The organism is Rathayibacter sp. Leaf185, from assembly GCF_001423885.1.
Taxonomy (GTDB): Bacteria; Actinomycetota; Actinomycetes; order Actinomycetales; family Microbacteriaceae; genus Rathayibacter.
Map to the genome: position 1 here is coordinate 55979 of NZ_LMPP01000006.1, position 56578 is coordinate 112556.

Consider the following 56578-nt stretch of genomic DNA (forward strand, 5'->3'; position numbering starts at 1 on the left):
CCTGCAGAGCGATGAGTGCCGGGTCGGAGGTGAGGACGGAGAGAAGTGGCCCCGGGAGGGCGAGGAACAGGACCGCCAGGAGGACGACCGCACCCCCGAGTGCGAGGGTCGCCCCGAGGCCGAGGCGACCGAGCCGCCTCGATCCGGCCAGGACCTGGGCGGATCCGGGGAGGACGACGCAGAGGACGAGCAACCACCAGCCCCGTCGCGTCATCACCGCTGCGGAATCGCTGTCGGGCGATCGCAGGGGCAGTGCCGTCACCGCAGCACCTCCGCCATCCGGCACTCCTCTCGTCGGTCGCACCCGCGATCAGATGCCGTCGCGCCGCCGGCGGCCCGAGCATCAGACGCCACCGGCGCCCGTCAGTATGCCATTCCTGTATGGTCACTTTTACGTGAGGACTCCTCACATCAGCGGGCGGTCGCCCGCTGCACGCGACCACGGCGAAGGACACGGACGATGACGAAGAACACCGCTCGACTCGGGAGGACCGCTCGACTCGGCGTGGCGCTGCTGGCCGCGGCGTTGCTCGGCGGGACGATCGCTCCCTCCGCCGCAGCCGACACGATCTCCTGCTCGGCCGGGCGCTCCACGGCCTCGGCATCGGTGTCGAGCCGCGACTTCGCCAACGGCAACCTCTGCCTGGTCAACGGGCGCTACAAGGCCGTCCACCAGTCCGATGGCAACTTCGTCGTCTACCGGAGCTCGACCGCGACATGGAACAGCGGGACCTCGGGCAGAGGGGCGCAGAAGATCTCGCTCCAGGGCGACAGCAACCTGGTCGTCTACGGCGGCGGCGGAGCCCTGTGGGCCTCGAACACCTCCGCGGGCAACCGCTGGAACAGCACCACGCTCGCGATGCAGAGCGACGGCAACCTCGTCCTGTACGGCAACGGCGACGGCCGTTCCACCGCCCTCTGGTGGACGGGGACGAACTAGGCGTCGAGCGCGTCGAGGTCGCGCAGCGCCGCGCGGGCCCGCTCGAGCCGGTCGGCCTCGGGCTCGTCCCACCACTCGGGGCCGCGCTCGCCGAGGCCGTGCTTCGCGAGGCCGACGCGCGTGCGAGCGGCGGCCACGGCCTCCGGATCGCCCCTGGCCGCCCGCACGCCCGACCGCCCGCGGCCGAGGTGCGAGGTCAGCGCCTCGACGAGGTCGCCGGGGAGGCTCGGGTCGGTCCGCCGCCACCGGCGCCCGTTGATCACGAGCCAGCGCTCGTCGTCCTCGCTCATCGCGGTCGCCGATTGATGCGGTCGCCGGTGCTCGAGAGGTCCGCATCGGCAGGCAGCGGGAGCGCCTCGATCATCCCCTCGGCGGCGAGCGCCAGGAGCGCGTCGATCAGCTCCCGCGAGCCGCCGACCACGGTCGAGTCGAAGTCGATCTCGCTCGCCAGATACCAGGCCCGGTCCTCGGGCCAGAGGGCGATCGGAGTCTGCACGGTCATCCCGGAGGCGTCCGCGAAACCGGAGTCGCGTGCCCAGGCCGTGTCGGTCATCGCGCGCACGTCGAGCGAGAAGAGCAGGCAGTCGCGGCCCGGCAGCGAGAGGTACTCGGCCGCGGCGATCTCGGGGTGCTCCCACCCGGTCGGGCGGGTGTCCGACATCCAGGCGGGCTCCTCGGCTCCGCCGCCGGAGCGCGAGAGCAGGATGGTCGTGCTGCCGGTCAGCACCCCGAAGCCCTCCCAGAAGGCGGCGAGGCAGTCCTCCGGAGTCGCGGTGCAGCGCGCGAGCACCCCCGCGATCGCGGCCAGCTCGTCGAGCGGGAGCTCGCCGGTGCTCGGAGCGCTGTAGTCGTCCGGGTGGTCGCCGACGAGGTCGTCCCACTGAGCGAGCGAGTGCAGCACCGTCCCCGCGTGCTCGGCGACCTCGCGCCACCGGACCGGCCGGTCCTCGCGATGGTCGGCGGGATGCAGGATCCGCACCGCCGCCTCGAACACGGGCGGCACGATGCCGTCGATCGTGCCGAAGCGCCCGAGGGAGTCGAGCACCCAGCGGGCGCGCTCGACGTCGGTCTCGGCGCGCAGGGGTCCCATCGCGCCAGGCTAGCGGCGGGCGATCGCGCCCGACAGGGCCGCGAAGGCGCGCTCGGGCCCGGGGGCGTCACGCAGCTCGGCTGACAGCTCCGCGAGGCACTCGCGGGACTCGCCGTCCAGCGCCAGCATCCGGCGCGCGGCGTCCGCGAGCTCGGTGGCGGAGGCGGCGTTCGGGTCGAGGACCTCGGCGACGCCCGCGTCCTCGAGGGCAGCGGCTCCCGCGAACTGGTCGGTCGAGAAGGGCAGCACGACCAGCGGGACCCCGGCGGTCATCGACTCCGTGACGCTGTTGTTGCCGCCGTGTGTGACGGCCAGTGCGGCGCGGCCGAGCAGGGTGACCTGAGGCAGGAACCCGCGGACCAGCCAGCCGGACGGGACGTCGCCGAGCGCCGAGCGCGGCGTGGCTCCGGAGGCGAGCGCGACGCGCACCGGGCGGCCGTCGACCTCGACGCCGGCGAGCCCCGCGACGACCCGGGCGAGCACGTCGTCGCGCACCGAGAGGAAGCTGCCGAAGCTCACGTAGACGATCGGATCGTCGGAGCCGGCGAGCCACTCCTCGACCTCGTCGTCGCGCTCCTCCGAGCGCACGGCCGAGCCGAGGAACGCGTGCGGCGGCAGCTGCGCGGTGCGGGCCGGGTCGTGCAGCTCGCGTGGGTAGTTCAGCAGCAGCACGTCGCCCGACTCGGCGAAGGCGTCGGTGCTGGGCTGCGCGGTCGGGTCGAGCGCGCTCAGCGCCGCGTTCCACTCCGCGGTGAAGGAGTCGCGGACCCGCTCGCAGAGCTCGCGCAGCGCCGCCGACTCGTCGGGCGCGGGCGCGAAGGCGTCGGGCCAGACCGGGGGGAAGCCGTAGACCTCGCCCGGCACGGTCAGCGCGCTCGGGTGACCGAGCACCACGTCGCCGTACGGCACCCCGAGGGCGCGCAGCGCGACGCGCGCAGTGAAGGCGAGGTGGTCGACGACGATCGCGTCGGGCTGCACCTGGTCGAGGATCTCGCGCAGGCGCGCGGAGACGCCGGCCGGGTCCCAGAGCAGATCGGTCAGGCGCTCGCGGGCCTGGTAGGTCAGCGTCGGCACCATGCCGAGGCGGGTCGCGTCGAAGAAGCCGCGGAGCGACTCCCCCTCGTCGGGCGCCTGCTCCTCGGCCCGGATCGTGCCCGCGTTCGAGCCTCGACCGAGCCGGAGCGGGATGTGCTCGAAGCCGAAGCCGAAGCCGTCGACGATGGCGCGGGTCGCCTCACCCGTCGCCACCACGACGCGCTCGCCCCGGTCGCGCCACGCGGTGCCGAGCGTGGCGAGCGGGAGCAGGTGCGACGCGTAGTCGGGGCTGACGATCAGGAGGGTCACGACGCACCCAGCACGAGACCCGAGGGGAACGGGCGCTCCTGATCGGCGGTCGCGCGAGCGTAGACGCCCGTCAGTGCGCGGGCCATGGCCTGGATCGTGTACCGCTCCGCGACCATCGCGCGACCGCGAGTCGAGGCGTCCGCGCCGAGTGGTCCGTCGGCCAGGTCAAGGGCGTCGCCGACCGCGTGGGCGAGCGCGCCGGCATCGGTCGTGTCGATCAGGAAGCCGGTGACGCCCTCCTCGACGTAGGTGACCGGGCCGCCCGTGGCCGGCGCGACGACGACGAGTCCCGCGGCCAGCGCCTCCAGGAGCGCGATGCCGAACTCCTCCTTGACGCTCGCGCAGACGTAGGCGCCGCCGGGCGCCGCGAGTCCCGGGCGGCCGTGGCGCACCGCGCCGAGCCAGCGCGCGACCGTGCCGTTCGGCCGGTGACCGGCCAGCAGGAGTCCGTCCGACGAGACGGCGCCGATGCGGTCGAGCTGCTCCCGCTCGTCGGGGCTCGGGGTGCCGAGGTCTCCTCCCACCAGGAGGAGGTTGGCGCGCTCGCGCAGCGAGGGGTCACCCGCCCAGGCCTCGGCGAGGGTCGCCATGCCCTTGACCCGGTGCAGGCGACCGACACTGAGCAGCAGCGGCAGACCGCGCCGCTCCTCCGGCAGCTCGGCGAGCAGCAGGTCGAGCGAGGCGAGGTCGTCCCGCGCGTCAGCGGCCACGGTTCCACCGGCGGCCGCGATCCGGGCCGCCTCCTCGCCGCGCTCGACCAGCCGCACGTCGATCCCCTCCGGGACGATCGTGTGGCGCTCGGGATGGGCGGTGATGTCGATGCCGATCAGCTCGCGCATGCTCGACTGGAGGTCGGCGCGCGGGAACAGCACCGTGTGCGCTGCGTCGGCGGCGAGTCGCTGCACGAGCCGCACCCGGAACCAGAAGTGCTCGACGGCGTCGCGATCGCCGAAGTCGGCGCGCGAGAGCGCTCCGGAGGCGTCCAGCCCGGCGATCAGGGCGTGCGGGTCGGGAGCGACGGTGAAGACAGTGGGGATCTCGAGCTCCCGGGCGACCGCCGCGGCCGCGAGCGAGCCGACGTCCGCCATGCGCAGGTGCAGCACGTCCACGCGACCGGCGGCACGGAGGATGCGCCGGATCCCGCGCTCGGCGGCGACGCGGCGCGGCCACGCCTGCGGCATCGGCACCGGCAGCCCGACGAACGGCACCGGCGCGAAGCCGTGGCCCGAGACAGGCAGGTCGGCGAGCGCCCGCTCCGCCTCGACCGGGGTGCCCCGCGAGAGGGTGAGCACGCGCGAGACGCCCTCCTCGCCGAGAGCGTCGCCCAGGCGGACGAGCAGCGTCGCGATGCCGCCGTTGTCGCCGGCGCCGACCCGGGTGAGCGTGCCGTCGATGTCGGCGTGCACGAAGAGCTGCGCGACGGTCGGTCCGGCCGCGGAGGCCGGGACGGGAGCGCGATCGGCGAGCGCGAGGCGCGCGACCGCGCCGAGCTGACCCGCGTCGTCGGCCAGGCGCGCGAGCAGCAGCGCCGCGTCGTCCGACCGGCGCTCGCCCAGCGCGTCCGCGGCGGCCATGCGCACCTCGAAGCACTCCTCGTCGTCGGCAGCGAGGTGCAGGAGGGCGCGCTCGGCGATCGCGCCGGGCACCAGCCCGAGCGTCTCGGCGTAGCGCGCGCGCACCTCGAAGTCGCGCTCACCGATCAGCGCGCCCTCGAGCGCGAGCGCGAGGAGATCGGGGGTCGACGGCGCCCACAGGAGGAGGGTGCGCTGCGCGAGCATGCCCGCGAAGCCTCCCTCGCGGAGCATCCGGAGCAGGGGTCCGATGGCGGTGGGGCGCGGCAGGCGGCCGCCGAAGGCCCACGCGGCGTGCTCGCGGAGGAAGGCACGGTCATCGGCGAGGAGCGCCAGGAGTGCGAGGTCCGCCTCCTCATCGAAGACCTGCGCGAGCGAGTGCACCGCGGCGATGGCGGTGAGCTGGTCGGAGGGGTCGAGTGCGGCGCGCAGGAGCAGCCGGACCGCGCGCCCGCCGCCGTCGCTCACGGCGGCGATGGTCAGCTCATCGGCGGCGCGGATCGCCTCGAGGAGGGTCGGTGCGCTGCGCACGGCATCGAGAACGGTCTGCACGGCCACGGTTCACCTGGATCTCGTCGGTACACAAGGAGCGGGCCGAAGGCGGATTCCGGCCACCCTGAGACTGCCAAGAGACGGCCTGGGATTTCGCCACTTGCGCCGGAACAGAACCCGCGCTAGCGGTCCCTGTCAAGGGATACCACGCAGACGGCACGGATGCAGGTCACGCGCGCGTCCACTCCAGCAGCCTCTCGACCGGCCAGGTCGTGACGATCCGCTCCTCGGGCACGCCGAGCCGCTCGGCGCGCTCGGCTCCGTAGTCGAGGAGCGCCAGCTGCCCCGGCGCGTGGGCGTCGCTGTCGATCGAGAAGAGGCAGCCCGCCTCGATCGCGAGGGCGATCAGCTCGTCCGGCGGATCCTCGCGCTCGGGTCGCGCATTGATCTCGACCGCGGTGGAGTGGTCGGCGCAGGCGCGGAAGACCGCGGCGGCATCGAACGTCGACGGCGGGCGCGTGCCCCGCTCGCCGCTGACGAGCCGGCCCGTGACGTGACCGAGCACGTTCGTCCTCGGATCCGAGGCGGCCCCGACCAGCCGCGCCGTCATCTCGCGGCTCGGCATCCGCAGGGCGGAGTGGGCGCTCGCGACCACGACGTCCAGGCGCTCGAGCAGCTCGTCGGCCTGGTCGAGCGAGCCGTCGTCGAGCACGTCGACCTCGATGCCGCTGAGCAGGCGGAGCGGCCCGGTCTCGAGAGTCGCCAGGTGCTCCAGCTGCTCCTCGAGCCGCTCGGCGCTCAGCCCGTGCGCAACGCGCAGGCGCGGGGAGTGATCGGTGAGCGCCAGGTACTCGTGGCCGAGCGCCCGGGCGGCCTCGACCATCGCGGCGACCGGAGTCGCGCCGTCCGACCACTCGCTGTGGCTGTGGAGGTCACCGCGCAGGCGGCTCCGCAGGGCGCTCACCGGCAGCGAGGCGGTCCCGCGCAGCTCAGCGAGGTAGTCGGGCACCCGCCCCTCGCGCGCCTGGCTGATCACCGTGAAGGTGGTGTCGCCGATGCCTGCGGCCCGCCGCACCGCTGCGAGGTCGTCGCGCTGGTCGTCGGGCATCGACTCCAGCACGGCGATCGCCGTGCGGAACGCCTTCGCACGGTACTTCGAGGCGCGCTCCTGCTCGAGCAGCGTGGCGATCTCCTGCAGTGCCGCGACGGGGTCCATCGTCCCGGTCTAGCAGAGGCCCCGCCGCGGGTCAGCCCCTGCCGCGGGTCAGCCCCTGCCCTCGACCAGGATCCGCAGGGCGTCGCGCACGAGGGCGGCGCCGGCCGCGCCTCCGTACTGCGCCGCGAAGCGCTCGTCGGCGACGTACATCTCGCCGAGCCCGAGCAGATACTCATCGGTCGGCACTCCGGAGGCGTCCCGCGGGGTTCCCGGGACCGTGCCCAGCCAGCGGCGGTGCCGCTCGGCCAGCGCCTGCGCCTCGGAACCGGCAGGATCCGCCCCCGCCTGCGCGGCGGCCGCCCAGTCGTCGGCGAGCTGCTTCTGCGAGCGCTGCCACTCCTCCTTCTCGGCCGCGCTCATCGAGCGCCACCACCGGTCGCCGTCCGCGTACGCGGCCGAGCCCCAGCGCTCGACGACCTCGTCCTCGTACTGCGTGTGCTCGAAGCCGTCGAACATGTCGTCCGCCATGAGCTCCTCCCCTTCTCTCATCGTCGTGATCGTCCTGCGCACCGCGGCGATCCGCCTCTGCAGCAGCTCGCCCTCCTCCTCGAGCCGATCGAGGTGCCGTTCGAGCGCCTCGGCCGCAACGGTCTCGCGACGGAGGATCCCGGCGATCGCCGGCAGCCCGAGCCCCAGATCGCGCAGCAGGAGGATGCGCTGCAGCCGCACGAGCGCCTCGGCGTCGTAGTAGCGGTAGCCGTTCGCCGCCACCCGGCTCGGTTCGAGCAGCCCCTCGGCCCCGTAGTGGCGCAGGGTCCTGCTGGTCGTCCCCGCCAGGCGGGCGACCTCGGTGATGGGCCAGTCGCGCACGGCCCCTCCTCTCTCGCGGTGGCTCCGACGGTAGGCGTTGACGCTGCGTCAAGGTCAAGGCCGTCGCTGATGAACAGCTGAGCCGCTGTTGCCGAGCGCGCAGACGCGATATATCGTGTCTCTCATCAACTCGCGTTATATCGCGTGTCAGCAGCCCACCCGGGCGCAGGAGGAGGAGCACCATGTCGCTCGAGAAATGGCTCGTGCAGGCGGGCGAATCGAAGGTCGTCGACCTCGACGTCGTCCGGTCGGTCAAGATCGCCCTGGTCGGAGGTCAGATCGACGTCATCGCTCACGACGAGCCGACGGCTCGCGTCGAGGTGCACAGCGTAAACGGCCGCGCGCTGAAGATCTCGATGGACGGCGACCGTCTCGAGATCGACCACATCCAGCTGCGCTGGGACACCATCGTCGACGTCGTGAAGGGCCTCGGCCGCCGCGGCGACCGCGCCGACGTCAGCCTCCTCGTGCCCCGCGGCGTCGAGCTGAAGTTCGACACCGTCTCGGCCGACGGCCTCGTCTCGGGCCTGCACAGCGATGCGCGCGTCTCGACCGTCGGCGGCGACATCGTCCTCGACGGCCTGCACGGCGACATCGAGGTGAACACGGTGCACGGCGAGCTCTCGGTCCGCAGCCACACCGGTCGCGTCACCGCGCACACCGTCTCGGGCGACGTGACCGCCGCCGGCGACCTCACCCGCTTCTCCGTCGACGGGGTCTCGGGCAGCGTCTTCGTCGACGCCGAGGGCACCCCCGACCAGATCCAGGCCAACACCGTCAGCGGAGACCTCACCGTGCGGATCGACGAGAGCCTCGGCGCCCGCTACCGCATCAACACCGTCTCGGGCACGCTCCAGCTCGACGGCGCCGTCGTCCGCGGCACCTTCGGCCGCGGCTACACCTCGACCACCGGCTCGCTCGACTCGCAGTGGATCGACATCGCCGCCAACTCGGTCTCGGGAGACGTCACCGTGGTCCGCCGCGTCGCCCCTCCGGCTCCGGTCGACGAGCACGCCGGCTGGGGATCGCCCGACGCCGGCTCCCGCCCCACCGACGGAGGCGTGCTGTGAGCCCCGTGTTCGCGCACGGACGCCTGCGCCTCTACCTGCTCAGCCTCCTCGCCGAGTCCCCCAAGCACGGCTACGAGCTCATCCAGGCGCTCAGCGAGCGCTTCGGCGGCACCTACGCACCGAGCGCCGGCACGGTCTACCCGCGCCTCGCGAAGCTCGAGGAGGAGGGCCTCGTCACGAAGGAGGCCGACGGCCGCAAGACCGTCTACTCCATCACCGACGCGGGCCGCGCCGAACTGGAGAACCGCGCGACCGACCTCGGCGACATCGAGGACGAGCTGACCGACTCCGTGCGCCGGCTCGCCGACGAAGTGCGCCTCGGTGTCGCGGAGGCCATGAAGAGCCTGCGCGCCGACCTGGCGAGCGCTGCCCGCGACGCCCGCGAGCCGTTCGGATCACCGCGGAAGCCCGAGCACTCGACCGAGGAGCCGCGCGCGCAGGACGAGAGCGCCCCCGAGGCGAGCGAGAGCAAGGAGGCGCCCGCGACGGCCGACGCCCGCACCGCCTCCCGGCTCGCCCTGCGCGACGCGGAGGTGCTCCTCACCGAGTTCCGCGACGAGCTGCGCGCCGAGCTCCGCACCGCGGTCTCGCGCGGCGGAGTCACTCCCGAGAGCGTCGCCGCCCTGCGGTCCGCCCTCGACCAGGCTCGCGCGGCGGTCCGCTCGACTCTGAAGTAGCCAGTCGCACCACCGCCGATGGCGGGGATCCCTCCGAGGGTCCCCGCCATCGGCATGTCCACTGCCCCTTGCGCTCGTCGCCGTATTCCCGCACTCTATTTCCTATAGGATCTTTTGTGCGACCAACGCGGGCCGCACAGAGTGCAAGGGAGCACCGATGACCGAAGTCACACGCGGAGCCCAGACCTGGGACGACGTCGACTGGAACCCCGACACCTGGACGGCCGAGACCTGGCCGATCGCCACCTGCCTGCACGGCATCCCGCCGGTCGGCCGTGACGGCGTCGCGCTGCACGACGCGGCCCCCGAGGTCTGGGACGACATGTTCGCCCAGGTCGAGCAGGTCGGCTTCACGCTCGCCGAGCTCGCCGACAGCCACGTCCGCCCGGCCGACCTCGAGCCCTCGCGGCGCGACGAGTTCCTCAGCATCGCGAAGTCGCACGGCATCGGCATCCCCTCGGTGCACCTGCAGCGCCAGAGCGTGATCATGCCCGGGCACGAGGAGAAGAACCTCGCCTACGCGCACCGCACCATCGACGCGGCGGCCGAGTGGGGCATGCAGGTCTTCTCGACGGGCCTGCACCAGCCGTTCAGCGCCGCGCAGAAGCGCGCGCTGTGGTTCTGGACAGCCGAGGGCCCGAAGGACCCCGACGACCCCGACGTCTGGAACGCGGCCGTCAGCCGCATCCGCGAGCTCGGCAAGCACGCCGCCGACGTCGGCCTGCCCCTCGCGCTCGAGCTCTACGAGGACACCTACCTCGGCACCGCCGACAGCGCCGTCCGTTTCGTCGAGGAGGTGGGTCTCGACAACGTCGGCCTCAACCCCGACGTCGCGAACCTCATCCGTCTGCACCGCCCCGTCGAGGACTGGCGCGAGCTGTTCGCCAAGACGCTCCCCTACGCCAACTACATGCACGTGAAGAACTACACCCGCGACGAGTCGGCCGACGGATCGTGGGCGACCTCGGTCCCCTCCACCATGGAGGCCGGTCTCATCAACTACCGCCAGGTCCTGCGCGACGCCGTCGAGGGCGGCTTCCGCGGCATCCTCCTCGCCGAGCACTACGGCGGCGACAGCCTCGGCATGTGCGGCACCAACCAGACCTACATCCGCTCGCTGCTGCCTCGCGCGGCCCGGACCTCGAAGTAAGGAAGCACCATCATGACTGCACGCAGAATCGCCGTCGTCGGCTCCGGCTACATGGGGGGCGGGATGGCCCAGGTCCTCGCGCTCTCCGGCGCCACCGTCGTCATCGCCGACATCTCGGAGGAGATCGCCCGCAGCAACTACGAGCGCCTCCTCACCGAGACCGCTCAGTTCGTCTCCGACGGCCTGTTCCCGTCGGACGCGGTGGAGCGCATCCGGCAGAACCTCTCGCCCGCCCCGTCGATCGAGGAGGCCGTCGCGGACGCCGACTTCATCGAGGAGGCGGTGCCCGAGAAGATCGAGATCAAGCACGAGACCCTGCGCCGCATCAGCGCCGCGGCTCGCGCCGACGCCGTCATCGGATCGAACACCTCGACCATTTTGATCGGCTCGCTCGCCGAGGCGGTCACGAACCCCGAGCGCTTCCTCGGCGTGCACTTCTCGAACCCGGCGCCGTTCATCCCCGGCGTCGAGCTGATCCCGCACGAGGGCACCTCCGAGAGCGCGATCGCGCTGGCCGAGGAGATCGTCGCGGCGACCGGCAAGGAGACCGCGCGGGTCAAGGACTCCACCGGCTTCGTGCTCAACCGCCTGCAGTACGCGCTGTTCCACGAGGCGACCCAGATCGTCGAGGAGGGCATCGCGACCCCCGAGGACATCGACACGATCGTCCGCACCACCTTCGGCTTCCGCCTCCCGGTCTTCGGCCCGTTCGCGATCGCCGACATGGCCGGGCTCGACGTCTACGCGTTCTGCTACGCCTCGCTGCAGACCCGCTGGCCCGAGCGCTTCGCGACCCCGGAGTCGCTCGCCGCTCTGGTCGACGCCGGCAAGTTCGGCACCAAGTCGGGCGCCGGCTACCTCGACGTGCCCGCCGAGCGCACCGCCGAGCTGATCGCCTACCGCAACAAGGCCTACGTCGCGATCAAGAAGCTGATGGACGAGCTGGGCCCCGCCCCGATCGCCTGACCCGCAGAACACCTCCCGACACCGTCGTCAGAAAGGCACCCATGTTCCCCGAGTCCCGCACCGTCGTCCTCACCGGCGCCGCCTCGCCCCGCGGCATCGGCCGCTACTCCGCCCACCACCTCGCCGAGCAGGGCTGGAACGTCGGCATCATCGACCTCCAGGCCGAGGCCGCCGAGGAGGTCGCCGCCGAGATCGCCGAGCAGCACGGCGTCCAGGCCGCCGGCGCCGGCGCGAACGTCGCCGACGACGCCCAGGTCCGCGCCGCGTTCGACACCCTCGAGGCGGCTCTTCCTCCGGTCGTCGCCCTCGTCAACCTCGCCGGGATCGCCTCGCCCGTCTCGTACCTCGAGGTCACCCCCGAGGAGTGGCAGCGCGTCATCGACGTCAACCTCAACGGCGTGCACTTCACCACGCGCCGCGCGGTCGAGTCGATGGTGACCCGCGGAGTCGGCCGCGTCGTCAGCCTCTCCTCCGTCTCCGCCCAGCGCGGCGGCGGAACCTTCAGCAAGACCGCCTACTCCGCAGCGAAGGCCGGAGTCATCGGCTTCACCCGCAGCGTCGCCCGCGAACTCGGCCACCAGGGGATCACGGTCAACGCGATCTCCCCCGGCCCGATCGACACCGACATCATGGGCGGCACCCTCACCGAGGAGCGCAAGACGGCCATGGCCGCCGACGGCGTCCTCCCCCGCATCGGCACGCCGCGCGACATCGCGGCGGCCATCGCGTACCTCATCAGCGAGGACTCCGGCTTCGTGACGGGTCAGACCCTGAACGTCGACGGCGGCCTCTACATGCATTGACCCTGATCGGAAACCTCATGAGCAAGCTCGTCGGAACGTGGTCGATCGGCCGCTTCATCTTCCTCGGCGTCGGAGTCCTCCTCGTCGGCATCGGCGCGGCGCAGATCCTGCCCGCGCTGGGCTCCTGACCCTCCGGGTCTCGCGCCGCCTCCCTCCCTCCGCACCACCGCTCGCCAACACACACTGGTCAACCCTCAAAGGAGAGTGCCTTGTCCACCCCTTCGCCGTCCGCGGCCCTCGGATCCACCCGTGATCCCGCATTGAAATCCGCCATCTCCAAGGCGTCCCGGCATCTCATGCCGATGCTCGTCATCCTCTACTTCGTCGCGTTCCTCGACCGCACCAACGTCGGCTTCGCGGAGGAGGCGCTCTCGGTCGACCGTGGCATCTCGGACGGAGCGTTCGCGCTCGGCGCCGGCATCTTCTTCATCGGCTACGCGATCTTCGAGATCCCGAGCAACCTGCTCCTGAAGCGCTTCGGCGCCCGCTTCTGGCTCGCCCGCATCGCGGTGACCTGGGGCATCGTCGCGGCCTGCTTCGCCTTCACGACCGGCGACACGATGTTCATCATCCTGCGCTTCCTCCTGGGCGTGACCGAGGCCGGGCTGTTCCCGGGCGTGATCATGTTCCTGTCGGAGTGGTTCCCGAACAAGGTCCGTGTGCAGATGTTCGCGATCTTCTACCTGGCGCAGCCGTTCTCGCAGATGCTCGGCGCACCCCTCAGCGGCGGCCTGATCAGCATCGGCAACCAGATCACTCCCTGGGAGGGGTGGCAGGTGATGTTCTTCACCGAGGGCGTGCTCGCGGTGATCGCCGGCTTCGCGGCGCTGAAGTTCCTGACCAACCATCCGCAGAAGGCGAAATGGCTGACGCAGGGCGAGAAGGACTCCTTGACGGCGGCGATGGAGCGCGAGGACACCGTCCGTCAGGCCGACGGGCCGACCGGCATCTGGCGCGCGATGGCGAGCTGGAAGGTCTGGTACTTCACGATCATCTACTTCTGCCTCCAGATCGCGGTCTACGGCACGACCTTCTACCTCCCGCAGCAGGTCGCCAACCTGATCGGCCAGGACGTCGGCTTCCAGGTCGGACTCGTCTCGGCCATCCCGTGGCTGGTGGGACTGTTCGCCTGCTACTACGTGGGCCAGCACGCCAACACGATCCGCCGCCGCCGCTCCTGGGGCGCGATGTTCTACATCTTCACGGGCCTGTCGATCTTCGGGTCGGCGTGGGCGGGAGCGACGGAGCAGCCGATCCTCGGCCTGCTGTTCATCACCCTCGCGGTGGCGAGCTTCCTCTCGGTCGGACCGATCACCTGGGCCTACCCGACCGCCTTCCTCACCGGAGCCGCGGCCGCCGCCGGCATCGGCCTCATCAACTCGCTGGGCAACCTGGGCGGCTTCGTCGCCCCGCTGATGCGCAACGGCTTCAACGAGGCCGCTCCGACCGACAGCGGGGTCTGGGGAATCGTCTCCCTCGGCGTCTTCGCGTTCCTCGCGGCCGGGATGATGTTCAGCACCAAGTTCTTCCGAGGCTCCAAGGCCGACGAACTCCTCGAGACGACGAGCGTGCAGGCCGGTCACTGACCCGTTGACACCCGAAGGCCCGGTCGCATCCTGCGGCCGGGCCTTCGTCGTGCGCGCCGGGCCACACCCCCGGCTCGCAGAAACCCGTTCGGCTCGCGAAAACCACCGATTCCTGCGAGCCCGACCCGATTCCGCGAGCCGAAGGTCGGTCAGTGCGGCGCTCAGCGCACGGAGTCGCGGCGCGAGCGCTCGCGGACGCGCTCGATGTGCGAGCGCATGGCCGCGGCCGCCGCCTCCGGGCCCGCCGCGAACGCGTCGACGATCGCCCGGTGCTCGAGCACCGCCTCGTCGGCGTCGCTCACGCCGGTCTGCACCGTCTGGCGCATGCGGTGCACCCGCGTCGAGATCGCGTCCGACATGTCGATCAGGAACGGATTGTGCGTCCCCTCGAAGATCAGGTGGTGGAAGTTCCAGTCGACCGCGAAGTACTCGCGCAGCAGCGCGAGGGGCAGCTCGCCGGACGAGGAGGCGGCCCGCACGACGACGGTCATCGCCTCGTGCTCGGCGAGCGCCTCCTGCAACCGCGGCACGAGCGCCGCTTCGTGGACCGAAGCGAGAGCGGCCGCTCCACCCTCGAGCACCAGCCGCGCGTCGAAGAGCGCGTCGAGCTGGTCGTCGGCGAGCGGAGGCGCGACCCGGTAGCCCTTGTTGGCCACGCGGGTGACGAGGCCGGTGCGCTCGAGCTGCACGAGCGCCTCGCGCACGGGGGTCGGCGAGACGCCGAGCTCGCGCGCCACGGCATCGATCGACAGGCGCATGCCCGGTTCGATGTCGGAGCCGAGCAGGACGTCGAGCACCCGGTCGTAGACGTGGTCGCGCAGGCCCCGGCGCTCGATCGACTCCGCACCGGTGAGGCGGAACACGGCGTCGGTCATCACAGCCTCGCGGAGTCGGGGGTCACAGGGGAGGACGCCAGCATACGCAGTCGCGGGCGCCCGTCCCTGAGCCGGTCAGGCCTTCTCGTACGCGACGATCTCGGCGACCTTCCCGGCCGACGCGCTCGACGTGTCGAACACGTAGCCGAGCCACTCGCGCACGTTGCGGCGCGCGAGCTCGATGCCGACCACGCGCTGGCCCATGCAGAGCACCTGCGCGTCGTTCGAGAGCACGCTGCGCTCGACCGAGAAGCCGTCGTGCGCCGTCACCGCGCGGATGCCCGGCACCTTGTTCGCCGCGATAGCGACTCCGAGGCCCGTGCCGCAGATCAGCAGTGCCCGGTCGGCGTCGCCCCGCGCCACCATCTCGCCCGCGGTCGTCGCGACCGTCGGGTAGGCGGTGTGCCCGTCGGCGTCGACTCCGACGTCGACCACCGAGACGACGCGGTCGTCGGCCTCGAGATCGCGCTTGAGGATCTCCTTGTAGTCGTAGCCGGCGTCGTCGGATCCGATGACGATCCTCCAGGTGGTGCTCACGGGGTCTCCTTCGTCGAGGCGGTGGTGTCGGTCAGCAGCGCGGCGATCGTCTCGACGATCAGCGCGAACGAGATCGCTCCGGGGTCGGGGGTGCCGAGCGACTTCTCGCCGTGCGAGCGCGCCCTCCCGAGGCCGGGCATGAGGTCGGAGGTGGCGTCGGCGGCCACGCGGGCACTACCGGCGGCAGTGGTCCAGGCGGAGGCGAGCGCATCGCCCGCCGACACGCGCTCGGCCAGCGTGTTCACGAACGGCACGAGCGCGTCGACCATCGTCTTGTCGCCGATCGTCGCCTTGCCGTACTCGCGCACCGCATCGGAGGCGGCTGTCGCGCCGGCGCTCACGTCCTGCGCGGTCACGGCGCGGTCGTCACCGAGCGCGCCGCCGAGCTTGTTCAGGATCACGCCCCAGAGCGCTCCGGAGGTTCCGCCCGCGCGGTCCGACCACGCGTCGCCCGCTCGGGCCAGGAGCGACTGCGCGCCCGCACCGCGCTCGAGGACGGCGGCGGCCTCCTCGGCGGCGGCCCTGGCCCCGCGCTTCATGCCGATGCCGTGGTCGCCGTCGCCGGCGATCGAGTCGAGGCGCCCGAGCTCGTCGGCGTTCGCGTCGATCACCTCGCGTACGGCGGCGAGCGCCGAGGCCAGCACGACCGCGGCGGAGCGCGACTCCTCGCTCGACTCGGCGAGCTCCTCCTCCGCGACCTCGTCGCTGGAGGCGGCGACCGTGACGAGCGCGCCGCCGTCGACCGAGCCCGTGCGGTAGGCCGGGGTATCGCTCGGAGCCGTCCACAGGGTCTCGAGCTCGTCGTCGACCCAGAAGAGGGTGAGCGAGACGCCGGCCATGTCGAAGCTCGTGCAGAACTCGCCCACCTGCGGGTCGACCAGGGTCACGCCGCGCGCCTCGAGGAGGTCGGCGATGGTGCTGTAGACGACGAAGAGCTCCTCGCTCTTCACCGAGCCGAGCCCGTTCAGGATCGGCACGACGCGTGCGCCGTCGATGGAGACGCCCTCGGGGATCTCGGCGTCGGCGAGCAGGTGGGTGACGAACAGCTCGCCCAGCTCGGCCGCACTCGGGATGTCGACCTCGTCGATGCCCGGCTCGCCGTGGATCCCGAGGCCGACGGCCATCCGCCCCTCGGGAACGGTGAAGAGCGGCTCCTCCGCGCCCGGCAGCGTGCAGCCCGTGAAGGCGACGCCGAGCGAGCGGGTGCGGTCGTTGGTGGCCACCGCGACCCGCTCGACCCCGTCGATGTCGTAGCCGGCGGCGGCCGCGGCCCCCGCGACCTTGAACACGGTGAGGTCGCCGGCGATCCCCCGGCGCTTGTGCGCCTCGGCGGGCGGCGCGCTGAAGATGTCGTCGGTGACGGTGACGGTGCGGCAGTCGATGCCCTCGGCGCGCACCACGTCCTGTGCGGCGGTGAAGTGCAGCACGTCGCCGGCGTAGTTGCCGTAGCTGAGCAGCACGCCGCGGCCCTGCTCGCTCGCGCGGATCACGCCCTCGACCTGGTGCGCCGACGGCGAGGCAAAGAGGTTGCCCATCGCGGCGCCGTGCGCGAGGCCGGGGCCGACGAGACCGGCGAACGCGGGGTAGTGGCCGGAGCCGCCTCCGATGACCACGGCGACCTCTGGCTGCTCGGAGCGGGTGGAGCGCGAGACGCCTCCGACGACCTTGCGGACCCAGCGGCCGTTGGCGCGGACGAAGCCGTCCACCATGTCGTCGGCGAAGTCGGCCGGTTCGTTCCACAGTCGGGTCATGCGCGCGGTGCTCCTCATCATCGAGTCGTCCGGCCCTCCGGCCGAACACCCTCGATCCTATAGGATTCTGCTCCGACGGGCCAGCGTCGCGGCTACTGCCGCCCGACCGCCAGCGCCTCCTCCTCCACGTCCAGGAACGCCAGCGCGCTGACCACCGCGGGCTCCTGGTAGCGCCCCTCCGCGCGGGCCTTCAGCACCGCCTCGCGCTCGGCCTCGATCATCACGCGCCGCAGCCGGTTGTACGAGCGGGTGAGCGGCTCGCCGTCGGCCGGAGGGTTCTCGAGCGCGTCCGCGAGGAAGGTCGCGTTCCGCCGCAGCCGGTCGAGCACCCGCTCCTCGACGCCGTCCTGCGGCTCTTGGTCGAGGCGCGCGAGACCGGCGGTCTGCGCCTCGGCGAGCAGCATCTGCTTCTCGATGTGCTCCTGCATCTCGTTCGGCGGCGGCAGCTCGAGCGCGCGGACCAGGCGCGGCAGTGCGAGCCCCTCCACGAGCGTCCCCGCCACGACGACGAACGCAAGGAACTGCAGGAACGCGCGCTGCGGGGTCTCCGCGGGCAGCAGGAACGCCGCCGCGAGCGTCACCACTCCGCGGATCCCCGCGAACGAGACGCCGATCGCGGTCGGCCAGGTCCAGCCGCGCTGCTGCAGCCTCCGCGGCCCGTGCCGGAACAGCACGGTGGTCATGATCATCCAGAGCACCCGGCTGCCGATCAGGGCCGTGAGGATCGCCGCGCTGATCCCCACCGTCTCCCACACCCCGATGCCCGAGTCGGCGGTGGCCTCGACGACCGAGGCGAGGCTCAGCCCGATGAAGAGGAACACCGCGTTCTCGAGCAGGAACTGGATCGTGCGCCAGTTCAGCGACTCCGCGATGCGCGCCTGCGCCGACTGGATCACCGGTGAGCGGAAGCCCAGGAACAGCCCCGCGACGACCACCGCGAGCACCCCCGACCCGTGCAGCAGCTGCGCCGGGATGAACGCGACGTAGGGCGTCACCAGCGAGACGCTCGTGTCGAGCACCGACGACTGCACCTGCTTGCGCACGAAGCCGAGCACCACGGCGACGAGGACGCCGACTCCCGCGCCGACCACCACGGCGAGCACGAAGTCGAGCGCGATGCCGCCCGGAGTGACGGTGCTCACGATCGCGAGCAGGGAGGCGTTCAGCGCGACCAGCGCCGTCGCGTCGTTGAGCAGGCTCTCGCCCTCGAGCACGGTGAGCATGCGCCGGGGCAGGCGGAGGCGCCCCGCGATCGCCGTCACCGCCACCGCGTCCGTCGGCGCCACGATCGCCCCGAAGGCGAGGGCTGCGGCGATCGAGATCGCCGGGACGATGGCCCACGCCACCGCGCCGACGACCAGCACCGTGAACACCACGAGCCCCACCGAGAGCAGCAGGATGCTGTCGCCGCGGGCCCGGACATCGAGCACGGAGGTGCGGATCGCCGCCGCGTAGAGCAGCGGCGGCAGGATCCCGTAGAGCACCACGTCGGGCTCGACCACCACCTCGGGGATCCCCGGCACGAACGAGACCAGCGCGCCGACGAGAACCAGCGCGACCGGAGCCGACCAGCCCACGCGCCCCGAGAGACCCGTCACGATGACGGTCACGACGACGAACGAGACGATCCAGATGATCGCGACGACAGGCTCCTCCACGGCGGCACCCCTCCCCGGCGCACCGCGCCTCGGGGACCATTCTGGCGGCGCGCAGGCGCCTCGGGGTCGCTACGCCCGGGACTCGTGCACGTCGCGCGCCTTCGTCACCCGGGCGGAGTCGACCGGGTTCATGCCGATCACGATCTTGCCGCGCGAGTGCCGCTTCTCGAGGTCGTCGAAGGCGTCCTCGATGTGGTCGAAGGGGTAGAAGCCCGAGACGAGCACCCGCAGCTTCTGCGCGCCGACCAGCGCGACCAGCTCACCGAGGATCTCCGTGTCGCGCCGGGCGGTCTCGGCGTCGGGCCAGACGGCCCGCAGCTCGATCTCCTTGCGGTCGTCGCTCGAGTGGAAGCGGCCGGACTCGATGCCGAGCTCCTCGGCCAGCGCCGCGTTGTCGCCGCCGAAGTTGTCGAGGAACACGCTCACGCCGTTCGGAGCCGCGGCGCGGATGCGGTCGGCGATCCCGTCGCCGTAGACGATCGGCTTCACGCCGAGCTGGCGGAGGTAGTCGAAGTTGCGCTCGCCGCAGGTGCCGAGCACCGTCGCGCCGCGGAGCTTCGCGAGCTGGATCTCGAGGCTCCCCACGCCTCCTGCGGCCGCCGACACGACGACCGTGTCGCCCTCGCGCACCCGCGTCGCCTCGAGGGCGCGCCAGGCGGTGACGCCCGCGAGGAACAGCGCGCCGCCCACCTCCCAGCTGACGGAGGCGGGCTTGAGAACGAGGTTCTCGCGGGGCACGACGACGTGGGTCGCGTGGGAGCCGACGAGCGCGTGCCCGACGACCTCGCTGTTCAGCTTCAGGTCTCGGACGTCCTCACCGAGGGCGACGACCCGGCCTGCGAGGTCGGTCCCCTGCCGCATGGGGAACGCGGCGGAGTGGTCGGAATCGAACAGGCCCTGGCGGATGAACGCCTCCATGTGGTTCACGCCGGCCGACAGGACCTCGACGAGCACCTCGCCCCGGCCGGGCCTCGGTCGCTCGACCTCCGCGATCTCGAGCACGTCCGCCCCGCCGAAGCGGGAGTACTGGACGACACGGCTGGAATCGGAGCGCAGACGGACCATGCCTCATCCTCTTCCCATCCCCCCGCATTCGAGTGACCCCCGAAGGGGGACGTGCGCTCCGGAACCACCGAGCGAAGGCGACCCTGTCCACCCGGCGTCCCGCTGGTCGATCAGCCGCCGCCGGCGGCGTCCCGAGACCCACCCTCTTCAGCACGCCGGCCCACCGCGCCCACCTTGAATAGGGTCTGCGAGACAGAAAGAAGGGGAGCAGGAGGGTGTGCACACGGCACGCCCTCCTGCTCCCCTTCCTTCTGTCTTAGGAGAACACTGTCTTAGGAGAACACCGACTCAGTTCGCGACGCGAAGCGAGACCGCGGGGCTGACGCCCACGTTCCCGGCCTTGTCCTGCGCCCGAGCGGTGATCGCGTAGGTGCCGTTCGGGTAGGCGGCCGAGCTCGCCGAGAGCGCCCAGGTCCCGTTCGACTGCGCCACACCGTTGCCGAGCTTGGTGGTGCCCGCGTAGAAGACGACGGAGGTCACTCCGACGTTGTCACTCACCGTGGCCACGAGCCGGATGGATCCGGCGACGGTAGTGCCCGAGGAGGGCGAGGTGATGCGAGCGGTCGGCTTCTCCGTGTCCGTCGGTCCGGAGGTCGGGCTCGCGGTCGGCGACGCCGTCGGCGATGCCGTGGGGCTCGAGGTCGGCGCGGGCGTCGAGCTGGCGGCGACGCGCAGCGAGATCGCGGCACTGGTGGCCGTGTTGCCCGCCGCGTCCTGGGCCCTGGCGGTCACCGCGTAGGTGCCGAAGGGGTACCCGGCGGTGCTCGTCGAGAGCGCCCACGAGCCGTCGGCCTGCTGCGTGCCGTTGCCGAGCTTGGTCGTGCCGGCGTAGAAGGCGACGGCGGTCACTCCCACGTTGTCGCTCGCGGAGGCGACGAGCCGGAACGAACCGGCGACCGTCGTTCCCGTGGCGGGCGAGGTGATCGAGACCGTGGGCTTCTGCGTGTCCGTGGTCGGGGGCGTCGTGGGAGGAGTGGTCGGCGGCGTCGTGGGCGGCGTCGTCGGGGGCGTCGTCGGCGGCGTGGCGTCCGTCGGGACCGTGCTCACGGCGTAGCCGAAGTAGCGGCCGCTGATCGGGTTGGTCGGGTCGCCCTTGAAGGTGCGGCCGCGCTCGGTGGCGGACTTGGCCTGCGCGACGATCTGCGCGCGGACCTGCGCGGGGCTCTTGCCGACGCAGGACCCGCCGGAGCTGAGGCAGTCGAGGACGACGCCGCTCACCGCGGCGGCCGACATGCTGGTGCCGGACTGGACGTAGGCCAGCGAGCCGCCGAGCTTGGTGGTGTACGGGCAGACGCCGGGGGCGGCGACCGTGTGGGCACGGTCGGCGGCCGACACGGCGAAGTTGCTCTTGCCCGCGGTGGTGTCGTCGGCGGTGTCGACTCCGGCGCACGGCGCGGCGGCGAGTCCGCCGGGCTTGCCGTCGTAGTTGGCGATGTTGGTCGCCGTCAGGACCTCGTCGTAGGCGGCGGGGATGGCCGCGGCCAAGTCCTTGCCGCCCGTCGTGTTGCCGGCCGAGCTGACGATCGTGACGCCCTTGGCCTCGAGCTCGCAGACCATCTGGTGGATGACGTCGTTGTTCGAGCGACCGCAGTTGCCGTCGTCGCTGCCCGTCGTGGCGAGCGACATGTTGACGACCTTGATGTTCTTCGAGGCCGCGTTGTTCGAGACCCAGTCGAGGGCGCAGACGATGCCCTCGGCGGTTCCCTTGTTCTTGTCGTCGAGCACGCGGACCGAGTAGATCGGCGCACCGGGGGCGATGCCGACCGTGCCGTTGGCGTCGTCGATGGCGGCCATGTAGCCCGAGACGGCCGTGCCGTGCCCGTTCGTGTCGCTCGCGTCTCCGGAGCCGTAGCAGTTGACCTGCTCGCGGAGGTCGTAGTTGCTGTTCGGGTTCACACCCGAGTCGATGACCGCCACGGCGGGGCCGTTGTAGTTCGTCACTCCGTCACCGGCGCGGACGGGCGCCTTGTCGGCCTCGGTCGCGAGCACGTGCGAGGGGACGACCTGCGCCTGGCCCTCGAACACGACGTCGGCGGGTGCGACGGCCAGCACGCGCGGGTCGGCCTCGAGGGCTGCCTGCTGGCGAGAGGTCAGGGTCGCCGTGAAGCCGGCGGTGCCGCCCTCGTAGGTGATGAGGTCGCTGACACCGAGGGCGGTGACGAGCTGCTGCGAGACCGACTTCGAGTCCACGGTCACGAGGTAGCGCCCGGCGGTGTCGGCCTGGGCGGGGGTCGAGCCGGCGACGGCGAGACCGGCGCCGACGGCGACCGCCACAGCGAGGGCCGCGACGCGGCGGAAGAGGGAGCCTGCCGGCGGCGCTGAGGCCGTGGCGGAGCGGGTGGAGGACACGGATTCCGTCGATTCTGTCGGCGGCGATGGCCGACGGTTCGGTGGTGGAGTGCGAGAAGTCGGGGCGCAGGGACCGGGCGCCCGCGCCGCTGCTGCGGGACTCGGGAGGGCGCCGGGAGGCGGCAGTTTCGGGTGAATCCCCCGAGCGAAGACAGGCCGATGACCCGCTCGCTCCCCCCTTCGGAGTGACTCACCCCCGACTTCAACAGACTTCGGGTCGTTTCACAGCATCGGGGCTGACCCCAGTACGGGGGTGATTTGACCCCCTGTCCCACAATTGATGACCGTCCACGGCACCCCTCGGGACACTCCGATGCCCGGCCCTCGAAAGCCCCGGTCACAGCGCGGGTTCAGCGACCTTTCGCCCCGCGTCCACGCGGCTTGACTCGCCCTTCGCGCGGAGTAGTGTCGTCGCTCGTGACACACGAGGCCCCTCCGTCCGACGCGGAGGAATTACCCACCGATCCGAACGAGCTCCGCACCGCGAAGCACTTCTTCATCGGTGAGCCGCTGCCGAGCGACAAGCTCGAGGGGCAGCTGCTGCAGAAGCGCCTCGCGCTCCCCATCTTCGCGAGCGACCCCCTCTCCTCCGTGGCCTACGCGCCGCAGGAGCTGCTGATGATCCTGCTGCTCGGCGGGCTCTCGTTCCTCACCTTCGCTCCCTGGGTCGCCGGCTGCGTCGTCGTCCTGCTCGTCGTGGTCGTCCTGAGCTACCGGCAGCTGATCAAGGCGTACCCGTCGGGAGGCGGTGACTACGAGGTCGCGCGCACCAACATCGGCGAGACCGCGGGGCTGACCGTCGCCGCGGCGCTCCTCGTCGACTACGTCCTCACGGTGGCCGTGTCGGTCGCCTCCGGAGTCGACAACATCATCTCGGCGGTGCCCGAGCTCGCCCCGCTCCGGGTCGAGCTGGCGATCCTCTTCGTGGTGCTCCTCGCCGCGGTGAACCTCCGCGGCGTCTCGGAGTCGAGCAAGGCCTTCGCCGTCCCCACCTACCTCTTCGTCGCGAGCGTCTTCGTGATGGTCGTCGTCGGACTCGCCCGCACCGCCTTCGGCGACACCCCGGTGTCCGAGTCGGCCGGCTTCACCGTCGAGGGCGAGCAGCTCACGCAGGCCGCGGTCGTCCTCCTCCTGCTGCGCTCGTTCGCGAGCGGATGCGCCGCCCTCACCGGAGTCGAGGCCATCTCGAACGGCGTCCCCGCCTTCCGCGTCCCCAAGGTCAAGAACGCGCAGCGCACGCTCGTCGCGATGGGCACGATCGCCATCACCCTCTTCGTCGGGCTCACCGCTCTCGCCCTGCTCTCGAACGTGCACTACGCCGAGCGGGCCTGCGATCTGGTCGGCTTCGCGAACTGCGAGACGACTCCGCAGCGCTCGGTGATCGCCCAGGTCGCCGCCGCCACCTTCGGCAACAACACGATCCTCTTCTTCGTGATCCAGGCCGCCACCGCCGCAGTGCTGCTGCTCGCCGCCAACACGGCCTTCAACGGCTTCCCGCTGCTGGGCTCGGTGCTCGCCCGCGACGGCTACGCACCCAAGTCGCTGAACACCCGCGGCGACCGCCTCATCTACTCCAATGGAGTGATCATCCTGGCGCTCGTCGCCGCGATCATCCTGCTCGTCTACCAGGCGTCGCTGACCAGCCTGGTGCAGCTCTACATCATCGGCGTCTTCGTCTCCTTCACCCTGGGCCAGTCGGGCATGGTGAAGCACTGGATCCGGATGATCAAGAACGGGGAGGGCTCCCGCACCGTCTACACGAGCCTCGGCATCAACCTCTTCGGCGCCACCCTCACCTTCGCCGTGCTCGTCGTCGTCACGATCACGAAGTTCACCCACGGGGCCTGGCTCGTCTACCTCGTGATGCCGATCCTCGGCTTCCTGATGGCGGGCGTGTACCGCTACTACCGCGATGTCGAGAAGGAGATCGAGGTCGACCCGACCACGACCTTCGGAGCCAACGGCGACCACGCGATCGTGCTCGTCGGCCGGATGAACAAGCCGACCCTCAAGGCGCTCGACTACGCGATCGCCGCGCGGCACGAGAGCCTGGAGGCGGTGCACTCCTCCATCGACGACGCGCAGACCGCGCAGCTCAAGGCCGACTGGGCGAGCATGGACATCGAGGTGCCGCTGCGCTGCATCGCCTCGCCCTACCGCGACATCTCGTACCCGCTGATCAAGTACATCAAGGCGCACCGCCTCGAGCACGGCTCCGAGATCATCACCGTCTACATGCCGCAGTACATCGTCGGGCACTGGTGGGAGACGCCCCTCCACAACCACAAGTCGCGGCGGATCCGCCAGAAGCTGCTGCTCGTGCACGGAGTGACGGTGGCGCTGGTGCCGTGGCTGCTCGACTCCTCCGAGGTGATCTACGGACGCCGCTCGCGCCCGATCCCCGGGCAGACGCGCCGCGGCGAGCCGATCCGCCCGGTGACGCGCCGCCCGATCCCGCCCGCCTCGGTGCTCCCCAAGGGTGCCGCGGGCGAGGGCGCACCGCGCAGGCCCGCGGAGCGGCCCTCGGCTGCCGCGCGCAATCGCGCCAAGCGCCGCTGACCGGGCAGCCGACCGACGCCGCCCTCAGCGGGCAGAGCCGCTCGTCAGCGGGCAGAGGTAGAGGGCCCGCGGCTCAGCCTGCGGGCCCTCGATTTCCCCTTGTGCCTTCCCCCGAAGGCGGCCCGCCCCAACGGGCCACCTCGACGGTATCGGCGGGCTATGCACCGCCGCATCCTCCTCACGACGGATCCGCGCCCACTTCTGGACGAGGCGCCGCCGGACGGGTCGCCGACGAGAAGCCGAGGCGCCACAGCACCGCCACGCCGACGATCGCCACGACGCTCCAGGTGACGACGAGGATCGCCGCGTCGACGACGTACGAGCGGTACGCCTCCTCGAACGGGTCGAGGCCGGTGCCCGCGAGCACGACGCCGGCCGGCACGACCGCCGCCGCGAGCACGGCGGTCCAGGCGGCGAGACGGGCGGGCCCTCGCGCGTCGGTCCCGATCAGGTGCGGCTTCCGCGTGACGTACCAGACCGCCGCGCCGATCACGAGGCCGAGCAGCCCGAGCACTCCACTCGCGTACTGCGCCCACTTGTAGGCGGGGAACGGGCCGATCTGCTCCAGGAGGAACGGCGCCGCCGCCACGAACGGACCACCCAGGTGCGTGAAGCCGTCCCACAGCACGTGACTCGCCGATCCGATCACGAGCCCCGCCGCCGCCAGGAGCAGCGCCGAGACCCACGCGCGCGCACCCCTCGGCCGCGGCGCGGGCGGGCGGAGGCGCACCCGCACGATCCAGGGGGCGAGGTCGCGCCAGGCCGGGGCGAGCAGCAGGTTCCACAGCACGAGGCAGACGGCGCCGAGGAGCAGGTCGACCGTCACGACGCCGAGGAGCGAGTGCGTCGACTCCCGCGCCCACCGCACCGGCAGGTAGAGCCCGATATCGGGAGTCATGGCGCCGACGGCCACTGCGGCGGCAGGGATCCGCCCGTTCGAGAACGCCAGCGCGACGACGGCGTGGCTGGGGGTGAACGGCATAGTGCACGGTATCCCGGACACCCCGCCCGCGGTCGACCGATCGCGGGGAGCTCCGAGCGGCGCGACCGTAGAATCGCACGATGGTCCGGCCCCACCGGGCGGGGTGCGACGGATCGGAGCGGTGTGCGGAAGGCGTTCGCGATCCTCCGGCTCGCTCTCGCGGGCATCGGAGTCGTCGGGCTCGTCGCCGACTTCCTCTACACGCTCGGCTTCCGCGCCTTCCAGATCGACAACTTCTTCGCGTACTTCACGACGCAGTCCAACATGGCCGGAGTCGTCGTGCTCGCCCTCTCGGGGCTCGCCACCCTCGCTCGCGAGCGCGAACCGCGCTGGCTGAGCGGCGTGCGCGCGCTGGTGCTGACCTACATCGTCGTCTCGGGGATCGTCTTCGGACTCATCGCGGTGGAGGCGAACAACCGCGGGGTGCGCGTCGACGTGCCCTGGTCGAGCGCGCTCCTGCACTTCGTCATCCCGACCCTGGCGGTCCTCGACTGGATCCTGGCCCCTGGCCGGCAGCCGGTCCGCTGGCGCGCCGCCCTCACCGTCCTCGGCTTCCCGGTCGTCTGGGGCGTCATCACGCTCGTCCGCGGGGCGCTGATCGGCTGGTACCCCTACTTCTTCCTCGATCCGGGGCAGGTCGACGGCCCCGTCGCCTTCGTGCTGTACGACGTGATCGTGCTCGGGCTCATCTCGGGCATCGCGGCGTTCGTCGTCGCGCTCAGCCGGGTGCGACCGCTCGGTGCCCCCCGCGCGGCGGAGTGGCGGGGCCCGTTCGCGAGGCTGCGCGAGCTCGTCAGCCGGCGACGGTCGCGAACGGCTCCAGCGCCGTCTGCGCGACCGTGAGCAGCTCGTCGTCGCTCAGCGCCTGCAGCGACAGCGCCTGATCGGCCCCGAAGAGTCCGACGAGCACGGCCTCGCCGGTGACCGGCTGCAGGTTGACCCACTCGGTGATGCCCGCCTCCGAGCCCACGAGCGACCAGCGCGAGGCTGTCACCGCGTCGACGTCCCAGAACGGCTCGTCGAAGCGGAGCCAGAGCGACTCGACGACTCCGGAGCCCAGTGCCGCGATCGCCGCGCGGTGCGCGAACGGCAGGGCCGGGTCGAACGCGATCGCGTCGCTCTTGAGCACCCCGATCGGCACGGTGATCAGGACGCGGTCGGCCGTGAACGACTCCCCCGTCGCCAGGCGCACGCTCGCGCCGTCCTCGTCGTAGCCGATGCCGCTGACGGCGGCTCGGAGCGACACCTCGACATCCTCGAGCAGCGTCTCGACCAGGGGCGCGAGTCCGTTCGCGACGGTGCTGTCGGAGGCGTCGCTCACGTCCTCCGCGGTGGTCGCGGCGGAGGCGTCGCCCAGCCCGTACCAGGCCGACAGCTCGGCGGGCGCCGCCCCGGTGCGCAGCGCGGCGCCTCCGGCGAGGTAGGCGGCGACCCGCTGCGCGTCGCCGTCACCGCTGCCCGGCTCGGCACTCGCCGGGTCGGGCGCGCCCGAGCCCGCGAACGCCTCGGCGAGCGGGAGGTCCTCGGGCTGCTCGGCGCCCCACTCGAGCGCGCGGGTGAGGGCCTCGGGGCCGGTCTCCTCGGCGTCGAGGTCGGCGCCGTCGGCGGTGACGGAGCGGACGGTCTCGAGATCGATCGACGACAGGGCGATGCCCGCGTCGAGCACGCTCTCGCGCAGCGCCGGGCCGGCCTCGGTCAGCGCCCAGGCGCCGGAGTCGACCGCGATCGGCCAGTCGTCGGGCGTCGAGGTGGCGATGCGCCCGCCGACCCGGTCGCGCGCCTCGACCAGAGTCACGTCGTAGCCGGCGTCGAGGAGGCGGCGCGCGGCGACCGCGCCGGCCAGACCCGCGCCGATGATCGCGATCCGCTCGCCGTCGTCGGCGATCGCGGCGATCTCGCCCGCCGCGCGCACACCCGAGTTCCACGCGCCCTGCAGTGTGGCCGGCGCCTCGGTGTCGGTGGCCTCGCCCGCGAAGAAGAGCCGGTCGAGCACGTTCTGCGCGAGGTCGTCGCGGTGCTCGGGGGTCGCTCCGACGGGGAGGAAGGAGGCGGAGCCGAGCGAGTACGCGTCGGTGCCCCAGGCGGAGCGGACGAAGGCCGCGGGGGTGGGGACGGCGGTCGTGCTCGGAGTGGGGACCGGCGCCTTCGTGACGGATCGGGTCGGCGTCGGACGCGGCGGCGTGCACCCCGCGAGGACCAGGACGCCGATGCCCGTGGCGGCTCCCGACAGGAAGGTGCGGCGTCCGATCGTCATCCCCGTCATCCTACGTTCTCGCGCTCGCCCCCGGGCCGATGGCAAGGCCGCGCGGATGCTCGGCCCGCAGTGGTAGGACTAGGGGCATGAGCAACGACATCCGCGAACTCTCCGAGGGCGAGAGCTATCTCGCCTTCTTCCAGGGCGGGCCGTTCGACGGCCAGACCGAGACCCGTGTCAGCACCGAGGGCGGCTACGAGAAGGAGGTCGACGTCTATGCGGCCGTCGACGGCCAGGAGACGCACCTGGTCTACACCTCCGTCGCCGCGAAGGAGGTCGGCGAGTCGGTCCACGTGACCTACACGCTCGACACCCCCGACTCCGATCCGATCGAGGACCCGGAGGACCGCGGAGGCGGATTCCAGTAGCCCGCGCTCCCTCCTGAGATGCCGTTCCGGTCGCGTTCCGCGCGACCCGAGCGGCATCTCGTTCGTTCGCAGGCGGATATCGACCTCGCCGGTATGGTCAGCGCTAAACTGACAGTTCCTCATCTGCGGTACCGCGACTCGACAGGGAGCCATCGTGACAGCGCACTCCTCATCGACGCCCCTGCGCGACTCCGCCGCTCGCGACTGGCTGCTGGCCCGCGGGGTGCTGGCCGGGCACGCCCCAGCCCTCACCCTCGTCCCGCAGGAGTGGACGACGCCCGGCGTGGTCCTCCGCCGCCTCTGGCTCACCGCCGCGGAACTGCGACGCGCGGGATCGGATGCCGGGGCGACGCTGCTCGTTGTCCCGCTCGAGGGCGTCGTCACGTTCACGACGCAGGGCGGGGCGACCGCCGAGCTCGGGAGGGGCCGGCTCGCCGCGCTCCCCGCCTCCGCGACCCTCACGACCGCAGCGCCGAGCGCTCGCCTCGAGCTGCTGAGCCGCAGACCCGGCCCCGCCCCGGAGCCGGCCGTCCTCGCCTCCCCGGCGCTCCCGGTGCTCATCGCCACGGCCAACGCGATCCTCGACGGCCCGCGCGACCCCGACGAGCCGAGCCGTGCCGGGCTCGGCAGCGCTCTCGAGAGCCTCCTCACCGCGGTGCTGGCCGGCTCACCCCGTGACGGTTTGTGACCCTTCCCGGGGTGAATCGGAGGCGTCGCTCCTACGATCGCGCCGGGGACGGCCGATCGACGGCCGCCCGGACGGAGACGACGATGCCCACCGAGCAGACCACCTCGACGATCGGCGCCCAGTCCGCCGAGTTCACCACCGGCTTCACCGAGACCATCGGCGACGAGCTCGCCGCGGTCTTCGCGGCCGAGCAGGCCGACCTGGTGTCCAGCGGAGTCCCCGACGGCGCCGTCTCGGTCGGCGACCGGCTGCCGAGCGCGACGGTCGTGACCGCCGGCGGCGAGACCGTCCACCTCGCCTCCGTCCTCGGCCGGGGAGCGGCGGTGCTCGTGTTCTACCGCGGCGCCTGGTGCCCGTACTGCAACCTCACCCTGCGCCACTACAACGCCACCCTCGCCCCCGAGCTCGCGGAGCGCGGCGTCACCCTGGTAGCCGTCAGCCCGCAGACGGCCGACGCCTCCGCATCGGTCGCGGACGGCGAGCTCGGCTTCACCGTCGTCACCGACCCGGGGAACGTGCTGGCGGCCGAGCTCGGCATCGTCACCGCCCCGAGCGAGGCCGCCATCGACGCGCACACCCGGCTCGGCTTCGCGGTCAAGGACTCCAACGCCGACGACACCGCCGCGATCCCGTTCCCGACGGTGCTGGTGCTCGACGAAGCCGGAGTCGTGCGGTTCGCCGACGTCCACGTCGACTACACGACGCGCACCGAGACCGAGGAGATCCTCGCCGCGGTCGACGCGATCGTGTAACCAGTCCGGGGAGGGGCTGTCAAGGGTCCCTCCCCTCCCAGCCTCCTCCCCATCCGCGCCGTCACGCTCCTTCGAACACACCATGACGCCGAGGCACGGCGCCGGAAGGAGCACGACTCATGGCAGAGATCACCGCCCACCACGGACTCTTCAAGGACACCGACCTCCACGTCGACGACACCGGCGGCTCGGGCCGTCCGATCGTCCTGATCCACGGCTGGCCCCTCTCGGGCGAGTCCTGGAGCGAGCAGGTCCCGGCCCTCACGGCCGCCGGATACCGCGTCGTCACCTACGACCGCCGCGGCTTCGGACGCAGCGACAAGCCGCTGACCGGCTACACCTACGACACCCTGACCGAGGATCTGCACACGCTGCTCACCGAGCTCGACCTGCAGGACGTCACCCTCGTCGGCTTCTCGATGGGCGGCGGCGAGGTCGCCCGCTACTTCTCGAAGTACGGCGCCGAGCGTCTGCACAGCGTCGTCTTCGCCTCCGCGGTGCCGCCGTACCTGATGAAGACCGACGACAACCCGGAGGGCCCGCTCGAGAAGTCGGCGGCCGCCGAGATGACGGCCGGCCTCACGAAGGACCAGGACGCCTTCTACGACCAGTTCACGACCGAGTTCTTCTCGGTCGACGGCGTCCTGAAGGTCACGGAGGCGCAGCGTCAGGACGCGCTCGCCCTTGCGAAGCAGTCGTCCAAGCACGCGGCGCTGGCCTGCATGACCGCGTTCGCGACCACCGACTTCCGTGAGGACCTGCCGAACGTCTCGGTCCCCGCGCTGGTCATCCACGGCGACGGCGACGGCACCGTGCCGTTCGAGGGCTCCGGTGCACGCACGCACGCCGCGATCCCCGGCTCCGAGCTGTACGTCGTCGCGGGCGCCCCGCACGGCGTCAACGTGAGCCACGCGGAGGAGTGGAACCGGGTCGTCCTCGAGTTCCTCGCCGAGTAGAGCGCCACGGCCCGGAGGGGGCGCTCCGCTGCGGCGGGGCGCCCCCTCCGTCGTCCCCGCTGGCGGACGCCGGCGTCAGCCCTTCTCGGCGCCCTCGGTCGTGTTCATGATCCGCTTCTGGAAGACGAAGAACAGCACGGCGACCGGGATCGACATCAGTACCGCGGCTGCGAGCTGCAGCGGGTACTGGTTGCCAGTGCCCAGCTGCCCCGACACCAGCGAGGCGACCCCGGTGGTCAGGGTGTTCAGCTCCGGCGACTGCCGCGACACCACGAAGTGCGAGAACTCGTTCCACGAGCCCTGGAACGACAGGATGAACAGCGTCACGATCGCCGGACGCGCCATCGGCACCACGATCGACCGGAAGGTGCGGAACACTCCCGCCCCGTCGATCCGGGCGGCCTCCTCGATCGACAGCGGGATCGAGTCGAAGAACTGCTTCATGATGAAGATGCCCGCCGCGTCGACGATCAGCGGCACGATCATCCCGGCGTAGCTGTCGTAGAGGCCCAGCTGCTTGAGGATCAGGAATCGCGGGATCAGCAGCACCACGGCGGGCACGCTCATCACGCCGATGAAGAGGGCGAACAGCAGCCCGCGACCGCGGAAGCGCAGCCGCGAGAGCGCGTACCCCGCGAGCGAGTCGAAGAAGACGCGGCCGACGGTCACGAACACCGTCACGATCACCGAGTTCAGCGTCCAGAGCGGCAGCGGCACGTCGGTGAAGAGGCGCTCGTAGGAGGCGAACGACCAGGTCGCGGGCAGCAGGGACAGCGGGTTCGCGGTCGCGTCGGAGTCGGTCTTGAACGACGACGCCACCGAGATGAGGAACGGGTAGATGTAGACCAGCGCGAGCCCGATCAGCAGCAGGTAGCCGCCGATGAGCGACGCGCGACCGCGGGCGCCGAGGCGGACGCGACGGTGCGGGACGCGGGCGGGAGGCTCCTCCCGGGGCGGGACCTCGGTGCGGTCGGACACGAGCGTGCTCATCGCACACCTCCCGTGGTGAGGGTCGTCGCGGCGTCGGCGCGAGCAGAGCGGCCCAGGCGCTTGCGCGGCTCGCCCTTCTCCCGGAGGAGCGCGCGCTGCAGCAGCGTGAGGACGACGATGATGAAGAACAGGATGAAGGCGATCGCGGCGCCCTGGCCCCAGCGCAGATCGGTGAACGAGGACTCGTAGGCGAGGTAGGCCGGGGTGAGCAGCGTCTTGCCGGGCGATCCGCCTCCGGTCAGGTAGATCTGGTCGAACACCTGCCAGGTGCCGATGAGGCCCAGGGTGAGCACCGTGAAGAGCGTCGGCCGCAGCATCGGCAGCGTCACCGAGAAGAACTTCCGGAGGGGACCCGCGCCGTCCATGAGCGCCGCCTCGTCGATCTCGGCGCCGATGTTCTGCAGCGCTGCGAGGAACAGCAGCATGAACGTTCCCGAAGTGGTGAAGATCGCCATCGTGATCAGCACGCACATCGCGACGGAGGGTCCCGACAGCCAGTCCCACCAGGTGAGCCCGAGCGGGCCGGCGGCGGTGGAGCCCGAGCCGTCGATCCCGAGAGAGCCGAGCAGGGTGTGCAGCACGCCGGTCGGGTCCGCCATCCAGGTCGGCCCGTCGGCCCCGAACCAGCCGAGCACGGCGTTGACGACGCCCGAGGCGCTGAAGAGGAAGAGGAAGATCACGGTGATCGCGATCGACGAGGTGACCGAGGGGAAGTAGAACGCGGTGCGGAAGAAGCCGCGCCCGCGCAGGATCCGCCGGTTGACCTGCACCGCGAGGAACAGTGCGAGCGCGGTCTGCAGCGGCACGACGAGCAGCACGTAGTAGACGTTGTTGCGGATCGCGGTGCCGAAGTCCTTCTGCGCGAGACCGGAGTCGAGCAGCACGGCGCGGTAGTTGTCGGCGCCGACGAACTGCGCGGTCGGGCCCAGCGGCGAGCCGAGCCCGTTCCAGTTGCTGACGCTCACCCAGAGGGCGAGCCCGATCGGGACGACCAGGAACACGCCGATCACCAGGATCGCCGGCAGGGTGAAGAGCCAGCCGTAGCGGGCCTCGTGCCCGCGGATGCCGGAACGGCGACTCCGCGCGGCGACGGTGGTGCTCATCGATGCGTCTCCTTCGACGGTCGTGATGCTGGGGGTCCGGGAGGCGGCGGTCGGGTCCGCCGCCCCCCGGAGTCGGGCTACTTCGCGTTCGCGGTGTCGAGCGCGTCCTGCAGGTTCGTCTGCAGATCCGCGAGGATCGCCTCCGGATCGCCCGTCGCCAGGCCCTCGAGCGCCGAGTTGAAGTCGGTGATCACGGTGGCGGCGCCGGCGAACGCGACCGGGCTGACCGCGTAGTCGTTGCCCGAGACGAAGGCCGCGTTCTCGGGGTACTTCGTCGCGTACTCCGCCGCTCCGGTCTCGGTCGACGGGATCACGCCGAACGCGTCGGAGAAGGCGAGCTGCTGCTCGTCGGAGGTCAGCGCGGCGACGAGCGACTCGGTCTGCTCGGCGGTGTCGCTGCCGACCGGGATGCCCCAGCAGTTGCTGAACGTGAACGTCGACTTCCCGCCCGGGCCGGCGGGGAGCTCGGCGACGGTGTAGTTCACGTCGGGGTAGTCGGCCGCGAGCGCACCGTTGATCCAGGGGCCCTCGATGACCATCGCGGCGGCGCCCTTGCCGAACGCCTCACCCGACCAGCCGGAGTCGAGGTCGGCCGGGAACTTCAGCGTCCCGGCCGTCAGCAGCGTCTTGACCTCGGTGAGGCCTGCGACGTTCTCCGGGGTGTCCGCGGTGACCGTCTGGCCGTCCTCCGACAGCAGGGAGCCGTCGGCCTGGTTCATGAACGTGCCGATGCGGGCGTACTCGGCGCCGAACGAGAGCCCGGTGACGCCGTTCGCCGTCAGCGTCGTCGCGGCGGACTCGAGCGACGCCCAGTCGGTGGGGATGTCGGCGTCGGTGAGGCCGGCCGCTGCCCAGAGGTCGGTGTTGATGACCAGGCCGAGCGTCGAGAAGTCCTTGGGCTCGCAGTAGAACTGGTCGTCGTAGGTGAACGCGTCGCGCAGCGCCGGGTAGAAGGCGTCGGCGTTCGAGGAGTCCTGCGCGTAGGGCTCGAGGTAGCGGTTGCTCGCGTAGGTCTGGAACTGGTCCCAGCTCATGTAGAAGAGGTCGGGCGGGTTGCCGCCCGAGAAGCCCTGGCCGAGCTGCTGGGTGAGGTCGCTCGCGGCGACCACGTCGACGCTCGTGCCGTTCTCCTCGCCCCAGCTGGTGACCGCGTCGGTGACGGCGGTGGTCTCGGCGTCCCCGGAGGAGCCGATCATCACGGTGAGACCGGCGGAGTCGCTCGAGCCGCCGGAATCGCCGCCGCTCGAGCAGGCGGCGAGGCTGAGCATCGTCGCGGTCGCGATCAGTACGGCACCCCATCGTGCCGCGGTGTGGGTGGGTGTCATGGTCGGAGCCTTTCGTGTGGGGATGGCCGCTTCGGGCGCGGCCGGGCGGGTCAGTGCTGGTGCGATCAGTGCTGGTGCGATCAGTGCTGGTGCGATCAGTGCTGGTGCAGGGGCGTCCGCACGACGAGGTGCGGCTCGATCAGGCGGTGCGCCTCGCCCGGGGCGAGGTCGCGGTGGACGATGTCATCGCCGTGCTCGCCGAGCAGCAGCTCCAGCGCTCCGGCCGCGACCGCGCCGAGGTCCTGATCGACGCTCGAGAGCCCGACCGCCGCGGCGACCGGGGTGTTGTCGAAGCCGACGATCGGCAGCTGCGCCCGGCCGACCGCGACGGCCGCCATCGACGCGCCGAGGGCCAGCGAGTCGGAGGCGCAGACGAGGCCGTCGATCCCGGAGTCGCCGCGGAGCAGCGCGATCGCCGCCGACCGCGCGCGCTGCACGTCGTCCTCGGCCGTGGCGAGCGTCAGGGGCACGCCGGGCAGTCGCTCGCGGAGCACCCGCTCCCAGCCGTTGCGCCGGTCGTCACCGGTCGCGGATCCGTCGGGCCAGCCGAGGAACGCGATGCGGGTGCAGCCCTCGGCGACCAGGTGTTCGGTCGCCTGCGCGACTCCGGAGGCGCCGTCGACGTCGACCCACAGGTGCTGCGGGTCGTTCTCGTCGTCGACTCCCCAGGGCCGGCCGAAGGTGACGAAGGGCACCCCCTCGGCGATCAGCCAGGCCGTGCGCGGGTCGCCGTAGAAGGTGGAGGTGAGCACGAAGGCGTCGACGTCGGCGCCGTCGCGCAGGCGGCCGATCTGCGCGATCTCCTCCTCCGGCGTCCGTGCGGTGTAGAGCAGGATGCGCATCCCGCGCTCGTCGGCCTGCTCGGTCACGGCGTGCAGGAAGCGGTCGAGGAGGCTGCCGGACACTCCGTCGAGCACGCGGTCCATCCGGACACCGATGGTGCCGGACTTGCGGGTGCGCAGGCGGCGGGCGGAGGCGTGCGGTCGGTAGTTCAGGTCGGCGATCGCCGCCTCGACCCGCTCGCGCGTGGCGTCGCGGACGATCGCGGGGCTGTTGAGCACGTTCGAGACGGTCTGCCGCGACACTCCAGCGGCGCGGGCGACGTCTGCGACGGTCGGCAGTGCCATGCGTCCTCCTCGACGGTTCGATCGTTCAAATCCCAGCGGGCATCGCGGGATTTGATCGATCCAATTCGAGTGCTACATTACCTCCGACCGCGGTGGTGTCAACCGGGTGACCGCCGGCACCTCACCCGACCGACGATTCAGTGCCGACGATGACGATTCAGTGCCGACGATTCAGTGAGGAGTCGCCCGTGACGACCGAGCACGACGACCGTCCGCTCCAGCCGCTCCTCCATGACGCCGTCGTCCTGCTCCGCGCCCCGTCGCAGCTCTGGTGCGACGACGCCGGAGACCTCGGCGGCCCACCCGTCCACGGGCTCTACCACGGCGACGTCCGGGTCCTGTCGGGCGCACGTCTGGTCGTCGGGGGACGGGCTCCGGAGCCGATCGCGACAGGGCGCGACGGCGCCTCCTCCGCCCGCTTCACCGGGCTCCTCCGGCACCTCGACGACGCCTCGGCCGACCCGCGGATCCGCGTGATCCGCTCGCGCACGATCGCGGCCGGGTCGCTGCACGAGACCGTCCGACTCGAGTCGGCCCTGCCCGAGCCCGTCGCCACGCGCGTCGAGCTCGCGCTCGAGGCCGACTTCTCGCTCGTCCACGTGGTGAAGGCCGGACTGCGCGACGACGTCACGATCGAGACCGCTCGCGGCGACGGCTCCCTCGAGTGGCGCCACGGCACCACCCGGGCCGTCGTGCGCGCCGAGGGCGCCACGATCGAGGGCGGCGCGGAGGCGGTGCTCGCGTGGGACGTCGTCGTGCCCGCACGCGGGGCGGTCGAAGTCTCGTGGAGCGTCGAGATGGACGACTCCGCCGCGGTCGTGGCCGCCGCCCCCGGCGACGCCGAGTGGACCGGTGCGAGCGTCGAGTCGGGCGATTCGCGCCTCGCCTCCTGGTGCCGCGCCGCCCTCGACGATCTCGACGCCCTGCGGATGGTCACCGTCGCGCGCCCGGATGAGACGTTCCTCGCCGCGGGCGCGCCCTGGTTCTTCACCCTCTTCGGCCGCGACTCGATCTGGGCGGCGCGGATGCTCCTCCCGCTCGGCACGGAGCTCGCCGGCTCGACCCTCCGCGTCCTCGCCGGTCTCCAGGGCACCCGCGACGATCCCGAGACGGCCGAGCAGCCCGGCAAGATCATGCACGAGCTGAGGGCGACCACCCTCGATATCCCGGGCGAGGGCGTCTCCCTGCCACCGCTCTACTACGGCACGGTCGACGCCACCGCGCTCTGGGTGTGCCTCCTGCACGACTCCTGGCGCTGGGGGCTGGCCGACGACGAGGTCGAAGCGCTGCTGCCCGCGCTCGAGGAGGCGCTGCGCTGGCTCCGCGACGACGGCGACTCCGACGGCGACGGCCTGCTCGAGTACGTCGACACCACCGGCCACGGCCTCGCCAACCAGGGCTGGAAGGACTCGGGCGACTCGATCCAGTGGCGCGACGGCACCCTCGCCGAGGGGCCGATCGCCCTGTGCGAGGTGCAGGCCTACGCCTACGAGGCGGCCGTCGGAGGCGCGGCGCTGCTCGAGCGCTTCGGTCGCGACGGCGCACCGTGGCGCGAGTACGCCGCCGCGCTGAAGCAGCGCTTCGCCGAGTCGTTCTGGATCCCGACTCCCGACGGGGGCTTCCCCGCGATCGCCCTCGACGCGAGGAAGCGCCCCGTCGACACCGTGACCAGCAACATCGGGCACCTGCTCGGCACCGGCATCCTCTCGACCGAGCACGCGACGCGGGTCGCCGAGCTCCTGGTCTCCCCCGAGCTCGACTCCGGCTACGGCCTGCGCACCCTGTCGACCGACTCCGCCGGCTACTGGCCGCTCTCGTACCACGGAGGCTCGGTGTGGGCCCACGACACGGCCATCGCCGTCACGGGGCTCACCCGCGAGGGCTTCGGGGCGGAGGCGACGACCCTGTCACGCGGGCTGCTCGCCGCCGCCGAGGGCTTCGGCTACCGGATGCCCGAGCTGCACTCCGGAGATCCGCTCGGTGCCGCTCCCGTCCCGTACCCGTCGTCGTGCCGTCCGCAAGCCTGGTCGGCCGCCGCCGCGATCGCCGTGCTGACCGCCGCGCTCGGCCTGAGGCCCGGAGACGACTCACTCGGGGTCACGCCGCTCTCGCCCGCCCTCGCGGGGCCGCTGCGCGTGCACGGGATCCGCTATCGCGGCGTCGACGTGCCGATCGACACGCAGAACATCAGCTGAGGAAGGGGTCCCTCCCTCCACAGCGGAGGCACCCCCCTCTCAGCTGATGGTGCGCGTCAGGACAGCCGGGCGACGACCGCGCGCGCGATCCTCCGCCCGGAGCGATTGGCGCCGATCGTCGACGCCGTCGGACCGTAGCCCGCGAAGAACACCCGCGGGTCCGTGAGCGAGGCGCCGTCGGCCACGGCGACTCCGCCCTCGCGCTCGCGCAGGCCGAGCGGCGCCAGGTGCCGCAGCTCGGGGCGGAACCCGGTGGCCCAGATGATCGCGTCGGCGCGGCTGAACGAGCCGTCGGGCCAGCGCACGCCGTCCTCCTCGAGCGCACTGAACATCCCGCGCTCCCGGAGGATCCCCCGCTCGATGCCCGCGACGACCCGCCGGGTGCGCTGCACACCGGTGCCGCCGACGATGCTCGGCAGGGCGCGACCGGCCCGGGCCGCACTGTCCTGCTCGGCCACGGCCTCCACCGCCGAGTTCAGCGCGAGCTGCTCGCCGTCGTGGTAGCGGACCGGGCGCCGCGTCGCCCAGGTCACCGAGCGGGCCACCCGCTCCAGCTCGAGGAGGAACCCGATCGCCGAGGTGCCGCCGCCGACGACGACCACCTGCTGTCCGGCGAAGTCCTCTGCCCGCACGTACTCGCTGGTGTCGATCTGCGCACCGCGGAACCGCTCGCGTCCGGGGTAGTACGGCACGAAGGGCGAGCCCCACGTGCCCGTCGCGTTGACGAGAATCCGCGCCCGCTGGGTCGAGTGATCCGTCTCGACGACGAGTTCTGCCGTGCGGTCGCCCGGCGTCGCACTGCTGACGCTGCGCACCGCCTCCGGCCGCCGCACGACGAGTCCGTACTCGTCCTCGTAGCGCCCGTAGTACTCGCTGACGACGTCCCTGGCGGGCCGGCGGCGGTCGGCCGTCGCGAACGACAGGCCGAGGCGGTCCATCCCGGGCAGATCGTGCACGCGGTGAGCAGAGCCGAGTCGCAGCGCCTCCCACCGGAACTGCCAGGCCCCACCCGCCCGCGGCCCGCGGTCGAGGACGACGAAGTCGGTGCCCGGGACGAGGCCGAGACGGCGCAGGTAGTAGGCCACCGAGAGGCCCGCCTGGCCCGCGCCGATGACCACGACCGGGTGCGCAGCGGCGGAGCGCGGAGCGAGCGCACGGGTCACGGTGCTCCCAACGGGGTCGAGGGGCCGAGGCGGCCCGACGAGTCAGGGCCGGAGTGGCGGATGCCCTGTCTGCTAAACTACCGGCTAGATTTCATTCTTCTCTGTCTGCTTCTTTTCCCCAGCTGGCTCACCGCCCGTCTGGCCTGTCATCGTGAGGGGGTCACCCATGGGGCGCGGCCGTCAGAAGGCAAAGAACACCAAGATCGCTCGGGAGCTGAAGTCGTTCAGCCCAACGGTCGATTACAGTGCGCTCGAGCGCGAGCTCAGCCACCCGGACGAGCCGGACTACTCGAAGTGGATCGACCCCTCGGACGACGAGGGCGACGACACCGACTTCGTCGAGGAGCAGCACCAGAAGCGTGCCTGAAGCACCGTCACCATCGGGGTCGCTCGGTTCGAGCGGCCCCGATGCGCGTTCCGAGGACGCTTCTCCGGGCGTCGTCGAGCAGCTGTCGAGCCGGGTCGCCTACGAGACGCCGTGGATCCGGGTCCGTGAGGACGAGGTCCTCTGGCCCGGCGGGAGCACCGGCGTCTACTCGGTCGTCGAGCGCGCCGACTACGCGCTCGTGCTGCCGCGCGAGCGCGACGGCTTCTGGCTCGTCGAGCAGTACCGGTACCCGATCGGGCGGCGCGCGTGGGAGTTCCCCGCGGGCGGCTGGCCGCACGGGTCGGCCGGCGGAGACGCGACAGCGCTCGCCCGCGCCGAGCTGCGCGAGGAGACGGGGCTGCGCGCCGGCCGCCTCCAGCACCTCGGGCGCCTGAGCGAGGCCTACGGATTTGTCGCGCAGGCCGTCGAGATCTACCTCGCCGAGGATCTCGAGCACGGGGAGCACGAGCGCGAGGCCACCGAGTCCGACATGGTGCAGCGCTGGTTCTCGGACGCCGAGGTCGCGGACATGGTGCGCTCGGGAGCGATCCTCGAGACGGCCGCCGTCGCCGCGCTCGGCCTGTTCTGGATGCACCGGGGACTCGTGCCCTGACGCCGACCGGCTCGGCAGCCGTGCTCGGCTCGATGTCAGGGGTGGCTGCGAGACTGTCGGGATGAGTTCCCTCCCGTTGTCGCGGCAGCCGAACTGGCACTCCGACTTCCGCGGGAACGACCTCGACGAGGCCCGCGACTTCTACGCGCGCGGCTACAACGGCTCCGGCTTCCGCGCCGAGCGCTCGCGCGTGCCGTTCTCGTACCGCTACGCCTCGACCCCTCCCGGCCCCGTCAGCCTGCACTCGGCGTCGTTCCTCGGATCGGTGCGCGGCGCGGTCGATCCCGGAGACGTCTATGTCGTGCTCTGGCTCACGCAGGGACGGGCCGCGGTCGACATCGGCCGCGACGAGAACCGTCTCGCGATCGGGCGGCCGGCGGTCTTCCCGACAGGCCGCCCGTTCGGCTTCGACGCTCACGAGTACCGCGACGCCCTGGTGCACATCGAGGCGGCCTACCTCGAGCGCATCGCCGCCGAGCGGCACGGGACCGCGCCCGGTCCCCTCCGATTCGCGCCGACACCCGGCGACACCGCGCGCTGGTGGGCGGCCGTCCGCCTCCTCCGCGACACTCTCGCCTCCCCGACCCCGCCGTCCGCCCTGCAGCGCGACGCGGCCCACCGCATCGCCGCCGAGGCGATGCTCCAGACCTTCGCCCACCGCGTCGCCCCGCTGCCCCCGGCCCTGCCCGCGGTGAGCGGGCGCCGGCTGCGGCGGGCCGTCGAGTTCGTGCACGCCAACGCCGATCTGCCCCTCGGAGTCGCCGACATCGCCGACGCGGCCGGCCTCACCGTCCGCGGGGTCCAGCTCGCGTTCCAGCGCGCCTTCGAGCAGTCGCCGCGCCACTACCTGCGCGCCGTCCGGCTCGACCGCGCGCGCGAGGAGCTCGTCGCGGGCGACCCCGGCTCGCTCGTCGTCGGCGACGTCGCCGCCCGATGGGGCTTCGTCGGCGGCGGCCGCTTCGCCCAGCAGTACGCGCAGCGCTTCGGCGAGCTCCCGAGCGAGACCCTTCGCGCCTGACGCGCAAGGGTGTCGCCGCGAGGAGCGTGCGGGCGTAGGGTCCGAGGACGGCCCGTGGAACGACCCGCGGGCTCGCGTCGATGGAGCCGCGATGTTCGAACCCGAAGGATCCGTGCGCCCTGTGGCACGGATCAGCTATGTCACTGCCGCCCTGCTGGTCGGCGCGATCCTGGTCGGCGGCGCCGTGGGCGCCGCGGTGGCCCTCGTCCTGTACCTGCCCGCCGCCCTGCGCGCGGGCACCCTCGATCCGTCGGCTCTCGTGAGCTTCGGGATGCTGATGGGCATCGCCTCCGGAGCCGGGATCGGGCTCACGGGCGGGGTGGGAGCAGTCGCCGGGATGGTGTCGGCCCGGGCGATCAGCCGCGGGGACCGCGCCTTCGTCGTCGGCACGAGCCTCGGCTCGGCGACCGGCGTGCTGATCGCCTCCGCGAACCTGCTGGTCAGCCGGGACGCGTCGACCTGGCTCGCCGCGCTGCTGGCGACCGCCACCGCTCTCGTCCTCTGCGCCCTCGGCGCGCACCGGCTGACCCGCCACGAGCACTCCTGGGAGCGCGCGCACGCATCACGGAGCCGCTCCGCCTGACCTCGGAGCGCCTCCGGCTCGCAGAAACCGGTTCGGCGAGCCCGGGCTCAGCCGGCGTACGCCCCGACCAGCCGCACCGCGCCTCCGTCGACACCCTTCGCGCCCTGCTCGAACCCGTCGAGCCCGCGCTCGCCGATCGTGACGCGTCCCGCGATCCAGGAGGGGACTCCCACGCGCTCGAAGCTCGCGATCACCGCGCGGGCCGAGTCGGCCTCCACCACGGCGAACATCCCGATCCCGAGGTTCCACGTGCCCTCGGTGCTCTCGAGCGACGCCCCCGACATCGAGGCGAGCGCCCGGAACACGTCGGCGGGGCTCCACGAGCCCCGGTCGACCTCGACCCAGGAGCCGCGGGGCAGCACGCGCGCGAGGTTGGCCGCGATGCCGCCTCCGGTGACGTGGCTGATCGAGTGCACGCTCGACCCGAGGACCTCGTCGTCGAGCACGGCCAGCAGCGGCGCCGTGTAGAGGCGGGTGGGCTCGAGGAGCACCTCGCCCACGACACCGCCCAGCTCGTCGGAGCGGTCGGTGAAGCCGACGCCGCGGTCGGCCAGGATGCGGCGCACCAGCGAGAAGCCGTTCGAGTGCAGTCCGGAGGAGGCCATCGCGATCACGAGGTCGCCGTCGCGCACGCGGTCGGCGCCCCGCACGGCGTCCGCCTCGACCGCGCCGACGGCGGCGCCCGCCACGTCGTAGTCGTCGGGCCCGAGCAGGCCGGGGTGCTCCGCGGTCTCGCCGCCGACGAGGGCGGTCCCCGTCGCGGAGCAGGCGCGCGCGATCCCGGCGACGATGTCGGCGATGCGCGTGGGCACAACCTTGCCGCAGGCGATGTAGTCGGTCATGAAGAGGGGGCGGGCGCCGACCACGACGATGTCGTCGACGACCATGCCGACGAGGTCCTGGCCGATCGTGTCGTGCTTGTCGATCGCCTGCGCGATCGCGACCTTCGTGCCGACGCCGTCGGTGGAGGTCGCGAGCAGCGGAGCCCGGAAGTCCTTGAGGAACGACACGTCGTAGAGCCCGGCGAACCCGCCGACTCCCCCGAGGACGTTGCGGTCGTGGGTCGCCGACACCGCCGCCTTCATCAACTCGACCGCGAGGTCGCCCGCCGCCGTATCGACTCCGGCGCGGGCGTAGCTGCTCGTCTCATTCGTCACGCGACGACCCTACCCAAGGGCGCTACCGCCCGCCGGGGATCGACGTGTGCCACCGCCCGACGCGAGGATCGTCGTCGTGCCTCTCCTCGCCGCCGCTCCCGACGATCTCGCCGCCCTCCGCGCGTTCCTCGCCGAGGCCGACCTCACCCTCGCCGGTCTGGACGATCCCGCGGTCCGTCTCTGGATCGACCGCGAGGACGGCGGAACGATCATCGGGAGCACCGGCTTCGAGCTGAGCGCCGACGGCGCGCACGCGCTGGTCCGCAGCGTCGCGGTCGCCGCCTCCCGTCGTGTGGCCGGTGCCGGCTCCCGCCTGGCGAGGCATGCGCTGACCGAGGCGATCGCCGCCGGAGCGACGCGGGCCTGGCTCTTCTCGCGCCGCTCGGGCCCCTTCTGGCAGACGCTCGGCTTCGGGCCGGCCGATCGGGGCGAACTGGCTCGAGTTCTGCCCGACACCCATCAGGTGCGGCTCTTCACCGAGACGGGGCAGCTCGAGCGCGAGGTCGCGTGGTCGCGGGAGCTCCTGGAATCGGGACGTGCTCGTCGATGACCAACCGAGCCCGCCGTCCCACCGATCGGCCTGACGGTTGCACGAAGCAGCCCCTCGCGCCGACGGATCCGCCGACGGCGAACCATTAGGGCGAGCGTCCACCGCGTGTCAGGATGGACCGTCATCCCCCCTCCATCCCCTTGGGAGCCCATCCGGCATGTGCGGAATCGTTGGAATCGTCTCCTCGGGACCCGTCAACCAGTCCATCTACGACAGCCTCTCGCTCCTGCAGCACCGCGGCCAGGACTCGACCGGCATCGCGACGGCCGACGGCAGCACGCTGCACATCAAGAAGGCGGCGGGGCAGGTCAGGGAGGCGTTCCGCACCCGCGACATGCGCTCGCTGATCGGCACGATGGGGCTCGGCCACGTCCGCTACGCGACCAAGGGCAACGCGGAGCGCGAGGAGGAGGCGCAGCCGTTCTACGTGAATGCTCCGTACGGCATCATCCTCATCCACAACGGCAACCTGACGAACACGCGCGAGCTCACCGAAGAGCTCTTCCGCGTCGACCGGCGCCACCTCAACACCACGTCCGACACCGAGCTGCTGGTCAACGTGCTCGCGAACGAGCTGCAGGCGTCGATCTCGGGCCGCGACCTCGACGCCGATGAGGTCTTCGACGCCGTCGCCCGCGTGCACGAGCGCGTCGAGGGCTCGTACGCCACGATCGCGCTGATCGCCGGCCACGGCCTCCTCGCCTTCCGCGATCCGTTCGGCATCCGCCCGCTGATCGTCGGCCGCCGCGCTGGTGCCCTCGGGGCAGGTGGCGTCAACGGACCGGACGACTGGGTGGTCGCCTCCGAATCGCTGGTGCTCGAGGCCCAGGGCTTCGAGATCGTGCGCGACGTCGCCCCCGGCGAGGCGATCTTCATCACGCCCGACGGCCGGATGACCAGCCGTCAGTGCGCGAAGAACCCGCGCCTGATCCCCTGCTCGTTCGAGTACGTCTACCTCGCCCGCCCCGACTCCGTGCTGTCCGGGATCTCGGTCTACGAGGCGCGCCTCCGCCTCGGCGACCGCCTCGCCGACACCATCGCGGCCTACACGCCGGGCGGCGCCATCGACGTGGTCATGCCGATCCCCGACTCCTCGCGCCCCGCCGCGATGCAGGTCGCGCAGAAGCTCGGCATCCCCTACCGCGAGGGCTTCTACAAGAACCGATACGTCGGGCGGACGTTCATCATGCCCGGCCAGGCGGTGCGCAAGAAGTCGGTGCGGCAGAAGCTCAACGCGATGTCGAGCGAGTTCAAGGGCAAGAACGTGCTGATCGTCGACGACTCGATCGTGCGCGGCACGACGTCGAAGGAGATCGTCGACATGGCCCGCACGGCCGGAGCGAACACGGTCACCTTCGCCTCGGCCGCCCCTCCCGTGCGCTACCCGCACGTCTACGGCATCAACATGCCGTCGCGGCAGGAGCTCGTCGCCCACAACCGGCGCATCCCCGAGATCTCGGAGGCCATCGGCGCCGACTACCTGATCTACCAGGAGGTCGCCGACATGACGGCGGCGATCATCGAGGGATCGGACGTCACCGATCTCGAGACGAGCTGCTTCACCGGCGACTACGTCACCGGGACCGTGACTCCGGAGTACCTGGACTGGGTCGAGCGCACGCAGCTCAGCTGATCGGGTGCTCGGTTCGGCCCCGCACACTGCTCGGCGGCGCGCAAGCGGGTGATCCGAGCACCCCCGGCATCGCATGATCGTCAGCGTGCCCGATCCTGGGCGCCCCGAGACGAGGAGTCCCCGTGATTTACCGCCTGCTGCCGTTCCTGCTCACGTTCATCGCCGGCCGCGTGAAGAAGTCGCAGAAGGCCAAGCGCGCGGCGCAGACCCAGGCCCGCCGCACGGCGCGCAAGGGTCGCTGACCTCGCTGCGGCCCCCGGGAGGGTGCGGCCGCGCGGTCCCACTCTGCGCAGCCTCGTCCCGATGGTCATCGACGTCCTGGGCCGCTGAGAGGCTGGAGCCATGACCACTGGACAGCCCATCACGATCGGCATCCTCGGCGCGGGCAAGGTCGGCACCGTCCTGGCCCGCCTCGCCCTCGCCGCGGGGTACCGCGTTCTGATCAGCAGCTCGCGCGATCCCTCCGCCATCGCCCTGACCGTCGACGTGCTCGCGCCCGGAGCGGAGGCCGTGACGGCCGCCACCGCGGCGGCGGAGGCGGACATCGCGATCCTCGCGCTCCCGCTCGGCAAGTACCGCTCGATCCCGGTCGACCCGCTCGCCGGGAAGCTCGTCATCGACACGATGAACTACTGGTGGGAGATCGACGGAGTGCGCACCGATCTGACCGACCCGGACGTCACGACGAGCGAGATGGTCAGCCGGTTCCTCCCGGGCTCACGAGTCGTCAAGGCGTTCAACCACATGGGCTACCACGACCTCGACGAGGAGCCGCGCCCCGTCGGCGCACCCGGGCGCAAGGGCATCGCGATCGTCGGCGACCGTCCCGTCGACCGCCGGGAGGCCGCCGTCCTGGTCGACGCGCTGGGCTTCGACCCGGTGGATCTTGGGGCGCTGCGCGAGGGACGGATCCTGCAGCCGGGTGGCGCGCTGTTCGGCGCCGACATCAGCGCGGAGGAGATCCTGGCGGTCCACGGCCGAGCCTCCGCCGAGCCTCCGGTCTCCTGACGTCAGCGGAGACATCCCCGTCCCTCCGGGGTACGTCACCTGACGGAAGGCGCCGCGGCTCAGCGGGCGGAACATGGTCAGGAGGCGCACGGGTGCGTGCGCCACTCGAGAGTGGAACAGGAGTCCTCGATGACGACGATCGCGGTGATCGGCACCGGCCGGGTAGGGGCGGGTTTCGCTGAGGCCGCCGTCGCGGTGGGGCACAGCGTCGTACTCGCCAACTCGCGATCTAGCGGGCGGAGTCGTCCGGGGCGTCCTCGGGTGACTCCGCGCTCTCCTCCGCCGTCTCGCGGGCGACCGTGCGCTCGGCGGTGACGCGGACCACCCTGCGTCCCACGAACCGGTCGAGGATCACCACGATGAGCCCCGCGAGGGCCCCGAAGAGCGTGATGAACAGCAGCAGGCTGAATCCGAAGATCTGACCCTTCGAGAAGCCCTCGGTCTCGGGGAGCGCGAAGGTCAGGACGAAGGCGACGATGGCACCGATGCCGGCGCCGAGCGCCAGGATCCGCCAGACCCGCGGCGAGCGCCGCATCTCGACCTCTTCGCGCGTGATCTCGACATCGGAGCGCGGCGAGGAGTCGAGCGGGTCGGTCATGCCTCCATTGTCTCCCGCGCGACCGCACGTGAGCGACGACTTGCGCCCGCGCCGGCGGCGCCTCACATCGTGTGCACGATACGGCCGGCCTGCGCCCGCAGCTCGCGCACGACCGTGCGCACCGACAGCCGCTCCGCGCGGTCCGGGCGCATCAGCGCGACGATGTGGCGCACCGAGTTCACTCCGCGGAGCGGCTTCACGACGATCCCGGCGGTGCCCGCCGTGTAGCGCGGGACCACCGCGATGCCCAGGCCGGCCGCCACGAACGCCTCCGTGACCCTCGTCGAGGCGAAGCGCTGCTCGACGCGGACGGGCCCACCGGAGGCGGTCTCGATCTCCTGCATGATCCGCTCGAACGGGAAGCCGTCGGGCACCCCGATCCAGGTCTCGCCGACGAGGTCGGCGGCCGTCACCGTCGCGCGGTCGGCGAGACGGTGGTCGAGCGGCAGGGCGATGTCGAGCGGCTCGACCATCAGCTCCGCCATCGCGAGGCCGCGGCCGGCCCAGGCGCTGCGTCCGTTCGGCGAGTGGCCGAGCACGATGTCGAAGTCCGCGGTGAGATCGGCGAACTCGTCCGTTCCCGGATCCGCGTCCTCGCACTGCACGACGAGCCCCTCGACGCTCCGCAGGGCGACCAGTGCCCTGGGGAGGAGCATCTGCCCGGCCGTCGGGAACGTCGCGATGGTCACCTCGCCGATCGGGTTGTTCTTGAAGGTCTGCCAGACGGCGTCGGCGCGCTCGAGCGCGATCGCGATCTCGGTGGCGCTCCGGGCGAGCTCACGGCCGGCCGCGGTCAGCACGACTCCGCGTCCCGAGCGTTCGATCAGCGGCACTCCCGCCTCGCGCTCGAGCACTTTCAGCTGCTGCGAGACAGCGGAGGGGGTGCGGTGCGTCGCCTCAGCCACCTCGGTGATCGAGCGCCGCATCGAGAGCTCTCTGAGCAGTTCCAGCCGCCGCACGTCCATGAAGCAACGCTACATGTCGGGCCAAGAACCGTGTGATGGTCCTAAGGAACAGACGGGGCCACAGTGGACGTTGTACCGAATAACCGGGCGGATGGATCAGACTCCGCCACAACGAAAGGCAGAACACTCATGAGCATCGCAATCCTCGTCGTCCTCAGCGCCCTCGCTGCGTGGGGCACGGTGTCGACGGTGCTCGTCGCCAGCCGCGACGGCTACCGTCAGGTCCCCGCCCAGCACTGAGCTCCGCGCTCAGCGACAGCACCTCATCGCGTTCGAACGCCGTCTCCCAGGTGGGAGGCGGCGTTCCTGCGTTCCCGGGGTGCTTCCGCGTTCCCGGGGGCATGCAGAAGGCCCCGCGACCGGAGCCGCGGGGCCTTCTGCTGCGTGGACTACTTGACGGTCGAGCGGCGGCGCAGGCGTGCCGCCGTCATCCCGAGGCCGAGCAGCAGAGCCGCGATGCCGGCGGCGAAGGCCGGAGTCGCGTCGACGCCGGTCGCCGCGAGGTGCTTCGTCGGCGTGGTCGGCGCGTGCACGGCGGGAGCCGGCGTCGACGGGGTGGTCGGAACCACGGTCTCGACCGGGGTGGGCGCCGGGGTGGGCGTGGCCGACTCCGTCACCGTGAGCGTGTAGAGCACCGAGACGCCCGTGGTGGGCAGCACGAACTCGAGCTCGTGGTCACCCGCGGCCAGCTCGCTGATGGAGAAGCCGACCGAGGCGCGGCCCTGCTCGTCGGTGGTGTCGACGATGCTGTGGTCGATGGGAGCGGTGGTGACCTGCTCGCCGTCGATCAGTACCTGGACCTCGTCGTCACGGACGGTCGAGTTGTTCACGTCGAGCGAGGACAGGTCGTAGCTCAGCGTCTCGGCGCCCTCCTCGCTCGTCTCGACGATCCCGATCGAGCGCGATGCGGGGTCGGGCGTGACGGGCGAGAACGCCGCCATGTAGTCGGTGAAGGCGTTGAGGTCGACGCGGCCGGAGTCGGCCTTGTCGGTCCCGTTGCCCAGCTCGGTGAAGTTGTCGCCGCCTGCTCCGAGGAACGAGTTCGTGACGATCTTGAAGGTCGCGTCATCGGCGATCGGCTCACCCTGGAAGAAGACTCCCGTGATGTGCGACCCGACCTCGGCGGTCGGGTCGTAGGTGTACGACAGGTCGGCCGAGATGCCGAGGTGCAGCTCGGGACGCGACTTGCCCGGCTGCCACTGCTGCTCGAGGACGGTCTTGATCTGCGCGCCGGTCAGCGTCTCGGTGACGAGCGTGTTGGCGAAGGGCTGCACGATCGCGGCCTCGCGGTAGGTGACGTTGCCGTCGGCATCGCCCTCGCCGCTGGTGGCGTAGGTGATGTCCTGGCGGATGCCGCCCGGGTTCATGAAGGCGATCTGCGTGCCGAGCTCGGCCTGGGTGGCCCAGAGCTGCGCGTCGGCGACGAGGTTGCCGATCGTCGACTCCGCGCCGCGGTTCTCGGTGCCGTCCGACTGCACGCCGCGGCGGATGTCGGCGGTGACGGAGCCGATGGAGACGGCGCCCTCGACGTTCGCGACGTCGACCGCGTCCTGCACGAGCGCGGCGACCGTCTGGCCCACCGGGGTCGAGTCGGCGGTGTAGATCGGCTGGTAGACGGTCGAGACGACGCCCTTCGGGTCGGTCACCTGCACCGGCTGGAGCAGGTCGACGAGGTTCGACGTGATCGACGTCAGGTCCTTCGTGGCCGGGTCGACGGTGAGCTCGAGGTGGCCGAGGTAGGTGCCGTAGCTGCCGGTCTGGAGGACGGGGAGGGTGTTGCCGTCGACCGTCACCTCCTGGTCGTACGCCTGGTGGGTGTGGCCGGAGACGATCGCGTCGACGTTCCCGCCGATCCCGTTGACGATCGTGCCGAAGACGGACGCCGGGTCGGTGAAGCTCACGTCGGGCGACGCTGCGCCCTCGTGCATGACGGCGATGACGACGTCGGCCTCGAGGTTCTTCTGCTCGGCGGGGATCGAGGCGTCGGCGCTGTCGTCGATGCCGTCCTGCAGGCGAGCGGTCTCGTCGTTGATCGAGTCGACGATCGGTGCGACGTCGAGGGTCGCGATTCCGTCGGGGCTGACCAGGTAGGGGAGGTCCTCGGTGACGGCGCCGATGAAGCCGACCTTCACTCCGTCGAAGTCCTGCACGTACGACGGCGCGTAGGCGTGCTCGTCGGTCCCCTTCTCGAGGAGGTTGGCCGAGATGTGCTCGTAGTCCGCACGCGGGATGATGCGGTCGTCGAGGTCCTCGCGCCCGTGGTCGAGCTCGTGGTTGCCGATCGCCGTGGCGCTGAGGCCGATCTCGTTGAGCGCGTCGATGGTGGGGTTGTCGTCCTGCACCAGCGAGGTGAAGGTCGAGGCGCCGACGTTGTCCCCCGCCGAGACGAGGATCGAGTTGTCGGGGTTCTCGGCCTTGAGGGTTGAGAACGCCGAGGCGATCGACGCGGCACCTGCGGTGCTCTGCGAGACGGAGGCGCCCGCGGTCGCCTCGAGGCGGCCGTGGAAGTCGTTCATCGTGTAGACGTCGATGATCGTGGCATCGGCGGCCATCGCGGGCGCGGCGCCCAGCAGGGCCGCTCCGGCGACGGCGCCGACGGCCGCCGCGGAGAGGAATCGGGAGAGGCCGCTTCGGCCGGAGGGTGCGCTGTGCATCTGGTGGAGGACTCCAAGCATCGAGCGGCGTTTCGGAGAGAACTCCTGCCGCATAAGGGGAACTTTCCCAGACAACCCGACGGCACGGCTCCCGTCAAACGGTTCGGCGGAGGCGGCTCCTGCGTTTACGAGAAGTTAATGCGTCGTCCGTCGATCGGGCCGGTCGGCTCAGGCCGGGCCAGGCCGGGCCAGGTCGAGTCGGGCCGGGCCCTGTCGAGTCAGGTCAGTCGGAGGATCGGCAGGAACGCCGTGAGGTCGGCCCGCACCCCCGAGGCGTGGATCCGCCCGCTCGCGAGTCCTTCCTGCCAGGGCAGCGAGCCGGTGGCGAGCGGCAGCCAGGTCGCGGCGTCCATCTCGATCACGTTGGGCGGAGTCCCGCGGGTGTGGCCCGGGCCCTCGACGCACTGAGCGGCACCGAACGGGGGGACGCGCACCTCGACGCTGCGCCCCGGCACGTTCGTCTCGATGATCTGCAGGAGGAAGCGGACCGCCGTCGCCGTAGTGTTCCGGTCGACCGCCCCGGCGAGCGCCGCGCGCACCGCCTCCTGGCCGCTCTGCTCGTCGATCCTGCCCTTGGCCATGCGTCCATTCTCCCGCGCCGGCGGAAGGGCGGGCGCCTCGCAGGCCGGGCCTATCCTGTCAGGGTGAAGATCCTCGTCCTCGGTTCGGGTGCCCGTGAGCACGCCATCATCACGGCTCTCCTCGCGGAGGAGGAGCGGCACGAGATCATCGCCGCGCCCGGCAACGCCGGCATCGCGCGCGACGTCGAGGTCATCCACTTCGACACCAACAGCCCCCGTCTCGTCACCGACTTCGCGCTCGAGCAGGGCATCGAGCTCGTCGTCATCGGCCCCGAGGCGCCTCTCGTCGCCGGAGTCGCGGACGCCCTGCGTCAGCGCCGCATCGCGACCTTCGGACCCGACCGCGCCGCCGCCGCCCTCGAGGGCTCGAAGACCTTCGCGAAGCGCGTGATGGACATGGCGCGCGTGCCGACGGGCCGCGCCACCCGCGTCTCGACGCTCGTCGACGCGAGCCGCGTCATCGACGAGTTCGGCGCCCCCTACGTCGTCAAGGCCGACGGTCTCGCCGCGGGCAAGGGCGTCCTCGTGACGGAGTCGCGGAGCGCGGCGGTCGCGCACGCCGAGTTCTGGCTGCAGTCGGGCGACGTGCTCATCGAGGAGTTCCTCGCCGGCCAGGAGGTCTCGCTGTTCCTCCTCTCCGACGGCCACGACGTCGTCCCTCTCTCGCCGGCGCAGGACTACAAGCGGCTCGGCGACGGCGACGAGGGCCCGAACACCGGCGGCATGGGCGCCTACTCCCCTCTCCCCTGGCTCGCCGACCGCTGGGCCGACGAGCGCGCCTTCGTCGACGAGGTCATCGACACGGTCGCCATCCCGACCATCCGCCAGCTCGAGCGCGAGCGCACCCCGTTCGTCGGACTCCTCTACTGCGGGCTCATCGTCACCGACGACGGCATCCGCGTGATCGAGTTCAACGCCCGCTTCGGCGACCCCGAGACGCAGGTCGTTCTTCCCCGCCTCGCCTCGCCGCTCTCGGCCCTGCTGCACGCGGCGGCCACCGGCTCGCTCGCCTCCGTGCCGTGGCCCGTCTTCACCGACGAGGTCGCGGTCACCGTCGTGCTCGCCAGCGAGGGCTACCCCGAGAACGCGGTCACGGGCCGTTCGCTCAGCGGCCTGGAGGCAGCAGCAGCGGTCCCCGGAGTCACGATCGCCCACGCGGCGACCCAGCTCGTCGACGGGCGCTTCGTCGCCACCGGCGGCCGGGTGCTCAACGTCGTGGCCCGCGGCGCCGACTTCACCGAGGCCCGCGCGCGGGCGTACCAGGCGCTCGACCTGATCCACCTCGACGGCGGGCAGTACCGTCGCGACATCGCGGCGCGCGTCGCGAAGTCCTGACCGTTCGAGCCTGTTCCCGGCAGAGCGAGATCCACTCCGCAGAAGTTGTCGTACTCGATACTCGAGTACGACAACTTCTGGACACTCGAGATCCGGGCCCAGCGCAGGGTCGCCTCAGCGAGACGTGGCGACGATGTCGCGGAGGGCCTCGCCCAGGTCCGGGTGGGTGAAACGGAAGCCGGCGTCCTCGAGGCGGGCGGGGACGACCCAGCGGCTCTTCAGGAGGAGCTCGGGCTCGGTGCGGAGCAGCAGGGTCGCCGGCTCGAGGACGAAGCGCGGAGCGGGCAGGCCGAGGCGGCGCCCGACGGCGGCGCGCAGGAGCCGCGACAGCTCGGTGTTGTCGCTCGGGTTCGGCGACGCGAGGTTCACCGGCCCCTCGAGGGCCGACTCCTCCAGGAAGAGGATCGAGCGGTGCACGTCCTCGACGTGGATCCAGCTGAAGTGCTGGCGCCCGTGCGTCGGCCGGTACTCGTGGTGCACCCCGGCCTCGCGCCGCGCGCGCGTGCCCGGCCAGCGGCCGTCGTACTGCGGCCCGCCGAGCCCGAGGCGCGCGAGCCGCAGCAGGATCGCCGTCGCAGGCCCGTCGCCGAGCACGATCGCCATCCGCAGCGAGACGCGCCGGGTAGCGGGCGTCTCCGGGCCGAAGAACGCCGCCTCCCACGCGCGGGCGATGTCGACCGAGAACCCCTCGCCGAGCACGCCCTCGTCCTCGGTGTGGGCGCGCTCCTCCTCGTGGCGGTAGATCGTGGCCGTGCTCGCGTTCATCCAGGTGGCCGGAGGAGTCGCTGCGGCGGCGACCGCACGGTGCAGCTCCTCCGTGGTCTCGATGCGCGAGCGGAGGATCTCGGCGCGGTTCGCCGCGGTGTAGCGGCAGTCGACGCTCTTCCCGGCGAGATTCACCAGCAGCCGGGCACCGTCGAGGGCCCGCGTGACGCTCGCGGTGTCGCCCCAGCTCGCGTCGGGGCCGGTACGGCCGATGCGCCGCACGTCCCAGCCGTCGGCGGTGAAGCGGCGGGCGAGGTCGGTGCCCAGGAATCCGCTCGCTCCGGCGAGGACGACGACGGGTCGATCGGAGGCGCTCATCGCCCCATCGTGCACTACCGGCGCTCGCGAGCGGCCGCGACCGCCCCATGGAGCCGCGCCGCGAACTCCGGCGGCACCTCCTCCGGCAGGGTATCGACGGGCCACCACGCCACGTCGTCGCTCTCGTCACTGACGACGAGCGGCGCCTCCGGATCGGCGATCGCCGCGTAGCCGACATCCCAGTGCGTGCTGCAGCGGCCGAAGCCCGAGCTCAGCGCGTGCCGGTCGAGGTCGACCGGCAGCGACCCGAGCAGCCGCAGGTCGCCCACTCCGCTCTCCTCGCGCGCCTCCCGCAGCGCCGCAGCGCTCAGCGACGCGTCGTCCGGCTCGAGGTGCCCGCCGAGCTGCACCCAGAAGCGCCCCTTGCGGTGGTAGCAGAGCAGCACCCGGTCGAGCGCGGGCGACAGCACGAAGCAGCTCGCCGTGAGGTGCTCGGGCCCGCCGTCGCGCTCGAGAGCCGAATCGCCCCGTGCCGCCACGAACCCCAGGTACTCGTCCCGGAGCCGTTCGAGCGGCCCGGGCCGCCACTCCTGCAGTTCACCGACGGCCTGCTCCGCACGCGCACTCATCACCCGGGCGAGCGTAGGCGCGTCTCAACTCGAGTGCGCGATGGGCTGGGTGCGCTGCGCCCGAGCAGAGACTCGCGGGGGGCGTCAGACGGCGAGACCCGCGAGGCCCTCGCGGTCGACGCGGCGGTGGAAGCGCATGCCGGCGAGCCCGCCGAGCACCGCGCCGACGAGCGAGACGACCAGGGCGGCGAGCGCCGTCACGATCGCGGCAACGGTGGCGTCGCCCGCGTCGAGCGGGATGGTCGGGAAGCCGCTGACCGCGGACAGCACCTGACTACCTCCGGTGATCGCGGAGGCGATGCCCACCAGGATCGCGACGATCACGGCCCAGGCCCACACCGCCACGCCCTGCTTGGCACCGTTGAAGCGGGCCATGCGCCCGGCGACGTAGCCGCCGGAGTAGTAGGCGACCAGGAGGATCACCAGCAGCGCGATCGCGCCGACCCAGCCGAACGCGGCCGGGTCCGCGGCGAGATCGGCCGTGACGTCCTGCGTGCCGACGACGGCCGCCCCGATCGCCGTGACGAGGGCGGTGAGGATGACCGCGAGCCCGGTCGCCGCGAGCCAGCCGAAGAAGGCGCAGCCGATCTTGAGCCCGCCGAACCTGTCGCGCTCGCGCTGGTGGATGTCCTTGCGGGCGGCGGCGCGGGCCTGCTTCGCCTCGGCGGAGTCCTGATCGACCGGGGCGCGGTGCTCAGGTGCCGAGCCGGTCGCGGGGTGGGCGGGCGTCGCGCCGGTCGCGGGACGGGTCGACGTCGAGCCGATCCCGTCGGGAAGCTGCTCCGTCCGGTTCGGGTCGGAGCCGTCGCGGTCGCTGGGCATGCTCATGAGGGCCTCCTCGGTGGGCCGCGGAGTAGCGGCAGTGGACCCAGTGAAGCGCCTGGCCACCTCCGGTGTCTCGGGGTTGACGGGGCCGTCAAGCCCCTGGGGAGGCACCGCCCGACCCTGTTGCATGGACATCGAGACGTCGCCTGAACGAGACGTCGCCAGAGCATCGAGACGAGAGGACCGCCATGACTCCGGAATCCCCCGAGCAGACGCCGCCCGGCACCGAGGCAGAGCTGACCCCGAAGGCCGACCACGGCGAGACCAGCTATCGCGGCACCGGCAGACTCAGCGGCAAGGTCGCCCTGGTCACCGGAGCCGACAGCGGCATCGGCAAGGCCGTCGCGATCGCCTTCGCCCGCGAGGGCGCCGACGTCGCGATCTCGTACCTCGACGAGCACGAGGACGCGGAGGACACCGCGAAGTGGGTCCGCGAGGCCGGGCGCGAGGCGCTCCTGCTCCCGGGAGACCTGCGCGACGCCGCCCACTGCCGCCAGGTCGTCGCCAGCACGGTCGAGACGCTCGGCCACCTCGAGGTCCTCGTCAGCAACGCCGCGTTCCAGATGAGCCGCGAAGAGGTCACCGACATCCCCGACGAGGAGTGGGACCGCACCGTGGCCACCAACCTCAGCGCGTACTTCCACCTCGTCAAGGCGGCGCTGCCGCACTTGAAGGAGGGCGCCTCGATCATCGCGACCAGCTCGGTGCAGTCGGATCAGCCGTCGTACCAGCTGCTCCCCTACGCCGCCACGAAGGCCGCGATGCTCAGCATGACGGCGTCGCTCGCCCAGGCGCTCGGCTCGAAGGGCATCCGCGCGAACAGCGTCGCCCCCGGCCCGATCTGGACCCCGCTCATCCCCTCGACGATGCCGCAGGAGGCTGTCGCCGAGTTCGGCGAGCAGGTCCCGCTGGGCCGCCCCGGCCAGCCGGCCGAGGTCGCGCACGCCTACGTGCTCCTCGCCTCCGACGACGCCAGCTACATGAGCGGCTCGACGATCGCCGTCACCGGCGGGAAGCCGATCCTCTGAGCGGCGGGAGCTCCCACCGGCGTGCGGTAGGTTCCGGCGCGTGAGCGTGCACATCCGGAGCATCGAGACCGCGGTCCCGTCGACGGTGCTGCAGCAGTCGGGCATCCGCGACCTCTTCGTCGAGCAGCCGGGGGTCACGCGGCTCGCCTCGCGGCTGATCGGGGCGGCGTTCAACGCCTCCGGCATCGACACCCGCCACACGGTGGTCGACGAGCTCGACCGCGGGACGCACGAGGGCGACAGCGTCTTCTACGACCGCGAGTCGGGGCGCCTGCTCGACCCGGGCACCTCGGCCCGCAACGCGCTCTACACGGCGCGCGCACCCGAGCTCTTCACGGAGGCGTCGCGCCGAGCACTCGAGTCCGCCGGATTCGCGGCGGCCGACGTCACGCACGTCGTCACCGTCTCGTGCACCGGCTTCTACGCGCCCGGCCCCGACTACCAGCTCGTGCGCCGGCTCGGCCTCGCGCCGACGACGCAGCGCTTCCACCTCGGCTTCATGGGCTGCTACGGCGCGTTCCCCGGCCTCCGCGCCGCGCAGGCCTTCTGCGAGGCCGACCCCGGGGCCGTCGTGCTCGTCGTCACGGTCGAGCTGTGCAGCATCCACCTCACCGCCTCCAACGATCCAGAGCAGATCGTCGCGTCCTCGGTCTTCGCCGACGGGGGCGCGGCGGCCGTCGTCACCGCCCGCGAGCCGTCCCCGGGTACTCCCGTCCTCGAGATCGACGCACTCGCGTCCACCCTCACGCCCGAGGGCGAGGACGAGATGGCCTGGACGATCGGCGACCACGGCTTCTCGATGCGACTCAGCACGTACGTGCCGTCGATCATCGGCGCGAACATCACGGACGCGCTCGCCGCTCCGCTCGGCGAGGCCGGCCTCGAGGTCGGCGACGTCGCCCGCTGGGCCGTGCACCCCGGCGGCCGCAGCATCCTCGACCGGGTGCAGAGCGCGCTCGAGCTCTCGGACGAGCAGCTCGCTCCCTCGCGCGAGGTGCTGCGGACGAACGGCAACATGTCGAGCGCGACGGTCCTCTTCATCCTGCGCCGCCTCCTGCACGGCGAGGCCCGCGACGGCGAGCGGATCGGCGCGATGGCGTTCGGCCCGGGCCTGACGGTCGAGATGGCACTGCTCACCAAGCGGGGCGGAGCGTGAGCGTCCGCGCTCCACTCCGCCCCGACCTCCGGCAGCGCGAGGCCGAGGCGCAGGAGCTGATGGACGACCCCGAGTGCGACCGCGCACTGCTCGACGCGACCTACGCGCGGTTCCCGACGGTGAACCGTCTCGTCTCGGGGTGGCGCGGCCTGTACCGCGCCCGGGTGCGGCCCCTCCTGAGCGCGAACGAGCCCACGCGACTGCTCGACATCGGCTCGGGCGGCGGCGACATCGCCCGCTCGCTCGCCGGCTGGGCTCGCGAGGACGGCCTGCGCCTGGCCGTCACCGCGGCGGATCCGGACGAGCGCGCCTACGCTTTCGCCACCTCCACGCCCGCGCCGGCCGGGGTCGAGTTCCGCCGGGCGAGCAGCTCCGAGCTCGTCGCCGAGGGTGCGCGCTACGACATCGTCGTCTCGAACCACCTGCTGCACCATCTCGCTCCG

At 71.9% G+C, this 56578-nt stretch carries 54 protein-coding genes (2 of these 54 cut by a window edge); 26 read left to right on the forward strand and 28 right to left on the reverse strand.

Annotation, left to right across the window (positions count from 1 at the left end; translation table 11 throughout):
* Positions 1-262 carry the 5' portion of an LCP family protein gene (locus ASG06_RS16845; RefSeq protein WP_231727805.1) on the reverse strand. The gene continues 1097 nt to the left of window position 1, outside the view, so the window shows 262 of its 1359 coding nt (coding positions 1-262); the start codon lies at positions 260-262; the stop codon falls past the left edge of the window.
* Positions 263-460: 198 nt separating this feature from the next.
* Between ASG06_RS16845 and ASG06_RS16850 the strand changes: the two genes are divergently transcribed.
* Positions 461-940 (forward strand): hypothetical protein, encoded by a 480-nt coding sequence (locus tag ASG06_RS16850; RefSeq protein WP_056044739.1) that lies wholly within the window; start codon positions 461-463, stop codon positions 938-940.
* Here the strand turns inward: ASG06_RS16850 and ASG06_RS16855 are convergent.
* The 6 genes from ASG06_RS16855 to ASG06_RS16880 all read right to left on the reverse strand — a co-directional run bounded on the left by ASG06_RS16855 (position 937) and on the right by ASG06_RS16880 (position 7463).
* On the reverse strand, positions 937-1230 hold the full coding sequence (locus tag ASG06_RS16855) for a hypothetical protein (protein ID WP_056044741.1): 294 nt from the start codon (positions 1228-1230) through the stop codon (positions 937-939). The genes ASG06_RS16850 and ASG06_RS16855 overlap by 4 nt on opposite strands.
* Positions 1227-2030 carry a hypothetical protein gene (locus tag ASG06_RS16860; RefSeq protein ID WP_056044743.1) on the reverse strand — a complete coding sequence of 268 codons (804 nt, stop codon included), beginning with the start codon at positions 2028-2030 and terminating at the stop codon, positions 1227-1229. The genes ASG06_RS16855 and ASG06_RS16860 overlap by 4 nt, the downstream gene beginning before the upstream one ends.
* Positions 2031-2039: 9 nt before the next feature.
* On the reverse strand, positions 2040-3374 hold the full coding sequence (locus ASG06_RS16865; protein ID WP_056044746.1) for a glycosyltransferase: 1335 nt from the start codon (positions 3372-3374) through the stop codon (positions 2040-2042).
* A complete protein-coding gene (locus ASG06_RS16870; RefSeq protein WP_056044748.1) occupies positions 3371-5503 on the reverse strand; it encodes a glycosyltransferase in 2133 nt (710 codons plus the stop codon). The genes ASG06_RS16865 and ASG06_RS16870 overlap by 4 nt, the downstream gene beginning before the upstream one ends.
* A 163-nt stretch (positions 5504-5666) precedes the next feature.
* Positions 5667-6653 (reverse strand): PHP domain-containing protein, encoded by a 987-nt coding sequence (locus ASG06_RS16875; protein ID WP_056044750.1) that lies wholly within the window; start codon positions 6651-6653, stop codon positions 5667-5669.
* A gap of 48 nt (positions 6654-6701) precedes the next feature.
* Complete coding sequence (locus ASG06_RS16880) at positions 6702-7463, reverse strand: MerR family transcriptional regulator (RefSeq protein ID WP_056044751.1); 762 nt, start codon at positions 7461-7463, stop codon at positions 6702-6704.
* A 182-nt stretch (positions 7464-7645) separates the two neighbouring features.
* Between ASG06_RS16880 and ASG06_RS16885 the strand changes: the two genes are divergently transcribed.
* The 6 genes from ASG06_RS16885 to ASG06_RS16910 all read left to right on the forward strand — a co-directional run bounded on the left by ASG06_RS16885 (position 7646) and on the right by ASG06_RS16910 (position 13715).
* Entirely contained in the window at positions 7646-8533 is an 888-nt protein-coding gene (locus ASG06_RS16885; protein WP_056044754.1) for a hypothetical protein, read from the forward strand.
* Entirely contained in the window at positions 8530-9210 is a 681-nt protein-coding gene (locus ASG06_RS16890) for a PadR family transcriptional regulator (RefSeq protein WP_056044755.1), read from the forward strand. The genes ASG06_RS16885 and ASG06_RS16890 overlap by 4 nt, the downstream gene beginning before the upstream one ends.
* Positions 9211-9367: 157 nt before the next feature.
* Positions 9368-10360, forward strand: coding sequence for a sugar phosphate isomerase/epimerase family protein (locus tag ASG06_RS16895; RefSeq protein ID WP_056044757.1), 993 nt, complete (start codon positions 9368-9370; stop codon positions 10358-10360).
* Between the two features lie 12 nt (positions 10361-10372).
* On the forward strand, positions 10373-11326 hold the full coding sequence (locus ASG06_RS16900) for a 3-hydroxyacyl-CoA dehydrogenase family protein (RefSeq protein ID WP_056044759.1): 954 nt from the start codon (positions 10373-10375) through the stop codon (positions 11324-11326).
* 41 nt (positions 11327-11367) lie between these two features.
* Positions 11368-12129 (forward strand): SDR family NAD(P)-dependent oxidoreductase, encoded by a 762-nt coding sequence (locus ASG06_RS16905; RefSeq protein ID WP_056044762.1) that lies wholly within the window; start codon positions 11368-11370, stop codon positions 12127-12129.
* Between the two features lie 296 nt (positions 12130-12425).
* Entirely contained in the window at positions 12426-13715 is a 1290-nt protein-coding gene (locus tag ASG06_RS16910) for an MFS transporter (protein WP_156466029.1), read from the forward strand.
* A gap of 161 nt (positions 13716-13876) precedes the next feature.
* On the opposite strand, the gene ASG06_RS16915 is transcribed toward ASG06_RS16910, so the two are convergent.
* From ASG06_RS16915 to ASG06_RS20305, 6 genes are all read right to left on the reverse strand, one after another.
* Positions 13877-14590: a GntR family transcriptional regulator gene (locus ASG06_RS16915; protein WP_056044766.1), complete on the reverse strand. Its 714-nt coding sequence runs from the start codon at positions 14588-14590 to the stop codon at positions 13877-13879.
* Positions 14591-14665: 75 nt separating this feature from the next.
* The gene (locus ASG06_RS16920) at positions 14666-15127 is read right to left on the reverse strand and encodes a ribose-5-phosphate isomerase (protein WP_056044768.1); all 462 of its coding nucleotides are present in this window, start codon (positions 15125-15127) and stop codon (positions 14666-14668) included.
* Positions 15124-16878: a dihydroxyacetone kinase family protein gene (locus tag ASG06_RS16925; RefSeq protein WP_056044897.1), complete on the reverse strand. Its 1755-nt coding sequence runs from the start codon at positions 16876-16878 to the stop codon at positions 15124-15126. Before ASG06_RS16925 ends, ASG06_RS16920 begins: the two co-directional genes overlap by 4 nt.
* 92 nt (positions 16879-16970) lie before the next feature.
* On the reverse strand, positions 16971-18536 hold the full coding sequence (locus ASG06_RS16930) for a cation:proton antiporter (RefSeq protein WP_056044770.1): 1566 nt from the start codon (positions 18534-18536) through the stop codon (positions 16971-16973).
* Between the two features lie 69 nt (positions 18537-18605).
* Positions 18606-19601 carry an NADP-dependent oxidoreductase gene (locus ASG06_RS16935; protein WP_056044772.1) on the reverse strand — a complete coding sequence of 332 codons (996 nt, stop codon included), beginning with the start codon at positions 19599-19601 and terminating at the stop codon, positions 18606-18608.
* 288 nt (positions 19602-19889) lie between these two features.
* A complete protein-coding gene (locus tag ASG06_RS20305) occupies positions 19890-21950 on the reverse strand; it encodes an Ig-like domain-containing protein (protein ID WP_056044773.1) in 2061 nt (686 codons plus the stop codon).
* A 498-nt stretch (positions 21951-22448) separates the two neighbouring features.
* On the opposite strand from ASG06_RS20305, the gene ASG06_RS16945 reads away from it, so the two are divergent.
* Complete coding sequence (locus tag ASG06_RS16945) at positions 22449-24509, forward strand: APC family permease (protein ID WP_156466031.1); 2061 nt, start codon at positions 22449-22451, stop codon at positions 24507-24509.
* 178 nt (positions 24510-24687) lie between these two features.
* On the opposite strand, the gene ASG06_RS16950 is transcribed toward ASG06_RS16945, so the two are convergent.
* On the reverse strand, positions 24688-25491 hold the full coding sequence (locus ASG06_RS16950; protein WP_056044775.1) for a DUF4184 family protein: 804 nt from the start codon (positions 25489-25491) through the stop codon (positions 24688-24690).
* A 123-nt stretch (positions 25492-25614) separates the two neighbouring features.
* On the opposite strand from ASG06_RS16950, the gene ASG06_RS16955 reads away from it, so the two are divergent.
* Positions 25615-26334, forward strand: coding sequence for a Pr6Pr family membrane protein (locus tag ASG06_RS16955; RefSeq protein ID WP_056044777.1), 720 nt, complete (start codon positions 25615-25617; stop codon positions 26332-26334).
* On the opposite strand, the gene ASG06_RS16960 is transcribed toward ASG06_RS16955, so the two are convergent.
* Entirely contained in the window at positions 26285-27745 is a 1461-nt protein-coding gene (locus ASG06_RS16960; RefSeq protein ID WP_056044779.1) for a flavin monoamine oxidase family protein, read from the reverse strand. The two genes, ASG06_RS16955 and ASG06_RS16960, sit on opposite strands and share 50 nt — an antisense overlap.
* 86 nt (positions 27746-27831) lie before the next feature.
* On the opposite strand from ASG06_RS16960, the gene ASG06_RS16965 reads away from it, so the two are divergent.
* The 4 genes from ASG06_RS16965 to ASG06_RS16980 all read left to right on the forward strand — a co-directional run bounded on the left by ASG06_RS16965 (position 27832) and on the right by ASG06_RS16980 (position 30509).
* Positions 27832-28113 (forward strand): hypothetical protein, encoded by a 282-nt coding sequence (locus ASG06_RS16965; protein ID WP_056044781.1) that lies wholly within the window; start codon positions 27832-27834, stop codon positions 28111-28113.
* 154 nt (positions 28114-28267) lie between these two features.
* Complete coding sequence (locus tag ASG06_RS16970; RefSeq protein ID WP_056044784.1) at positions 28268-28801, forward strand: hypothetical protein; 534 nt, start codon at positions 28268-28270, stop codon at positions 28799-28801.
* A gap of 83 nt (positions 28802-28884) precedes the next feature.
* A complete protein-coding gene (locus tag ASG06_RS16975) occupies positions 28885-29553 on the forward strand; it encodes a peroxiredoxin-like family protein (RefSeq protein WP_056044785.1) in 669 nt (222 codons plus the stop codon).
* A 119-nt stretch (positions 29554-29672) separates the two neighbouring features.
* Positions 29673-30509, forward strand: coding sequence for an alpha/beta fold hydrolase (locus ASG06_RS16980; protein ID WP_056044787.1), 837 nt, complete (start codon positions 29673-29675; stop codon positions 30507-30509).
* Positions 30510-30584: 75 nt separating this feature from the next.
* On the opposite strand, the gene ASG06_RS16985 is transcribed toward ASG06_RS16980, so the two are convergent.
* The 4 genes from ASG06_RS16985 to ASG06_RS17000 form a co-directional block, all read right to left on the reverse strand.
* Entirely contained in the window at positions 30585-31499 is a 915-nt protein-coding gene (locus ASG06_RS16985; RefSeq protein ID WP_056044788.1) for a carbohydrate ABC transporter permease, read from the reverse strand.
* Positions 31496-32602, reverse strand: a complete 1107-nt coding sequence (locus ASG06_RS16990; protein ID WP_056044790.1) for a carbohydrate ABC transporter permease — start codon at positions 32600-32602, stop codon at positions 31496-31498. Before ASG06_RS16990 ends, ASG06_RS16985 begins: the two co-directional genes overlap by 4 nt.
* A gap of 77 nt (positions 32603-32679) precedes the next feature.
* Positions 32680-33927 carry a sugar ABC transporter substrate-binding protein gene (locus ASG06_RS16995; RefSeq protein WP_056044791.1) on the reverse strand — a complete coding sequence of 416 codons (1248 nt, stop codon included), beginning with the start codon at positions 33925-33927 and terminating at the stop codon, positions 32680-32682.
* Positions 33928-34022: 95 nt separating this feature from the next.
* Positions 34023-35054 carry a LacI family DNA-binding transcriptional regulator gene (locus ASG06_RS17000; protein WP_056044793.1) on the reverse strand — a complete coding sequence of 344 codons (1032 nt, stop codon included), beginning with the start codon at positions 35052-35054 and terminating at the stop codon, positions 34023-34025.
* A gap of 188 nt (positions 35055-35242) precedes the next feature.
* Between ASG06_RS17000 and ASG06_RS17005 the strand changes: the two genes are divergently transcribed.
* Positions 35243-37249: an amylo-alpha-1,6-glucosidase gene (locus tag ASG06_RS17005; RefSeq protein ID WP_231727807.1), complete on the forward strand. Its 2007-nt coding sequence runs from the start codon at positions 35243-35245 to the stop codon at positions 37247-37249.
* Between the two features lie 56 nt (positions 37250-37305).
* On the opposite strand, the gene ASG06_RS17010 is transcribed toward ASG06_RS17005, so the two are convergent.
* Positions 37306-38412 carry an NAD(P)-binding domain-containing protein gene (locus tag ASG06_RS17010; RefSeq protein WP_056044795.1) on the reverse strand — a complete coding sequence of 369 codons (1107 nt, stop codon included), beginning with the start codon at positions 38410-38412 and terminating at the stop codon, positions 37306-37308.
* A gap of 166 nt (positions 38413-38578) precedes the next feature.
* On the opposite strand from ASG06_RS17010, the gene ASG06_RS17015 reads away from it, so the two are divergent.
* From ASG06_RS17015 to ASG06_RS17030, 4 genes are all read left to right on the forward strand, one after another.
* Positions 38579-38779: a DUF3073 domain-containing protein gene (locus ASG06_RS17015; RefSeq protein WP_056044798.1), complete on the forward strand. Its 201-nt coding sequence runs from the start codon at positions 38579-38581 to the stop codon at positions 38777-38779.
* Positions 38772-39392 (forward strand): NUDIX domain-containing protein, encoded by a 621-nt coding sequence (locus ASG06_RS17020; protein ID WP_197409448.1) that lies wholly within the window; start codon positions 38772-38774, stop codon positions 39390-39392. Before ASG06_RS17015 ends, ASG06_RS17020 begins: the two co-directional genes overlap by 8 nt.
* A 61-nt stretch (positions 39393-39453) precedes the next feature.
* Positions 39454-40410, forward strand: a complete 957-nt coding sequence (locus ASG06_RS17025; protein ID WP_082499338.1) for an AraC family transcriptional regulator — start codon at positions 39454-39456, stop codon at positions 40408-40410.
* A gap of 91 nt (positions 40411-40501) precedes the next feature.
* Positions 40502-40993 carry a hypothetical protein gene (locus ASG06_RS17030; RefSeq protein ID WP_231727809.1) on the forward strand — a complete coding sequence of 164 codons (492 nt, stop codon included), beginning with the start codon at positions 40502-40504 and terminating at the stop codon, positions 40991-40993.
* A 47-nt stretch (positions 40994-41040) separates the two neighbouring features.
* On the opposite strand, the gene purM is transcribed toward ASG06_RS17030, so the two are convergent.
* Positions 41041-42150, reverse strand: a complete 1110-nt coding sequence (gene purM / locus ASG06_RS17035) for a phosphoribosylformylglycinamidine cyclo-ligase (RefSeq protein ID WP_056044804.1) — start codon at positions 42148-42150, stop codon at positions 41041-41043.
* A gap of 76 nt (positions 42151-42226) precedes the next feature.
* On the opposite strand from purM, the gene ASG06_RS17040 reads away from it, so the two are divergent.
* The 4 genes from ASG06_RS17040 to ASG06_RS20700 all read left to right on the forward strand — a co-directional run bounded on the left by ASG06_RS17040 (position 42227) and on the right by ASG06_RS20700 (position 45656).
* The gene (locus ASG06_RS17040) at positions 42227-42700 is read left to right on the forward strand and encodes a GNAT family N-acetyltransferase (protein ID WP_197409449.1); all 474 of its coding nucleotides are present in this window, start codon (positions 42227-42229) and stop codon (positions 42698-42700) included.
* A gap of 157 nt (positions 42701-42857) precedes the next feature.
* Entirely contained in the window at positions 42858-44333 is a 1476-nt protein-coding gene (gene purF / locus ASG06_RS17045; RefSeq protein ID WP_056044806.1) for an amidophosphoribosyltransferase, read from the forward strand.
* 342 nt (positions 44334-44675) lie between these two features.
* Positions 44676-45341 carry an NADPH-dependent F420 reductase gene (locus tag ASG06_RS17050; protein ID WP_056044808.1) on the forward strand — a complete coding sequence of 222 codons (666 nt, stop codon included), beginning with the start codon at positions 44676-44678 and terminating at the stop codon, positions 45339-45341.
* A gap of 129 nt (positions 45342-45470) precedes the next feature.
* The gene (locus ASG06_RS20700) at positions 45471-45656 is read left to right on the forward strand and encodes an NAD(P)-binding domain-containing protein (protein WP_156466030.1); all 186 of its coding nucleotides are present in this window, start codon (positions 45471-45473) and stop codon (positions 45654-45656) included.
* Here the strand turns inward: ASG06_RS20700 and ASG06_RS17055 are convergent.
* The 4 genes from ASG06_RS17055 to ASG06_RS17070 form a co-directional block, all read right to left on the reverse strand.
* Positions 45571-45939, reverse strand: coding sequence for a hypothetical protein (locus tag ASG06_RS17055; RefSeq protein ID WP_056044809.1), 369 nt, complete (start codon positions 45937-45939; stop codon positions 45571-45573). The two genes, ASG06_RS20700 and ASG06_RS17055, sit on opposite strands and share 86 nt — an antisense overlap.
* Positions 45940-46001: 62 nt before the next feature.
* Positions 46002-46904, reverse strand: a complete 903-nt coding sequence (locus tag ASG06_RS17060) for a LysR family transcriptional regulator (protein ID WP_056044811.1) — start codon at positions 46902-46904, stop codon at positions 46002-46004.
* Between the two features lie 389 nt (positions 46905-47293).
* Complete coding sequence (locus ASG06_RS17065; protein ID WP_056044813.1) at positions 47294-49558, reverse strand: bifunctional metallophosphatase/5'-nucleotidase; 2265 nt, start codon at positions 49556-49558, stop codon at positions 47294-47296.
* Positions 49559-49776: 218 nt separating this feature from the next.
* Positions 49777-50139: a sterol carrier family protein gene (locus ASG06_RS17070; protein ID WP_056044816.1), complete on the reverse strand. Its 363-nt coding sequence runs from the start codon at positions 50137-50139 to the stop codon at positions 49777-49779.
* Positions 50140-50202: 63 nt separating this feature from the next.
* Between ASG06_RS17070 and purD the strand changes: the two genes are divergently transcribed.
* Complete coding sequence (gene purD, locus ASG06_RS17075) at positions 50203-51474, forward strand: phosphoribosylamine--glycine ligase (protein WP_056044818.1); 1272 nt, start codon at positions 50203-50205, stop codon at positions 51472-51474.
* A gap of 114 nt (positions 51475-51588) precedes the next feature.
* On the opposite strand, the gene ASG06_RS17080 is transcribed toward purD, so the two are convergent.
* The 3 genes from ASG06_RS17080 to ASG06_RS17090 all read right to left on the reverse strand — a co-directional run bounded on the left by ASG06_RS17080 (position 51589) and on the right by ASG06_RS17090 (position 53954).
* Entirely contained in the window at positions 51589-52557 is a 969-nt protein-coding gene (locus ASG06_RS17080) for an epimerase (RefSeq protein ID WP_056044820.1), read from the reverse strand.
* Positions 52558-52571: 14 nt separating this feature from the next.
* Complete coding sequence (locus ASG06_RS17085) at positions 52572-53126, reverse strand: NUDIX hydrolase (RefSeq protein WP_056044822.1); 555 nt, start codon at positions 53124-53126, stop codon at positions 52572-52574.
* Positions 53127-53210: 84 nt separating this feature from the next.
* Positions 53211-53954, reverse strand: coding sequence for a hypothetical protein (locus tag ASG06_RS17090; RefSeq protein WP_056044824.1), 744 nt, complete (start codon positions 53952-53954; stop codon positions 53211-53213).
* Between the two features lie 185 nt (positions 53955-54139).
* Between ASG06_RS17090 and ASG06_RS17095 the strand changes: the two genes are divergently transcribed.
* The 3 genes in view from ASG06_RS17095 to ASG06_RS17105 are tightly spaced (at most 40 nt apart) and all read left to right on the forward strand, a layout consistent with a single transcriptional unit that may run on beyond the window.
* Positions 54140-54979 carry an SDR family oxidoreductase gene (locus ASG06_RS17095; RefSeq protein WP_056044826.1) on the forward strand — a complete coding sequence of 280 codons (840 nt, stop codon included), beginning with the start codon at positions 54140-54142 and terminating at the stop codon, positions 54977-54979.
* Between the two features lie 40 nt (positions 54980-55019).
* A complete protein-coding gene (locus tag ASG06_RS17100; protein ID WP_056044828.1) occupies positions 55020-56135 on the forward strand; it encodes a type III polyketide synthase in 1116 nt (371 codons plus the stop codon).
* On the forward strand, positions 56132-56578 hold the 5' portion of the coding sequence (locus ASG06_RS17105) for a class I SAM-dependent methyltransferase (protein ID WP_231727810.1). The gene runs 255 nt beyond the window's last position; 447 of the gene's 702 nt are visible here — the first part of the coding sequence; its start codon is at positions 56132-56134; the stop codon falls past the right edge of the window. The genes ASG06_RS17100 and ASG06_RS17105 overlap by 4 nt, the downstream gene beginning before the upstream one ends.

Coding starts and splice junctions, on each gene's coding strand:
- ASG06_RS16925 (WP_056044897.1), bottom strand. CDS start 16,878: ATGACCCGACTGTGGAACGAACCGGCCGACTTCGCCGACGACATGGTG.
- purF (WP_056044806.1), top strand. CDS start 42,858: ATGTGCGGAATCGTTGGAATCGTCTCCTCGGGACCCGTCAACCAGTCC.
- ASG06_RS17065 (WP_056044813.1), bottom strand. CDS start 49,558: ATGCACAGCGCACCCTCCGGCCGAAGCGGCCTCTCCCGATTCCTCTCC.
- ASG06_RS16995 (WP_056044791.1), bottom strand. CDS start 33,927: ATGACACCCACCCACACCGCGGCACGATGGGGTGCCGTACTGATCGCG.
- ASG06_RS16855 (WP_056044741.1), bottom strand. CDS start 1,230: ATGAGCGAGGACGACGAGCGCTGGCTCGTGATCAACGGGCGCCGGTGG.
- ASG06_RS17015 (WP_056044798.1), top strand. CDS start 38,579: ATGGGGCGCGGCCGTCAGAAGGCAAAGAACACCAAGATCGCTCGGGAG.
- ASG06_RS16975 (WP_056044785.1), top strand. CDS start 28,885: ATGCCCACCGAGCAGACCACCTCGACGATCGGCGCCCAGTCCGCCGAG.
- ASG06_RS16915 (WP_056044766.1), bottom strand. CDS start 14,590: ATGACCGACGCCGTGTTCCGCCTCACCGGTGCGGAGTCGATCGAGCGC.
- ASG06_RS16960 (WP_056044779.1), bottom strand. CDS start 27,745: ATGACGATCGGACGCCGCACCTTCCTGTCGGGAGCCGCCACGGGCATC.
- ASG06_RS16900 (WP_056044759.1), top strand. CDS start 10,373: ATGACTGCACGCAGAATCGCCGTCGTCGGCTCCGGCTACATGGGGGGC.
- ASG06_RS17095 (WP_056044826.1), top strand. CDS start 54,140: ATGACTCCGGAATCCCCCGAGCAGACGCCGCCCGGCACCGAGGCAGAG.
- ASG06_RS16895 (WP_056044757.1), top strand. CDS start 9,368: ATGACCGAAGTCACACGCGGAGCCCAGACCTGGGACGACGTCGACTGG.
- ASG06_RS16935 (WP_056044772.1), bottom strand. CDS start 19,601: ATGGTCCGTCTGCGCTCCGATTCCAGCCGTGTCGTCCAGTACTCCCGC.
- ASG06_RS16875 (WP_056044750.1), bottom strand. CDS start 6,653: ATGGACCCCGTCGCGGCACTGCAGGAGATCGCCACGCTGCTCGAGCAG.
- ASG06_RS16850 (WP_056044739.1), top strand. CDS start 461: ATGACGAAGAACACCGCTCGACTCGGGAGGACCGCTCGACTCGGCGTG.
- ASG06_RS17070 (WP_056044816.1), bottom strand. CDS start 50,139: ATGGCCAAGGGCAGGATCGACGAGCAGAGCGGCCAGGAGGCGGTGCGC.
- ASG06_RS16860 (WP_056044743.1), bottom strand. CDS start 2,030: ATGGGACCCCTGCGCGCCGAGACCGACGTCGAGCGCGCCCGCTGGGTG.
- ASG06_RS16950 (WP_056044775.1), bottom strand. CDS start 25,491: ATGCCGTTCACCCCCAGCCACGCCGTCGTCGCGCTGGCGTTCTCGAAC.
- ASG06_RS17080 (WP_056044820.1), bottom strand. CDS start 52,557: ATGAGCGCCTCCGATCGACCCGTCGTCGTCCTCGCCGGAGCGAGCGGA.
- ASG06_RS16990 (WP_056044790.1), bottom strand. CDS start 32,602: ATGAGCACCACCGTCGCCGCGCGGAGTCGCCGTTCCGGCATCCGCGGG.
- ASG06_RS17050 (WP_056044808.1), top strand. CDS start 44,676: ATGACCACTGGACAGCCCATCACGATCGGCATCCTCGGCGCGGGCAAG.
- ASG06_RS17060 (WP_056044811.1), bottom strand. CDS start 46,904: ATGGACGTGCGGCGGCTGGAACTGCTCAGAGAGCTCTCGATGCGGCGC.
- ASG06_RS17090 (WP_056044824.1), bottom strand. CDS start 53,954: ATGAGCATGCCCAGCGACCGCGACGGCTCCGACCCGAACCGGACGGAG.
- ASG06_RS16905 (WP_056044762.1), top strand. CDS start 11,368: ATGTTCCCCGAGTCCCGCACCGTCGTCCTCACCGGCGCCGCCTCGCCC.
- ASG06_RS17000 (WP_056044793.1), bottom strand. CDS start 35,054: ATGGCACTGCCGACCGTCGCAGACGTCGCCCGCGCCGCTGGAGTGTCG.
- ASG06_RS17025 (WP_082499338.1), top strand. CDS start 39,454: ATGAGTTCCCTCCCGTTGTCGCGGCAGCCGAACTGGCACTCCGACTTC.
- ASG06_RS16885 (WP_056044754.1), top strand. CDS start 7,646: ATGTCGCTCGAGAAATGGCTCGTGCAGGCGGGCGAATCGAAGGTCGTC.
- ASG06_RS16980 (WP_056044787.1), top strand. CDS start 29,673: ATGGCAGAGATCACCGCCCACCACGGACTCTTCAAGGACACCGACCTC.
- ASG06_RS17085 (WP_056044822.1), bottom strand. CDS start 53,126: ATGAGTGCGCGTGCGGAGCAGGCCGTCGGTGAACTGCAGGAGTGGCGG.
- ASG06_RS16985 (WP_056044788.1), bottom strand. CDS start 31,499: ATGAGCACGCTCGTGTCCGACCGCACCGAGGTCCCGCCCCGGGAGGAG.
- ASG06_RS17055 (WP_056044809.1), bottom strand. CDS start 45,939: ATGACCGACCCGCTCGACTCCTCGCCGCGCTCCGATGTCGAGATCACG.
- ASG06_RS20700 (WP_156466030.1), top strand. CDS start 45,471: ATGACGACGATCGCGGTGATCGGCACCGGCCGGGTAGGGGCGGGTTTC.
- ASG06_RS16910 (WP_156466029.1), top strand. CDS start 12,426: ATGCCGATGCTCGTCATCCTCTACTTCGTCGCGTTCCTCGACCGCACC.
- ASG06_RS17030 (WP_231727809.1), top strand. CDS start 40,502: ATGTTCGAACCCGAAGGATCCGTGCGCCCTGTGGCACGGATCAGCTAT.
- ASG06_RS16965 (WP_056044781.1), top strand. CDS start 27,832: ATGAGCAACGACATCCGCGAACTCTCCGAGGGCGAGAGCTATCTCGCC.